This is a genomic window from Microcoleus sp. B5-D4 (assembly GCF_036705145.1).
Lineage (GTDB): Bacteria > Cyanobacteriota > Cyanobacteriia > Cyanobacteriales > Microcoleaceae > Microcoleus.
In genome coordinates, this window is record NZ_JAUBTV010000023.1 from 1 (window position 1) to 57,671 (window position 57,671).

The window sequence follows — 57,671 nt, forward strand, 5'->3', positions numbered from 1 at the left end:
CGTCCAAAAAGGACGGGCGGGACGCCCATCCCACAATAACAATTAAAATTGTAAGTTATTTAATTCGCGATCCTAAGTACACAGTAGTGTGAACAAACCTGACGGTCAACTGAGTACAGTTAGACTGCAGGCTTCTTTTTCCTTTTTTTCAAAGGCTTTTTATAGTGAGGTAGTTCCACCCCCACTTGCCAATATAGTATCAGAGTATTTCCAGATTATCAAGGGATATACAGAAATAATTGTCGCTTTGGGTACCTACACCCGACGAGCCTTTCATCACGCGGGCGTAATTTATTCGGGGTACTTCGCGCAGCGCTCAGATTAATCCCCTTTAAATATACCGAGGGACTTCCCGGCTGGTAGTTAAAAATTCAATGCGCGACAGCTTACCCCTGCTGAAACCGGGTTTTTTGTCTGGGTGCGTCTAGGACTGTTTTTTTGTTTTCTTTGCCTGCCGGCTGGTTTCGAGATGCCCGACAGCTTATTCGCCGTCTGTTTCCCCATCTTCTAGGAAAAGTTCGGACTCCGGTATCGCTTTAAACACCGGACAGAAACCGTCGGGGGTAACTTTAAAGCCAAACAAAGCACTGGACTGGTTCCAACAGCGCTGGCTGCGATAGTGTTGGCAATTGCCGCAGCATTCGAGGTTGGCCTGAACGGCGCTGCCTTGAAAAAGGAGTTCCCGCTGGGAGATGCCCCGCAGTACCAGTTCTTCGCCTTGCCAGCGCGCTTCTACCAAACCGGTATCGGCAAAATTGGCCCACCGAGGATCGGCTGTAATCGGACTCGGCAAGCTAATTGCTACCTCTGTCCCCAATTCGCTGAGTTCTCCCTCATAGTTAGTTTCTGGGATAGCGGGCTGCAAAAACATTTCCCCGATCGGCAATTCGACAAGTGTTCCTGCCGCCGGAGTGTGCAACTGGTAGCGGTTTCGCAGCTCGTCCAAGTTAGCCAAGTCAGCCAAATATGCAGGGGAACCGTGGAGTAAAATTACGTGCTGGGGGCGCAAATTGTGGATGAGTTGGGTAGTCCCCGGCCCGTCGCAGTGTTCGGCTAGCAGATAAGTTTCGACACTTGTGACTCCAAATTGGGGCCTGTTGCCTAGCCAGTCGCTGACGGGATATCCGGGTTTTTGAGGGGCGAGCAAAATCCAAGGATTTGTGCCATCGGCAACATACAAACCCAAATCAGCTAACTTGTCTGTAATAACAATACAGGGCGTGGCTCCCAATCCGGGGCGTTGTTCGGCAGAGAGCCTGCGGACGCGGGGTTTCACCCTTTCGTCCCAAAACAAAGGTTGGTGCAGAGCAAAATTTTGGACGGCGGTGGGAAATTGGGGTAACAGTTCCAGATAAGCGTCGCACCCGTCGGCGACAGTGCCGTCTACCCAAATATCCAAGTCCCGGCCAGTAAAGTAGTGGTGACTGCGGAGCAGCATCAGCATTTCTTGGCCCAAACCAAGGGCCGGCGCGGGCAGCAGTACCGAGTAACCGTCGGCGATGGCGCGGTGGATGCGATCGGCTAACTGATTTTCTAGTTGTCGGCGGTGAGGGTGGCGCGCCGTGCCGTAACTGCCTTCCAAAATTAACACATCCGGCTTCATGCCCCTGAGTTCTCCCAGGGGCAAACCTTCCACCAAACGAGAATTGGACAGGAAAAAGTCGCCGGTGTAAACCACGGTGTAGGTGCGGTGCGGGGCGGCATAAGTCAGCAGCACAGTCGCCGCTCCGGGCAAATGACCCGACGGGAACAACTGCACGCTCAGTCCTGGGCGCACTTCGAGCGGCGACTGCCAGGGCAGTCCCTGACAGAACCGGGACTCTGGCTGTTGAGCCAGTTCTGGCCAGTTGAGCGGTAGCAGTCGCGCTGTCACTTCGCTGGCGTAAATTGGCAAGTGGGGGAAAGATTGATGGAGCGCTAGCAAGCCTCTGGCATGATCGGAGTGGGCGTGGGTACACACCACAAAATCGGCTGGCAGCGATCGATTTAGTGTCGCTGATAGCGGTGCAATATCCTCTATACCGCAGTCGAGTAAAATGCGGTGCGGCCCCATTCGGACTAGCAGACAGACCCCTTCCTGTGCGTGGCCTGCGCCGTAAGGTAAACAATCGAGATCCATCACTGCGGTTAGCTCCCTGCTTTGCACGCAACTTGCAGTATCGCCACATTTAAACATTGGTTGCGACTGCATTCATTCGATCGAGTTCAGTCTCGGACGCAGAAACCGGGTTTGATGAACGAAAACACTTTGTTGCCGCCCTCGCTCCCGGTAAAAAAACCCGGTTTATCTAAAGTTGTGGTGCGTAAGCCCTGGAGTTAAATGTTTGCTCCAAGGCTCCGGCTCTCGTGCAAGGAAAGTAATTGCACTTAAGATTTGATGCAGCGCCAAGAAAGCGATTTTCCGAAGGCATTGGCCGGACGGGCATTCGGCCTTCGACAAAGTTCATGCTACTGGTTCTGGCATCAAAAGTTACATTTTATTGCACCATGTAAGAGTAGTGAACTCGATCTCATATTCTGAGTTTTAAACCTTTTTTCACAATTTGCGCCTGCTAAAAGCTAGTCTTTTTTATGAGAAGATTTTAATTCAGATGGCCAAAGATCTTGATAAAACTTTACAATTCTTCATTTTTAGGGGTGAGGGCGGTGTATAGTCCAATCAGAAAAACGGAGAACCAGCATCGTGCTAGCTAACTCCTTTTGTCAGGGCAGAGAGAGACTTTATGAGTGTGATCGCTTTCTTTGTAAAAGTTTGATACATTCTTCTAAGCAAACCTTGTGGCTATCGAGGAGAGAGTTTAAATGGCTTTTTGACCCCGCCCAAAAACGGATATAAGTTTCCGACAGGAATCGCCCGCAGCCCAAAGTTTTAGACTCTTGTTCAAGCTCCAGATTCATCTGTAGAGTAAATCTCAAATCGTTCGACTGAGGGCGACTCGACGGCTCACCCAACGTCTCGCCGAAGTCTCAAAACTCAAATCTAAAATCGGCTGACTGCCCCATAATAGGTTTGTTTACTCCGCTCCTTGACTAGGGGACAAAACGATGTGTTTTTTTGTTTTACCCCAAACATAGCCAGATCAATCCCCCGACAATGGAGGATATTTATTCTGTACAAATCCCACTAACTTGCCACAAATAATCTCAGGTCTATGAGTCTCCAACCAGTCGGTAATCTTCGGTTTTTTATCATTTGGGTATTTTTTGGGGTGGGGGTTTTTGAGTTGTTTGTCAGCTAAGCCGTGGTGGCTTAAACAGAGTGTAATAGCTGGGTTTTAACTAACAGCCGGGAAGTCCCGGGCGTATATTTAGAGGGGATGTATCGGAGTGCTTGCACGGAGTACCCCGAATAAATTACCGAGCGTGATGTCCAGAAGCGTCGGTCGTCGCGGACGAAGACCGACAATTATACACCGGGAACACATGACTGCTAATATACCTCATAATTGTTGAAAAAATTCTTAACTCTCGCAGGAAATCTGTTTCCAGATTAACAACTTGCAACAGACTTATATTGTTTACGAATTTTGATTATTTCTTGTTATCAGTATTGCAATTGTGAGAGACGCCAACTATACTATGAAAAGGTCGAAAAAGGAAGTTTCTGAGGCAGCTAACTTACAAATACCGCCTTAAACCCACAAAAGCTCAACTAACAACCATTACAACACACCTAGAGCTTTGCCGTAGGCAATACAACTACCGACTAAGTGAAAGATTTAGATGGTGGGAGTCAACGAGAACGCCTATTAACGCTTGCCCTCTGACTGCATCCATAGTTCCTATTGAGGAAATCTATCAAAATATCCCTTTGATCAGGGTACAAACTAGAGATGGCAGAAAAAAAGATGAATTGGGTAATCCTTTAACGAAAAAGGGTGATATTTTCTCAAACGTTGAAGGCGGTTATGTGCAATGGCAAACCATACAGTTAGCTGACTTAAAAAATACCAAGAAGCTATTGCCTGATTATAAAAGCCTAGATTCTCAGGTTTTGCAGGATGTGGTTAACCGAGTGGAAACTTCCTTTTCAAATTTTACAACACCAGATAAAAACGGTAATCGTAGAGGTAAACCAAGATTCAAAGATTTCCCTTACTACAAATCTTTTACTTACCCTCAATTAGATAATCTCGATATTATCAAGGATGAGCAAAATAGGATTTGTATTGACCTCAAAAAAATAGGTCAAGTCCCGATGGTTTTTCATCGTCCAATACCGACAGGTTTCAAGGTTAAGACCGGAACGGTTATCAAAGAAGCAGATGGGTGGTATATTTCCCTAACGCTAGAACATAAAACGGTTCCCGTAACGGTTGCAGAAATTCAACCGACCGAAGAAAACAGTCTCGGTATTGACTTGGGAATCACCAATTATGTCTATCTTTCCACGGGCGATAGAATCGAAAACCCTAGGTTCTTAAGGAAATATGCTGAGAAATTAGCAAGAGTTCAAGCGAAGCTAGTTAATAGGGTTAAGGGTTCTAAACCTTGGCAGAGCATCAAGAGTAAGATTTCTAGGCTTCATCAATTTGTAGCCAGGGCGAGACGTGATTTTCAGTTCAAAACAGCACAGGAACTATTTGGTGAATGTGATGTTTTAATAATTGAAGATTTGAGCATTAGGAATCTGACTAGACGCGCCCAGCCTAAGACTGATATTGAGAATGGCAATTGGGTTTATTTGCCAAACGGTCAATCAGCTAAAAGTGGTTTGAATAAATCAATGCTTGATGCGGCTCACGGTCAATTTGCTACTGTCCTCAAATATGTTGCTGGGAAATTGGGCAAAAGCGTTTTATTTGTTGACCCCAAGGGGACTTCTCAACACTGCTGGAATTGCCTCAATAAAGTACCTAAAGAACTGTCGGAGCGATGGCATTCCTGTCAATGCGGAGAATCTTTAGATCGAGATGAAAATTCAGCCCAACTTATCAAAAAGATTGGACTAAATTACGAAAGTGGCGGGGGAACTTCGTCACTCAAAAAAGCCTTTGCGAAAAAGGAAAAAGAAGCCTGCGGTCTAACTGTACCCAGTTGACCGTCAGGTTTGTTCACGTCAAACATCACATCGTAGTTCTCGAAGAGTATCGTTGGAGTTGTGCTAGATTCCAGTTTTTTGACTGCCGTCAGCAAATGACTGCTGCGCTTTGCACAGATTCTAGATAACTGGCTGAGCGTCGTCGTTCTGCCAATTTTAACCTAGAGATACCAGTAGTTTCTAGAGCTTAGTTTATTAACGAATGAAGGATGAACTGACTTGTTTAGCCTGCTGAATCTCGGTATTTATAGCCTTTATTAAACATTATAAGTGAATAATATTGCTTCAATTAACGTGCTATGAATGGGACTATATCAACTCATTTATTTCGATTAAATAAGTAGGTAAAAATATAGCTAATGTGGGTCGAGGGTAGAACTAAAAAAGTGTGTTGTATAGGATGTATCCTTAGCTCAAACGAGCAACACAAGACGTAAAAGGTATTTGTTTAGGCACAATTTTACATATTATTTATTTTAGTTTTTAAAAAATAGTGTTTAATGGGCTGCATCTATATTCTAACAAAGGGCTTGGGATTGTTATAGAATAATTACTAATTGCGAAAGTTTTAAGGGCGAGAGTGTTTAATTGTTTGGTATGTTTTAGAGAATAGTACCCGATCGCAATTAAAGCTGAAATGAGGGGCGATCGCACAAACCGGGTTTTATCAAAAAATCGGGTTTTTAGATTTGGTATTAATGGGGAGACTGGGGATGGCGCAGACGGCCAATAACGCCTGCAATTGACACGGGCATCGAGGTGCGAAGGTTTTCGCTAAAAAATATTATGTAGGAAAAAAACTTGACATCAGCGGGTCATCGAAAGTAAAAATAAATAATAGCCATAACAAAATGAGGCTTTATGTTTGATTCGCGATCGCGAATCTCGGCAAGTATGGCATTGAGAAGTTGCTATCCCCTAAAACAATTTCTGCTAAAATACATCCGGTAATATACGGAGTATCTAGGATTTTTTCGCAATCTAAAATCTAAAATCTAAAATCTAAAATGGCAACAGCTATTCTTGAGCTGGAAATCTCCAAACTCCCGCCAGAAATTACGGTTGAGGAGCCTTACAGCAAAGCCTTGATTTTAATTCGACTGCACGGAAAACCGATCGGTCAAGCTCTTTTGCCCGTAGTCGGAGGCCGCCTTGGCGGTGACGAATTACGGGAAACACTGATGAAGGCTGCTGGTGACAACTTGTGGAAAAACTGGCTCTACGACACTCTAGAATGGGATGAGCGGGGGCCAGTGGAGGCATTGCCGATCGCCACAGTAGCAGTTTGCACGCGCGATCGCCCGGAAGATTTGCGGCGCACTCTTGACGCGCTGATGCAGCTCCCAGACGAGGGTCAGGAATACTTAGTAATTGACAATTGTCCCAGCACGGACGCTACCAAGGAATTGGTAAAAAATTACCCACAAGTCCGCTATGTGCGCGAAGACGTACCAGGCTCCAGCGCTGCCCGTAACCGAGCTTTACGCGAAGCTAAACACGAATTCGTAGCGTTTACAGATGACGATGCTGCCCCCGATCCGAACTGGCTGCGATCGCTCTTGTGGAATTTTAGCAATCCGCGAGTGATGTGCGTCACGGGGCTGGTGATGCCCTTGGAACTGGAAACCGAAGCCCAAGAATGGTTTGAGTGGTACAGCCCCCACGGGCGGGGATTTGATCGCCGAGTTTTTGATGGGGCCCAGTGCAATCCTCTGATTGTGCATCTTGTGGGAGTTTCGGCGAGTATGGCTTTGCGGAAAAGTTCGATCGACTACATTGGCCTGTTTGACGAAGCTTTGGGGGCGGGAACACCCACGGTGGGTGGCGAAGACTGTGAACTCTTTGCCCGCATTTTGCGCGCTGGTTACTGCATTGTCTACGAGCCGAGAGCATTGAGCTGGCACCGCCATCGCCGCACTTGGGAAGAATTGCAAAAAACGCTCCGAGGCTACGGAATCGGAGTCTATGCTTTCTGGACGCGGATGTTTGTAATCAACAGAGAATTCAGTGTGCCTCTATTAGCTTGGGGATGGCTGCGGTATAAGCAAATTCCTGAATTAATTGCTTCTTGGCGAAAGCAACCGGATGCGGTTCCGAGGGATTTGCTGTGGGCTCAATTCCGGGGCTGCATTAGCGGGCCGAGGGCTTATTTTGCTTCTCGGAAGTTGTTACAAAAAATTAAGGGGAGCAATGAATAGGGATTTTTAGATTATTTTTAACGGCAGATGAAGGGAGATGAAATGCAGATGAAGTTAATTGTTGTAATGTAAATATGGAAAATCTAACAGTTAGCATAATTATTCCTAGCCACAATCGAAGTTCTTCGCTGCGGCGGGCTTTGGATGCTTTGCACTCGCAGACTTATCCGATCGACCTGATGGAAGTTATTGTAGTGGCAGATAGCTGCATTGACGATACTTTGGCAATGCTACAAGACTACAAAGCTCCGTTTAAACTGCAGGCGATCGAGGTAAATTGCCGAAGTGCTTCCATCGCCCGCAATACGGGAGCGGCTTCGGCTACCGGGAAATTGCTGCTGTTTCTCGACGACGATATCGAAGCGCTGCCACCTTTGGTGGAAAGCCATGCGCGGGTTCACTCTTTGCGTCCGGGAGCGGCTGTCATGGGCCCCTATCCGCCTAAGTTGCACGGAGGAACTACGTTTTTTGACGTGGAAGTGCGCTCGTGGTGGGAAGAGAAGTTTTATCAGATGAGCCAACCTGGTCACCGATTTACTTATCAAGATTTGCTCAGCGGTAACCTTTCTTTGGATGCAGAACTGTTTGCTCGTCTCAATGGGTTTGATTCGGCTTTTGGGAACTGCGGCGGAGAAGATTACGAGTTTGGGATGCGTTTGCTGAAAGCTGGTGTACCTTTTGCTGTAGCGGGGGAGGCTGTGGGCTATCATTACGAACACGAAACTAATAATCTCGATCGCTCTTTTGGCCGATGTCGTCAGGAAGGGCGATCTGATGTTTTAATCGGCCGCCGACACCCCGAACTCAGACCGACGCTGCAAATAAAAGACTACGAAACTCCTGCTTTTTTGGTAGACAAGATTGTGGTAGCGATCGCGTTTTTCTGGCCGGCGGTTATGGATTGGCTGGCTGTGGGAGTCAGGAAATCTCTGGATTTGCTGGAAAGCTTGGGGATGCGGGGAACTTGGCGGTGGTTGCGGGCAAAATTGCGCGGTTATTGGTATTTGCGGGGTGTGATTGATGAGCTAAAAAGTCGCTCTGCTATTTCTAGTTTTATGCAAGGAGGCCCGGCCCGTGCTGATTTGGGCGGATATGAAATTAACATTGATTTGCAGCAAGGTTGGGAAGTGGCAGAAAGTCTGCTGGATGCGGAACGACCTGCTGGGGTTTACCTGTATTACGACCAACTAGCAGTCGGCCATATTTTTCCGCAAGCAGGCGCGGAACCGCTGCGAGGCGCTCACTTGCGATCGATTCTGGCGCTTCACTTTGCTCAACCGCTGGCTGGGGCGATCGCGGTTAACGGTATGCCCCGCACTGCTGAAACGCTTGAAGAAAAACCTTTAGTTGCTTTTGAAAGTTACGAGTTAGCAATTAATAACTAAGTAGGTAGGTGCAAATAAACATTACATGATTCGGGCAGATGAGTGCCTTCACCTTATGGCTTATATCTCGTTATCCTTAGCTAAACCAGCCCGTAGAAGATATTTTTTTCGTGCAGATATACTGAATTCGGGGAAGTTAAACCAAAAACTCAAACCTCAAAAGTTGGAAATTGGGAAATTGCAACCCCCAACTTAAAAGCCAAAACTCAAAATTTTTCGATCGAGTTACCGTTGCAAAATTTTACGGAGCAAGTTATGGCAATAAAAGTGATGGAAATTGAGTTTACCGAACAGATTAATCCGATTCGGCAACTCGAACAATACGAAGCAGTTCGCATTTTAGTTCGCTACCGGGGACGGCCTCTGGGCTGGGCTTCTGTTAGTAACAATCCCTGGGAGCAAACAATTTCCGCTGAGAGAGTGCGGCAAACAATTGTGGATCAGTTAGGAAAAGAGTTGGTGCGATCGACTTTAGGAGAGCAGTTCGGCGCTGTTTCTGAAGCAGTGGCGGATCGCCACCTGCCGTCCATTAGCGTTGTCATCTGCACGCGCGATCGCACAGATTTGCTCAAAGGCGCTCTGGAAGCTCTGCTCGCCCTCGACTATCCGCACCGCGAAATTATCGTTATAGACAACGCTCCTGCAAACAGCAGCACGGCTGAATTCGTCGCGGCTGCGCCGGTACGCTACGTCAAGGAAGAACGGCCCGGATTGGACTGGGCGCGCAATCGCGGGATCGCGGAAGCGCGGCATGAGATTATTGCTTTTACTGACGACGACGTGCGGCCCGATCGGGGTTGGCTGCGGGGTATTGCTGCGGCGTTTGCTGACCCGGAAATTATGGCAGTTAGCGGTTTAGTCGCGCCGGCGGAACTAGAAACAGAGGCTCAAATTCAATTTGAACTCCGCTACGGGGGAATGCTGCAATACCTCGACAGTTTTAAATTTGATGGTAGCAAGCTCTCGACGCGGGAGTTGCTGTGGGCGAGCAAATACGGCGTGGGGGCGAATATGGCTTTCCGGCGGCAAGTTTTCGAGGCTGTGGGCAATTTTGACGTTGCTCTCGATGTGGGTACTGCGACTTGCGGTGCTGGGGATATTGAGATGTTTCATCGGATTCTGGCGAAGGGATACTCGACTTTTTATGAGCCGAGAGCTTTTGTGTGGCATCGGCACAGACGCAGCGCCGAGGCTTTGAGCCGGCAGTTACAGGACAACGGGCGCAGCTTTGGGGCTTTTTTACTGACGTGCGATCGCAACCGCACTGTGCCGCGCTGGGAAATTTGGAAATTTGCTATGTTTCAGTGGCTTGGTTGGTGGCTGGTGCGCCGCTTGGGGGTTCCGGGTTTGCTGCCGCGCAAGTTGGTAGTCAGCGAGTTGCTGGGAGCTCTCGACAGTCCTTTTGCTTACAGAAAAGCGCAGTTGCAGGCGCAGAAGTTAGCTGAGATTGAGCCGGAAGAGCAGCTACAGTCGGAACCTGAGCAAGTCGCCGGAGGTGTGCGATGAGAAGTGTTCCAAGGGTGGGTTACAGGCGCAAAATCGCTCATTTCTTCGATTTGCTGCGGGTGTTGGTCGATCGCGATATAAAATTACTTTACAAGCGATCAACTTTGGGGATTGCTTGGACTTTAATCAATCCGCTGTTGCAGTTAGCTGTATTTTCATTTGTATTTCGTTCTGTTGTACCGATTAACGTTCCGAAATTTTCTTCCTTTGCTTTCAGCGGTTTGTTAATCTGGAGTTGGTCTCAAACCGCATTATTTCAAGCAACGGGATTAATTACCAACAATAAAGCGCTAATCAGACAGCCTAATTTTCCCACGGCAATTTTGCCGGTAGTCACGACTATGACGGGGCTAATTCACTTTCTGTTAGCTTTGCCGGTGTTAATTATCTTTCTGGCAATTGATGGAGTTCCGCCGAGTGCAGTGCTGTTTGTGTTGCCGCTGCTGATGGCTATTCAGTTTATTTTGACTGTCAGTTTGGCTTACCCACTCGCAGCTTTGAATGTCACTTTTCGCGATACTCAGCACACTTTGGGCGTAGTTTTGCAGATGCTGTTTTACCTGACTCCGATTTTCTACGACCTCAACAGCGTACCGAAACAATTTCAGCCTCTTTATCAGTTGAATCCTATGGTGCCACTGCTGGGAGCTTACCGCGCCATACTGCTCAAAGGTACGCAGCCGGATTGGCTGGCGCTGTTAATTCTTAGCTTGGTTGTGGCTGCTCTTTTGCCGATCGGACTGGGAATTTTTAGACGGCAAAGCAATACTTTTGTGGAGGAATTGTAAATGCGTCAAGCTATTGTTGTCAAGGGTTTGGGGAAACGTTTCAACCGCTATTCTGCCGATCGACCTTATACGATTATGCAGGCCGCTTTGGCGGGTTTTCGGCAGATGAAACCGCAGGCGACTTTTTGGGCCCTGCGGGATATCAATTTCACTGTTTCTCCCGGCGAAATGCTGGGAATTCTCGGCAAGAATGGCGCGGGAAAATCGACGCTGCTGCAACTTGTTGGCGGTATCGGCCATGCTCAAGAAGGAACTATTGAAGTTAATGGCAGAATTGGTGGTTTGTTGGATTTGGGTGCGGGTTTTCACTGGGATTTAACGGGCAGAGAAAATGTGTTTGTGGGTGCGGTGGTGGCCGGTTTGACTCGTCGGGAAGCGGCCCGCAGGTTTGATGATATTGTTGAATTTGCGGAATTGCAACAGTTTATTGATAGTCCGCTGCGGACTTACAGTACCGGGATGCAAATGCGGCTGGCTTTTTCGGTGGCGGTACACACCGATCCAGAAGTGCTGTTAGTTGATGAACATTTGTCGGTTGGTGATGTGGCTTTTCAAAATAAATGTTTGAACAGAATCACGGAGTTTAAGAATCAAGGATGCGCGATTGTTTTGATTTCTCACAACGCGGCGCAAATTCATAAACTGTGCGATCGGGCTTTGTGGCTGAAATCAGGTGAAATCGTGGCTTACGGGGAACCAGAAGTGGTAGTCGGTCAGTATTTGTCGGAAATGCGCCCAGCAACCGAAAAACGCACTCCCATGCGTCCTCCTGAAGTGACGAGTACGGGTTCGCAACTGCGAATTAATGACAATCGATTCGGTTCTTTAGAAGTAGAAATTACGGATGTTAAAGTGTTGCCGGATGAGGAGATAAACAGTGGTGATCCTATTACTGTGGAAATTAATTATTCTGCCCCGAAGCCAATTTCGGCTGCTATTTTTGGCGTGACAATCAGCCGGGAAGACGGTCAAAGTTGTTTTGAGACTAATACTAATCAAATGGGCAGATTGCTGCCACTGGCGGAAGGTAAAGGCACAATCCGCCTGCACGTAGACAGGTTGGATTTAGGCAATGGTCAGTATTACGTGAATGCTGGGGTTTACGAGAAGAGTTTGGCTTACGCCTATGATTATCATTGGCACCTTTATCCGCTGTACGTGCGATCGACTGTAAGCCAAAAAACGATTCTTTGTCCGCCCTACCGCTGGGAATTTGATGGCAAAATGCAGGTGGCGGATTTACCACAACCAGCCGAGAAAGTTCACGCCTTGAATAAGGATAATCCCGCCTATGCCCAGATTTCGACTCAGTTGGAAAATAAACAGGAACCAGATTTTTTAATTATTGGCGCTCAAAAGTGTGGCACGGAACCTCTCTCCGGCTATCTCGCAAATCACTTGCAAATTCTCAAAGAAGGTTCCCGCGAAATTCACTTTTTTGATTTGAATTTTGAGCGGGGCGTTGATTGGTACAGCAAGCAGTTGACTCGCAGTGTGGCGGGTGAAAAGGTGTTGCTGTGGGAGATGACTGCTTACTATATTTATCATCCATTGGTTGCCGAGCGGGTTTACAAGTGCTTCCCGGATGTTAAGCTAATTGTAATGCTGCGAAACCCGGTAAAACGAGCTTGGCTGCACTATCATTTAGAAGTGGCGATCGGCTGCGAAAAGCTGGATTTTGAAAAGGCGATCGCTTCCGAGCCCGATCGCCTAAAAGGTGAAATTGAAAAGCTCAAAGCTGATCCAAGTTATTACAGTTTCAACCACCAACATTATTCTTATTTGTCGCAAGGAATTTATGTTGAACAAATCAAGAATTGGCTCGATTATTTTCCGAGAGAACAGTTGCTAATTCTCAAAAGCGAAGATTTTGAGGCAAATACCGACAAAGTTGTTTCCGAAGTGTTAGATTTCTTGGATATTAGTGCGAGTGCTGTCAAAGAATATCAGGGTAATAATACTGAAGATTACAGTAATATGCCTGCGGAAATCGAACCAGAATTAACCAATTATTTTAAGCGTTACAATCAGGAGCTTTCCGATTTGTTGAAAGAAGATTTTACTTGGAGTTAGGATGTTTTTGAAACCGCAGATGAACGCGGATTAACGCGGATAAATACGGTAAAACATAATTCCTGTAGGGGCGGGTTCGCCAACCATATTTCAGTTTTACCAACAATCTAGATAAACCCGCCCCCACCCAACGAAAGAAATTAGATCGCCCGTTAATCAATAGAAAATCTAACAATGAAACGCATATTTCTCGTAGGAGCGCCTCGCAGCGGCACAACAATTCTTCAAAGCTTATTAGCCGCTCATCCCGAAGTTATTTCTTTTCCAGAATCTAAGTTTTTTCACTATTTGCTGTACGATCAGTTTGCAGGAAAGTTGCCAGGTAGAATGGAAGCTTTTTTTAAGGATGAGATTAAACGTCCTGAACTTTTGAAAGATTTTGATGACAGCCAAACTGTGGAAGCTAAAGCTAGTTGGTTTGTGAGAGTTTTGGATGGTTTGGCTGCTGAACAAAAAAACAGCGTTTGGTTGGAAAAAACGCCGGAACACATATATTTTATTGATGACATAGAGCGCTTTTTGCCGGATGCGAAATTTATACATATTTTGCGAAACGGTATGGATACAATAGCTTCTATGTATGATGCTACTAGGAGTTTCAACGAATTGTGGGGCGCGGGTTGGGATTTAAACCACTGTATCAATCGCTGGGAACACGCGATGTTAACTAGCAACAAATATATTAATAAATCCAATCATATATTAGTTAAATATGAGGAGCTTTTAGATAACAAAACACAAATTCTAGGAGAAATTTGTAACTTCATGGGCATTGAATATGACGGTACAATGCTTGTTAACTATCAAGAAAAAGCGGCGAAGCTCAGTTTAAATCTACCTTGGCACAAAGGAATTGAGAGAGATGTCAAAAGTAGTAACGTTCACAAGTATCATAAAATTTTCACTCGAAATGAAATCAGATATATTTTAGATAAAATTCAGCGAGTCCAAGGTGAAATTGCCTGGAAAGTTGCGGTGGAAGTGAGCGAACCAATTTCGGATATTTACGCTTGGCAAATATGCGATCGCCTGTGCTGTACGATCAAACTAGAAGGAATTCAACTCGGTATTATTGAATTGCCGATTTGCGATGGTATGGTGGCGGCTTCGGTGTTGGCGGATGCGGTTGCAGCCCAGTTTGCTTGGCCAATTCTCGATCACTTCTTTCAACGCAATCGCTGCGAAAAAGGCAATAAATTGTGGGAAACTTTGCTGGAACCATTGCACCATAAACATGACTGGAGGCTATTTCTGCAAGAATTATGGGGGCGTCCGCATTGGCATTTGCAGGATTTCTACAAACCAGAAATAGCAGAGGATGTCCCAACAATTACCCTCGAAAAAGATTTGATTGTCTTAGAAATTAGCGAGGAATTTGCTAATATAAAAGTTGACCTTTCTGAAATAGACGTGCTGGTGAAAGTAGGCGGCGTTGCTGTCGGTATTGTCACTGTTGCGGTGGAAAATAATTTTGTTTCGGCTCAAAAATTGCGATCGACAATTACTCGAAATATGGGTTTTGAGTTGTGCGTCGCCGCCGTGCGAGAAGCTTTGCTGGGAAAACCACTCAACGGCAAGCAATGGCTACGAGCGCGCTTAGCCTCTTGTGCTCAGCAAAGGTCTAATTTGCCCGACTGGTTGAATGCACCGGGTGCTGGGGGCATTTATCCCCCAAATGCGGTGATGTTCGGCAGGCGATCGGGTGCGATCGGGACGAGTGTCAGCCGTCGCGCCTCACTCCCGGCGGCCGCGCTGCCGGAAATCGAGTCAGCCGCGGCAATCGCTGGGGAACCGACAATGCAAATTCCCCAAGAAAACGAGTTTCCAAAGCAAGTATTTTACGCACCGGAAATCATTGGCTCAAAATCTTCTTATCGGGAAGTTTCTCACTCGGTGAAACCTCAAGTTTTGGACAATCATCGCGTTACAAAAAAACTCCCGATTCTCTCCTACCGCCGCATTTCTCCTGACGGTTTAGACGCAGTTACTCCCCAGATTTTTGAACAACAGTTACACAATCTCAAAAATCTGGGTTATTACAGTGCGAGTTGGGAAAATTGGCGAAACGCGAAACTGGCTAAAACTCCTTTACCCGGTAAAGCTATATTGATGACATTTGACGGCGGCTATCTCGACTTTTTCCAATATGCTTGGCCTCTGCTAAAACGCTTTGATTTTACAGCAACTGTTTTTCTTGTAGCGGAGTCAATAGGAAAGACAAATAGTTGGGAAAAAGCCGAATTTGAAGAAGTGCAGTTAATGGGATGGCCGGAAATTTTGCAACTGCGGGATGCAGGAATTGAATTCGGTTCTATGTCTGCTACTCATCAACCTTTGACTGCATTGTCGCCGACAGAAATTGTGCGGGAGGCAGCCAAATCCCGTGCTATCTTGGAACGGGGATTAGAGAAACCTGTTAAATGTTTTGCCTATCCTTACGGGGATGTCGATCCCATTGTAGCGCATTTAATTGGAGCGAGTGGATATACTTTTGGTGTATCCTATACATTAAATTTTAGCAGTTTTGACGATTCTTTATTGTCGCTGCCGCGCATTCAAGTCACCGCAGAAAATGCCTTAAGATTAGCTTAGTAAGGTACGTCAATCGATTTTAGATTTTAGATTTTAGATTTTAGATTAAAGGATTGAAGCATTGACTTGCGCGAGATAAATACGTTCGGCAAGTTTCATTGGATACAGGTTTTTTATTCCTGGGTACTGAGTCTGCGAAGGAATGAATCACGTGGCGGGTATCCTGGATGCTTTCGGTCAATCAGCCAAAATTTCTCCTAAACTAACAATCTCTCAACGGACGCACCTTACAAGTGAAATTTCTCAATCAATCCCTTGATTTTTCTCTGCAAATAACCGCCTAACCCTCTGGAAATTTTCTCGAATTTATAATAAAATAAAATATCCATAACATCTTCAGTTTTCATATACTTTAAATAAGAAATCATTTTATCGGTTAGTTCATCATTAACATCATCGATATACTTTCTCACCGCCAACCTTTCCGAAATATTCCATTTCCGATCAAACTTGCGGTGCATTTCCGTCTCATAATCCCGAAAATCTGAGATTTTCCCCTCCAAATACCTTTGAATATATTTCCCCGCGATTTGGGCACCATCCATCCCGTGTCTAATCCCTTCGCCACCCAAAAAATTTACTGTCGAAACACTATCGCCGATCGCAATTACATTATTTTCTTTCCAATAAATATCCTTCAAGCCGCGACTGTACTTCAGCGTCGAACCGTGTTTGTCAATAATTTTATAACTTTTAGACTTCAGATATTCATCAATCAGTAAATCAATATATTTTTTCAGCGGTGACAAATGCCTCACCGTTTTCGGATCTAAAAAAATGCGCCCCGCACCAACTTTCAGCCTGTTTTGTTCCATTGGGAATATCCAGGAATAACCCTTCGGCATCCATTTATCGCCCAAAAAGAAGATTAAATCACCGCTGTATTTATTGTAAACTTCTGGCTCAACTTCAATTAAATATTCGATTCCGGTTCCCGACAAAAAATCGGGCTTATCATTCTCTTTTTCGTACATAATCGCCCTAGCAAAGCCAGTAGCATCAACCAATACTTTCGTGCTAACTGTGATAAGTTTACCGTCGGATAACTGTTTAAATTCGACTGTTGTTTCGCCGTTTTCTTGTGAGTCTCGAATGTAGCGATAACCAAGCCAAACTTCACCGCCAAATCCCTCAACTTCGCTAGCCAAAAATGCTCTAAATTTAGCAAAGTTGAGAACAACTCCCAAGCTTTCGGGAGACTCCCAAGTTTGACTGACTTTGCTAGTTTCAATAGTAAGTTTGTGCCAAAAACTGCCGATAACGGATTCAGGTAAATCGAATTTAGAGAGGGTTTCTAGAGGTGTAGCGGCGCTAGAAAAGTCATTTTTATAAAAATTGTCGTTTTGCTCTGCCAGCAAGACTTTGTGACCGGATTGGGCTAGGATTCTCGCACAGTGACCGCCTGCAGGGCCTGCTCCTACTATTACTATGTCAAAACTTTTTAAATTCATTTTGCTTTTAATTCGCTTCCAATGTCAAAATACCCGCAGACATATCAACTACTAACCGCCGAGTTTTCAGCCACTGGCGACCTATTAAAATTTCCGGTACTCCGTCACCCACATGAACGGGAATGTCAAATTCTTGCTCATCTATGCGTACTTTTCCTGCATAAAGATCGAAATCAAATTCTCCCTTTGCTGTCCGCATTTCTTGTCGCCTAATATAAATCCAATCAAGTCCCTCGAAATCTTGCTCGTCCATTGCTAACCAGCCCGAAAAACCTGTATCGAGCAGAGCATCAACAGGTAATTCTAAGCCGTTATTAGCAATCAATTCAACTTCAAAAAATAGCTCGTCCTCATCACCAAATCTTCCTTCAATCATATTGAGCCGCACGTCCCTGTATTGTTGATGCGGAAAAGGTAGGGGATAGCATTTGGGTGTTTCTGGCGGCACATTTTGGTAGCCGCCATATCATCCTTGTCGATAAAATATTCCCCGCTATCAGGTTCAACCGCCATGTACCAGTTGTAGTGAGTGTCAATTAATTCTGGTTTAAGGCGATCGAAAATTACTTTGCAACGCTTGCGAAATGCCGCTCTTTCGGCTCGCCACTGGGCTTTTTTTTCTTCGGACCACTGAATCTCTGGGAACAATCTTCCCCGCCGAACGGTACGATTTGGTTTCACGTTAGTCATTATTATTTCTCCCTTATCCTCAAATCTTCCTTCAATCATGCTGCTCTTTCACTGTCATAGATCGAATCAAGAGTAAGGTGCGCTAGGCGCACCCTACGATTCTAGCTAATTACACGCTAACAGGAGACTGTTTGCGGCTGAAGGTTGCTAAGATACGATCGCACATTTGCGATGGATTTAATCCCAAACTGGCAAATGATTGTTCAGGCGTTGCATGATCTACCAATGTATCGGGTACACCCAACCGCATCACTGGAACAACAACATTATTGTCCAACAAAGCTTCGGCTACTGCTGAACCGAAGCCTCCCATCAAACAGCCTTCTTCCATTGTGACAACTTTGCCGATTCGCTGTGCTAAAGGCAAGATTAGTTCGGTGTCCAAAGGCTTGACAAAACGCGCATTGATGACAGTTGCTTCAATACCGTGCTCGCTCAGCATCTCGGCAGTTTGCATTGCCGGATAAACCATTGAACCATAACCCAAAATCAGCACATCGTCGCCGTTGCGGAGAATTTCGGCTTTGCCGATCGGCAATTCTTCCCAACCTTCCTCCATCAAAGGCACGCCGTAACCGTTGCCGCGCGGGTAACGCATGGTGATCGGGCCGCTGGTGTGGTTGATTCCCGTAACTATCATCCGCTGCAATTCTGCCTCATCTTTTGGTGCCATAACTACCATATTTGGCAGGCACCGCAAGAAGGCAATGTCGTACATTCCTTGGTGAGTTGGGCCGTCAGCACCGACAATGCCGGCGCGATCCAAACAGAAGAAAACGGGCAAATTTTGGATACAAACATCGTGAATTATTTGGTCGTATCCCCGCTGGACAAATGTCGAGTAAATTGCCACAACTGGGCGCATTCCTTCGCAGGCTAAACCAGCGGATAAAGTCACGGCGTGCTGTTCGGCAATCCCGACATCAATGTACTGTTTAGGCAGTTTTTCATGAAGTTTATCCAGGCCTGTTCCGGTTGCCATTGCAGCGGTAATGCCGACAATTTTGGGATTATCTTCTGCTAGCTTGACTAGGGCGTGGGCAAAGACTTTCGAGTAAGCTGGAGGCTTGGGTTTAGTGGAGGGAATGCCTTTGCCGGTGGCTAAGTTAAAGGGATTTTGGGCATGATATCCTACTTGGTCTTTTTCGGCGATCGCATATCCTTTGCCCTTCACCGTCACAACGTGAACTAGCACCGGCCCTTGGATAGTATGAGCTTGCTTGAAAGTGGTAATTAACTCTTCCAAATTGTGTCCATCTACCGGGCCCATGTAAGTAAAGCCCAATTCTTCAATTACTGCTCCAACTTTCGAGACAGCCAAGCGTTTCATTCCTTCTTTGAGGCGTTCCATTTCTGGAGTAAAAGTTTCGCCAACAAAGGGAATGTGTTTGAATTGTTCCTCTAAGTTATCTTTGAGAAACTGCACCGGTGGCGACAATCGCATCTTGTTCAAATAGCGGGTAATTGCGCCGACGTTGGGCGAGATTGACATCTCGTTGTCGTTGAGCACAACTAACAAATTGGTTTTCGGCATATGGCCCGCGTGGTTAATCGCTTCGAGTGCCATGCCCCCAGTCAATGCGCCGTCGCCGATGACTGCTACAGTTTTAAAGTTTTCCCCCTTGAGGTCGCGCGCCATCGCCATCCCTAACGCTGCGGAAATGCTTGTGGAAGCGTGGCCAGCGCCGAAGTGGTCAAATTTGCTCTCGCAGCGCTTGAGATAGCCTGCAACGCCGTCTTTTTGGCGCAGGGTGTGGAATTGGTTGTAGCGCCCGGTGATTAATTTGTGAGGATAAGCTTGGTGCCCGACATCCCAAGTAACTTTGTCGCGATCGAGGTCGAGTGTTTGGTAGAGTGCTAAGGTCAGTTCGACTACACCCAATCCTGGGCCGAGGTGGCCGCCGCTAGCGGCTACAGTTTCTAAATGCTTTTCTCGAATTTGTCGGGCAATTTGTTCGAGTTGATGAATCGAGAGGCCGTGTAATTGGTTTGGGTGAGTCAGTTCGCTGAGATGCATATTTTAAAATCTTGCTCCTGTGAATCAGGACGAATCCTTAACAGATATAGGTTGTGCCTGCGAGGTTGGGTACGCGCAAACGTTAGAATAGTTTAACGGTTATTTGAGAAAAACTGTTAGGCGTAAGATTTTTGTTATTTTTGGCCTGGTAATTATAGTTAATAAATTGTGCGCCGTCAATCGATTTTAGATTTTAGATTTTAGATTTTAGATTTTAGATTTTAGATTTTAGAGGCGACCCCACGGATAAATGCGGGGGCAATAAGTGATTTTCGATTTTCGATTTTGGATTGATTCCACGGATAAATCAGGTGGCGGATACCACCTTTGAAATTCGTGGTCAATATAAAAAAGCTTATGTTGTTATACCATTTATCTAAAGATGTGCTATGGATGAAGTCTTAGCCCCCCCGCGGGAGGGGGGGTTGGGGGGGTAATATCTAGCGCTACTTTATGAAATTGGTATTAGTTCCTAATCGCTAATTGTTAGCTGCATGGAGATTCTTAAGCATTTTCAACTACTTTTTGTAGTGATGGCTGACTTTTTAGCCATCTTGTTTCTACCAGCGGACAATGATACAAAACCATTAACTGTGATGGGAGCATCTCATATTTGTAAAAACACTTCTTCTGGCTCCTTCCTTCTGCCTCTTTCCTTCTGCCTCAAATTAATTCAATAGACCTCTTGCAAAAATAATTAGGACGGGCTCTGGGGCCCATCAATTGAGAAAAAATAACTCTTGTGGGATGGGCCCCAGAGCCCGTCCCATCAATTGAGGGAAAGGATTTTTGCAAGAGGTCTAATCTCCCTTACTCCGCTGATGGCAAAGGAGTTTCCGCTTCTTCGGGCGGCGGAATTTCCGCAGGAGTCGATTCCGGCGACGGCGAGGGACTCTCGCTATCGGGGGGCGGAATTTCTGCTGGAGTCGATTCCGGCGACGGCGAGGGACTCTCGGCCCCGGGCGAGGGAGTCTCCGAAGGACTTGGGGCGGGAGTTTCCGGCGGTGATGGAAGTTGTGCGGGCTCTGGCTGGGGGCTTTGGCGGCTTTGCACCCACAAACCTAAACCGCCGGCGGCTAATATCAGCCCCAACACCGCCAGTAGGGGAAGCGGCAGGTTGGATCGCCGTTTTTGAACGGGTTCCGGGGCGGGAGAAGTTTCGGGGTACAACAACTGTTTGGACGATTCTGAAAGCTGAGATTCTGGAATCCTCCCGGACTTCTGGAGGGACGCAGCGACGAGGGAAGGCGGCAGCGACACCGAGGCTGACACTGGCGCTGACGCCGGCGCTGAGGCCACCGCCGGATCAAACAGTACCAATCTCTCCGGCGACATCCGACAGTGAGTCGCCACCACGGAGGTGTTGTCATAACCATTTTTCTCGTTGGCGAGACGAATCCAAGACTGAACTGCCGCTTCCAAAGACATTTTGCCCTCAAGCACCTCTGGGCCATAATTCTCCCAAGATTTCTCTACCCAGTCGTTGTCGCTCAAACCGTCGGAACACAGCAGCAGTAAGCCTTCCTCTTCGACAATAAATCGCTGAATCGTCAGGCGTAGGAAATCGGCATCCCGCGTGCCCAAAGCTTGAGTCAGGGCTCCGGCATCCGATCGCAGTTGAGTCTCCCAGTATAAACTGTGTCCTAGCTGGACTTCCCTTGAGGCTACGTCGTCGTCCACAGTCAGCCGGTGACAGTAATTTTTGCCAATCCAATAAGCGCGGCTGTCTCCAACATTGACTAAATAAAGTTCGTGGCTGTTATTCGAGGGCAAATCCTCGGAAATTTTCACTTTTTGAGGCAACTGGAGGGCCATCACCAAAGTCGTCCCCATCCGTTGCCGCAACTCTTTTCCCTGCTCATTATTTTGAGCAGAAATCACATTATTCACAACTCTGACTATTTCTTCGAGTTGCTTGATCACCATTGTTGGCGTCATCAACTCTTCTTGTTGAGCAATTTCTGAGAGCAAATTTTGGATTAAAGCTTTCAGGGACTGCACGGCTAATTGACTGGCAACTTCTCCTCCTTCGTGGCCTCCAACCCCGTCGCAAACCATTGTTAAGTAAGGAATTAATTTCTCGCCCCCTGAAGTTTTGCTAAATTGAAAATCAGCAGCAACCGGATAGCAACTGTCTTCATTTTGGGAGCGCTGCGGCCCGGTATCAGTCATGCCGACTACTTCTAAGTGCAGAGGCAATTTAGCGGCTTGTTCTAATAGTAAATCGTTTAGTTCCAGGGCGATCGCGTCGAAATTCATGCTGCTGCGGCGCATAAACTGACAAATTTCTCCGAGTTTCGACTGCACCTCGGGCCCGGCTGATTCCACCAAACCTGACCACACATCTCCCAAATCCCGCAGCGTCGGTACAAAATTGCCCCGGTGCAGTTCCAGCAGGCGTACCCGCCAACCTTCCACCCGCAAATTTTCCGGTACCAGCAAACTCGAAGCGACTCCCTGTTCCGACAGCGGCGCCCACAGTTGGAGCATTTGCCACAGCCAGTAAACTTGGCGCGCGGCGGTTGTCCCAGACCAAGATTCTAAAATAGAAGGATACAGGCGACCGAAATTATTGATGGGCACATTTTGCAACAACAGCACTTCTGTCGCTTCCGGTGCTTCCCCAAGCGAACAAAAACCGTATACTTCCGGCGTATGCAGCCGTTGGGGATACAAATGCAGGTAAGGCATAATCGTATCCGGCAGTTGTTCCGGGACGCTCGGAGGCAAAGCTGGACGGCTGTCGAGCCAGATTTGGGGTGCAATGACAAAGTATCGATCGGCTATTACCTTACCCGCCGGCACTTCCTCGGCTGCTTGCCCCACCGCCCACACATAGCGATAAATTAAATCCGTTTCGCACGCTGCACAGTGCTGGCGGCCAAAGGTATTGCGGGGATCGGGACAGCTAAGATTCGGGCAATAAATGGGTTCGGAGAAACTGCTGATCATATCGAAATAGTTTGTGTAAAAACATTCTGAAGATATTTGATTCGCCAGCCCAAATTCATGAGCTTGAGAATAAACTGATTTTAGCCCCTATCAATTTCTTAACTGCCTTTGGGCCCCTAGAAATTGTAGTTTCTGCCAGTCTGCACCGGCTTAAATTGTAATTTAAGTTACTTAACTCAGACTTGGAGTACGATGGAAGCCTCAACCTGGTACCACGGCGCGAAAAATCGCTCTGAGGGCCAGCAAGTCGCAAACCCTTGCAGAGTCAGTTGTTTGCATTTCTTAAATCTTAAATTTCCAATCTAAGATCTAAATAGTATCACCTATTCTTTTTATGATCTGGACTCCGACGCTCCTTTGGCTGATAGCTGGGTCTTTGCTCTGTTTGGCAGAGATATTTCTCCCCACTGCTTTTGTCGCTTTTATGATGGGACTGAGCGCCTTCGCCGTAGCTGGATGCTCTCTAGTTCTACCTTACGTTAATTTACAAATATTCCTCTGGATGGTATTTTCGACAGTTTTTGTGCTGCTGTCTCGGCGGTTGATACCAAAAGGCACGGCAAGGGCGATCGCAGATTCTCAGGAAGCAAAAACTTTAACAGAAATTCCCCCCGGAGAAGCCGGCCGAGTCATTTATGAGGGGAATTCTTGGCAAGCTCGCTGCGAAGACACGAAGGCCACTATCCCCCCCAACCAAAACGTAATTGTCGTCGGACGAAAAGGCACTACTCTGATAGTTTTGCCAGAAAATTTATTGCATTCTTAAACAAAATGCGTAATTAATCACAGGCAATTAGTAGTTAGTCATCAGTCATTAGTCAGTAGTCATTAGTCATCAGTCATTAGTCATTAGTCATCAGTCATTAGTCATTAGTCATTAGTCATTAGTCATTAGTCCACAAACATTTAACAGTCAACAGTCAACAGTCAACAGTCAACAGTCAAAAGTCAACCTTTATAGGAGGCAACCGTGGAACAATTTTTTTTACTTGTATTTTTAGCACTCGGTGGCTCAGCCCTCGCAGGTTCCGTCAAGATTATCAATCAGGGAAATGAAGCGCTGGTGGAAACTTTAGGTAAATACAGTGGCAAGAAACTGGAACCAGGTTTAAATTTTGTCACGCCGTTTCTCGATCGCGTCGTGTACGAGCAAACAATTCGGGAAAAAGTTTTAGATATTCCCCCGCAAGCTTGTATTACCCGCGATAATGTTTCCTTCACCGTTGATGCTGTGGTTTACTGGCGCATTGTAGACTTGGAAAAAGCCTGTTACAAAGTAGAAAATCTCCAGTCAGCAATGGTAAATATGGTGCTGACTCAAATTCGCGCCGAAATGGGTCAACTGGATCTAGAACAAACCTTTACTGCTCGTTCTCAAATTAATGAAATCTTGCTCAGAGACTTAGATATTGTTACAGATCCTTGGGGAGTGAAAGTAACGCGGGTAGAATTGCGGGATATTATCCCTTCTAAAACTGTACAGGAATCGATGGAATTGCAGATGGCAGCCGATCGACGCAAGCGGGCGGCAATTCTGACATCCGAGGGAGAACGCGAGTCAGCAGTTAACAGCGCCAAAGGTAAAGCAGAAGCGCAAGTTCTGGATGCAGAAGCGCGCCAAAAAGCTACAATTTTGGAAGCGGAAGCTCAACAAAAGGCGATCGTCCTGAAAGCTCAAGCAGAACGCCAAAGTCAGGTTTTGAAAGCTCAAGCTACTTCCGAGGCCTTGCAAATAATCGGCAAAACTCTGCAAAATGACCCCAATGCTCGCGAAGCTTTACAATTTTTGTTAGCTCAAAACTATCTGGATATGGGTCTAAAAATTGGCACCAGCGACAGCAGCAAGGTGATGTTTATGGACCCGCGCAGCATTCCCGCTACGCTCGAAGGAATGCGATCGATCGTTGGGGAAGGTAATAATAATGAGGTGAAAAAGTAGGGGAGCATCTCCTATTTGTAAAAACACTTCTTCTGGCTCCTTTCTTCTGACTCTTTCCTCCTGCCTTGCAGCAAGAGAGCCTCCTGCCTCAAAACTCCAATTTTGGGCTTGGCTGCTTTCATTGAGATGCTCCCAAAAGTAGGGGAGCATCTCATATTTGTAAAAACACTTCTTCTGGCCAATACGGTTCAGTTAAGCTCGATCCCCCCTAGCCCCCCTTAAAAAGGGGAGTAGGGGGTGGGACAAGAAATTACTCAAAGTCAACCCCTACTCCCCTTCTTAAGGGGGATTTAGGGGGATCTCCGAGGAATAAATAGTTTTAACTGAACCGTATTGTTCTTCTGGCTCCTTCCTTCTGACTCTTTCCTCCTGCCTCGCAGCAAGAGAGCCTCCTGCCTCAAAACTCCAATTTCTAGCTGGGCTGCTTTCATTGAGATGCTCCCCTTGGTATCTATTTAAACATCGATATTCAGGCAACTTCTCTTCGCCGTTAGTCTAATAACTCGACACAGTTAAAACGATCGCCTCCCTATCTCCCAACACCAAACCATACTCCAAACCTTCAACAACCGCTTGATAAGAAGCATCCAAAATATTACCAGAAACCCCAACAGTCGTCCAGCGGTCTTGACCGTTGCTAAACTCAACCAACACGCGAGTTTTAGCAGAAGTTCCCGCACCGGAGTCGAGAATCCGCACCTTATAATCGGTTAAGTTAAAATCAGTAATTGCCGGATAAAAATTCCGCAAAGCCTTCCGCAAAGCCGCATCAAGTGCCGAAACCGGCCCATTTCCTTCCGCGCATTCTAGAATATCTTGACCGTTAACAGTCACTTTCACGGTTGCTAAAGAATTAACTGTTTCCTCCTTACCTTTATCGCAGTGAACTTGAAAACCTTTGATTTCAAATAAACGCTTACGCTTTCCCAAAGCCTCCCGCATTAACAATTCAAAAGACGCCTCCGCACCCTCAAATTGATATCCCTGACTTTCCAAATCTTTCAATTTTTCCAAAATTTGGCGGCAAGCAGGATTTTTGCGATCGAGATCCATGCCAAAAGTGCGCGCCTTCGCCAAAACATTGCTCAAACCAGCTTGATCCGAAATCACAATTCGCCGCCTGTTGCCAATTTTTTCCGGTTCCAAATGTTCGTAAGTTAACGGATTTTTCTCAACCGCCGATACATGAATTCCGCCTTTGTGAGCAAAAGCCGAAAGACCGACAAAAGGAGCACGGTCATCGGGAGCAAGATTGACAATTTCGCTGACAGATCGACTGACTTGAGTTAATCTAACTAATTGCTCATCTTGAATGCAATCATAACCCAATTTTAGCTGAAAATTAGGAATTAAGGAACATAAATCGGCATTGCCGCAGCGTTCGCCGTAACCGTTAATAGTTCCCTGTACCATCCTCACTCCTTCCCGCACAGCAGCCAAAGCATTAGCAACCGCAACTCCTGAGTCGTTGTGAGTGTGAACTCCCAGTTGAATTTGAGACTTTCTCCCCTCCTTAATAAGGGGTTGAATTTGAGACTTTCTCCCCCCCTTAATAAGGGGTTGAATTTGAGACTTTCTCCCCCCCTTAATAAGGGGGGGTTGGGGGGGGTGAATTTCCGATTCCGAAATATCCCAACTTTCTATTATTTCTGCCACCTCGCGAACAACCTGACTGACTTCGTGAGGCAAAGTACCGCCGTTAGTATCGCAAAGCACCAGCCATTCTGCACCGGCATCGGCAGCTACTTCTAAAGTTTTAATAGCATAATCTCGATTATGTTTGTAGCCGTCAAACCAGTGTTCGGCATCGTAAATAACGCGCCTTCCCTGACTCCGCAAATATTCAATTGTATCTCGAATCATCGCCAGATTTTCTTCTAGCGTCGTCTTCAAACTTTCAATAACGTGCAAATCCCACGACTTACCAAACAGCGTCACCCAGCGAGTACCGGCGGACAAAATAGCCTGCAACATTTCATCATTAGCTGCCGTAGTTCCCGGCCGCCTAGTCGAACAAAAAGCTACAACTTCTGCTTGAGTTAGGGGCTGTTCTTTGAGACGCCAAAAAAATTGTACGTCTTTAGGATTCGCCCCCGGCCAGCCGCCTTCAATAAAGGGAATTCCTAAACTGTCTAACTGTCGAGCAATTCGCAGTTTGTCTTCGAGAGATAAGGAGAGTCCCTCGCACTGAGCACCGTCTCGCAGCGTGGTATCGTAGATCCAGAGCCGATTTGTCATGGGAAATTGCGATCGAGAAATTGGTAATATATCACTTACCATATTAGATGAATTTATTTGAATTTAATGCGATAATATATAGGAAAATTAACATAAATCTAACTGGGGTAAATTGCTGTGGTCAAGGTACAAGCGCAAGGAAAAACATTTGAGTGCGATCGCGGAGCCAATCTCCGTGAAGTATTGCTCAAAAACGGCATCGATCTCTACAACGGCAACGCCAAAGTCATCAACTGCCACGGCCTCGGCACTTGCGGCACCTGCGCCGTCACCGTCGAGGGCGAAGTTTCCGAGTCCCAGTGGCGCGAAAAAGCCCGACTTTCGGTTCCTCCCCATTCTCCCGCCTCCAACCGCCGTTTGTCCTGCCAAACCAAGGTTTTAGGCGATATTAAGGTGACAAAATATGACGGTTTCTGGGGTCAGGGTTCTGAAACTGTGTGGAAACCCCAAGCATAGATTTTTTGTTAAGAAAGGCTGATAGGACGATCGCCCTGCCAGATAATCTGTAAGACTTGCATAATAATTCTAACTGTAAGGTGTGCTTAGCGCACCTTACCCTAAAGAAAGCCGAGAGGTCAAAAAAGCCAGAAAGTCCATATAAAAGTTAATGAATTCATCTAAAGATATTCTGATTATTGGCGGCGGAATAATTGGTCTTTCGCTAGCAGTAGAACTGAAATTGCGAGGGGCATCTGTCGCGGTTCTCACCGCCGATTCTAAACAACCGACGGCCCGGGCTGCCGCTGGAATGCTTGCCCCGCAAGCCGAACGAATTCCCCCCAGTCCGATGTTGGATTTGTGCGTGCAAAGTCGCGCACTGTATCCTGCCTGGGTGGAACGGCTAGAAGATATTACCGGATTAAAAACGGGATATTGGCGATCGGGAATTCTCGCACCAGTTTGTCAAAATGAGCCTCAAGAAAAGCCACTTTTGTCAAACCTTAATTATCAATGGTTGGACAGAGATACTGTTCGCCAGCACCAGTTTGGATTAGGTCAAGAAGTAATTGGCGGTTGGTGGTATCCTGACGACGCTCAAGTAGACAACCGCGCTTTATTTCGGACGCTTCAGACCGCAGCTAAAGAATTGCAGATTGAGATTATTCAAGGCAGTGCAGAGGAAATCATTCGGCAGAAAAACCGAGTTTTTGGAGTGGAAACAACGGCAGGAAAATTACAAGCTGACCGTTATGTTTTGGCTGCGGGCCCTTGGTCTGAGAAATTATTGGATATTCCTGTTTTTCCAAGAAAGGGACAAATGCTGTCAGTATGTGTACCAGAAGATAGGGGAGTTATCCAGCCCCTGCAAACCGTTCTATTCGGGACTGGCATTTATATTGTGCCACGTCAAGATGGCCGAATTATTATTGGCGCAACTAGCGAAAATGTCGATTTCACGCCGGGAAATACGCCTGCGGGAATGCAAAGTTTGCTAGCAGGAGCGATTAAGTTATATCCCGAATTACAAAATTATCCGATTCTGGAGTTTTGGTGGGGATTCCGGCCGGCTACGACCGATGAATTGCCGATTTTGGGTGATAGTGCTTGGGAGAATTTGACATGGGCTACGGGGCATTACCGCAATGGCATTTTGTTGGCTCCGGTGACGGCTAAATTATTGGCGGATTTGATTGGGAATCAGAAATCAGATCCGTTATTGGCTGCTTTTCATTATTCGAGGTTTCCTGAATCTTGGAAGGTTTAAAATGGTAAATAGTGAGATTTGTTGCTTTTTTTAAGACGAGGCAGAGCCGCATAACGAGAAACAAAAGTCAACCAAAAGGATATTTTTTGCTATAATCTAATCAGCACAATAGGGTTTTGTAAGTTATGACTTTCAGTGATGTGGTCGAGACGATCAAAAATCTTTCTACTGACGAAAAGCAAGAGCTTCAACTGTTGTTGAAGCAATATCTCCGGGAAGAACGTCGCGAAGAGATGTATCAAAACTTTAAGTCAGCGCAGATTGAACAACAAAAAGGTGAACTGAAATTTTCGGTTAACATCAATGAACTCAGAGTAATGATAGAGGAATAATCGTGGAAGTCAGTTGCAGTTCTTCATTCAAGCGTGCTTTCAAAAAGCGGATCAAAGGCGATGCTGATTTGGAGGCTAGGTTTTGGCAAAAGCTGGAACAGTTCATCAGATAGCCGTTTGAACCAAGCTTAAAAACTCATAAATTGTCCGGTAGGCTCAAGGATTTTTGGAGCTTTAGCGTAGATTACGACGAAAGGGTACTTTTCTACTTTACAGAAGACGGAAAAGCCGTGTTTGTAGATTTGGGAAGTCATGATGAAGTATATTAATCGACACAACAGTGGCTAAAGTACCGCTGTAAGTAGCGCGCCTAACCATTTTTTTGTAAGTCCTCAATTAGTTTGCATCCTGTTTTTTGGGTTGGTTTAATTCTCTGCATTTAGCGGCAGCCAAATCGTAAGCATTTTGGTAATCGCTACCGCCTAACATCAAATCGCCGTAATATTCATAAGGTTGATTGCCATAAATCGGCAGCGGGTCGTCTTCAGGATAATCTTCTTTTGATTCTTCTAGGATTGCTTTGAGTTTCTTGACGCTGAAGCGCTGGACTGGGAAGTAATGAATGTCTTGAGCGATGAAACCGAGATGGGGAAAGGTTGGGTCAACAATTCGCTCGTCGAGTTCAATCCAGCTATACTCGATGGGTTTATATGGCACTCCCGGCACAGCTAAAAAGCCTTGAACATAAATTGCGCCCTCTGTGGCTAACGCTGCTTTACAGGCGTTGTCAAAGCAGTTTTTACGGTTGCTTTTGATGCGAGTCGCCATTTCAATAGAAAGCGCCTCATCTAATAGTTCGGTCATAACCCATTTCTAGTCGCGTGTGCGATTAGATTGTAGCAAATCCGAGCTATCTCCGAGCACAAAAAACGCAGGCAATTGCGATCGTCCTTCAAATTCTCTTCTCAAGGAGTTGATCCAAAATCCTCTGCGCTTCTGGATGTTGTGTCAGCTTTGGTTTCCGAGATGGGCCGTTTGTCGATCGCCCCTATAGCCCGCCCATAAAAAGTTTTCGCCAGTAGCCCAACTTTTGAACCTGCGATCGAGTTGGGGGTAGAACCCGGTACAGTAAAGTGTGGCACAGACGATGCAAGCAAAAATAGTGGCATACATCACCAAAGGTCGATCGGGCAACCAATCAATCATATTAATGCCTTCCGGTGCAGCTATTTGTTCGGCTGCTAACAGGCTTCACAGTTTTTTTTGTAAACAAACCAGAGTTGTGATAACCTCATAAATGTGCAAAAATCGGTTCCCACAAAAAAAACCTTTGGAAGAAACGGGGAAAGTCCGGGGTAAATCCGTCGCTGTCCCCCAACTGTGATGCTAAGCTAAGCACTTATCCACACACCATAGATATCCTGAATGAAAAGCGCGATTAAAAAGTCGGATTTTGTGCTAACTCCTTATATGAAAAGCAACAACTTTAAAGCTAGTTGCCAAATACTCAATACAGTGATTCCTTATACATTTTTATGGTTTTTAGCCTTTAAAGCTGCTGCCATTTCTGTATTCCTGCTGCCGCCAATAATGGTGTTGATGACACTTTTTTCAGGACGTTGTTTCTCTTTGATGCACGATTGCGGACACTATTCTCTTTTTAGTTCCAAAAAAGTCAATCGCCTTATGGGTTTTCTGCTAGGTATCATCAATGCGATTCCTCAGTACCCCTGGTCGAGGGGGCACGCTTATCACCACAAACATAATGGTAATTGGGATATGTACCGAGGCCCTTCGGCGTTGATCTCCACCGAAAAATTTGCGGCGCTAAGCCCCTTTAGTCAAAAGATATATCAGTTACTCAGATACCCATTGATGCTGTTTCCCGGTGGCTTTTTCTATCTAATTATTAAGCCCCGACTCGCGCTAATCTTGGGAATTACTGGTTTTATCAGACATATTTTTGCTTGTCTCAATCAAGATTTGGGCATGGGTATATCTGCAATCATTGCTTCTTATAAATCCAAACATTGGTATACGACGGCTGAGTTTTGGGATTTACTGTTCAACAATATTTGTGTTGTTGGTAGCTGGATTTATCTGAGCAACTTACTGGGGTTTGGCTTTTTCTGGAGTGTTTACTCAATTGTCATGACCTGTTCTGCGGCAATATTTATCTGTATTTTCTTTGTACAGCATAACTTTGAGGGTTCTTACGCCCACAAAACAGAGGGCTGGGACTATCTGCTGGGCGCAATAGAAGGCAGTAGTTACCTAAAATTACCGACTATTCTCAATTGGTTTTCTGCTGATATTGCTTACCACAATATTCATCATCTCTCTGAGCGAATACCTAACTATAATCTTCGGGCTTGTCACAATGCTAATATTCACCTGCTGGCTAATTCAAAATCCCTAACAATTCGCGATATTCCTGACTGCTTCCAATTCATTCTTTGGGATGCTGCTTCAGATAGTCTGCAATCGATTAAATTATTTCAAGAAGCAGAAGAAATTCCATTCAGTAATGTAGCTAATTAAAATCGGTTAGCAATAAATTTGGTCGCTTTTTTAGCACCAAAATCCTATGATTAGGGATGCAGTTAGTGGGAGCAATTTTAACAGTAACTTTCCTAGTTAACTAGGTGGTTACAAATAAACATTAGATGGGTCGGGCGGGTTTAGCCGGGAGCTATGCTAGCAGCCAATTTATTCTCACAAAACCCGCCCTCCTCGTGACCAGTTTATTTGCACCAACCTACTTATCTAGGGTCTAAGTATAGATGACTAAAAGTATTTATCATATGATGTCCGATCGCCCATAATACAATTGCCGGGGCGGGTTTGTGAGATTGTCCGTTTTTGGCAAATATTATTGGTGAACCCGCCCCTACAGGAATCAGGGTAATCGACCGGACATGATATCCTTTGTCAATGCAGCAATTCCTCTAATTTTTGCTGGTTCCACAAATACTGATAAAGCCCTGTTTGCCCTACCAATTCAAGGTGAGTGCCACTCTGAACTATTTCTCCTCTCTCCATCACAAAAATGCGATCGGCACTGGCCGCCGCTGACATTTGATGGGAGATAAAAATTACTGTTTTGCGATCGGTTCCCGTTGCCAAGTTTCGCAAAATGTCGGTAGCAGTTTGATTGTCAACACTGGAAAGAGCGTCATCCAAAATTAACACCGGGGCGTCAACTAACAAAGCGCGAGCAAGTGCTGTCCGCTGCCGCTGTCCGCCGGATAAAGTAATGCCGCGCTCGCCGACAACTGTTTTGTACTGCTGCGGAAAGTTGAGGATTTCGGCGTGAATTTGTGCTTGTTTTGCCGCGGCTTCAATCTCCGGCTGTTCCGCTAAAGGGTTTCCGTAGCGGATGTTATTCTTGATGGTAGTGCCGAACAGAAAACTTTCTTGCGGAACGTAGGCGATCGCCCCGCGCAATTCGGTCAACTTTACCTTGGTAATATCCTGTCCGTCTACAAATAACTCGCCCGGATCGATATCTAGCAAGCGTGGCAGTGCATTAGCTAAAGTTGATTTTCCTGAGCCGATCGCTCCCACAATTGCGACAGTTTCTCCCGGTTTTATGGTAAAATCAACATCTTTAAGCGCGGGTGTCTTAGCACCGGGATAAGTATAATTTAGATGGCGAGCCACAATTTCTCCTTTGACTGGAGTTGCCAGTTCAACTGCATCGGCAGTATCCTTAATTTGCGGTTCCACAGTCAGAATTGATTCGATGCGATCGACACTCACTTCTCCCCGCTGGTAAGCAGTAATTGTGAAACCCAACAGCGCCGTCGGAAACACCAAACGCTCGACATAAATCAGCAACGCCACAAAATCGCCAATGCTAATTTGACCATTAGCAATTGCCCCGCCACCAGCAGAAAGCAGCACCAACAAACTAATGCTTGCCAAACCGCCCAGCAGCGGAAAAATAAAGTTTCTAGTTTTTGCTAATTCTAAATTTGCTGATAGCAACTTCGCATTGGAATTGCGAAAAGCTCGGCGTTCGTTCTCTTCTTGAGCGTAGATTTTAATTACGGACATCCCGCTCATATCTTCCTGAATTAAATCGCTCATCGCCGACAATTCCTCTTGCACGGCTAACTGTTGGATGCGAAGTTTGTCGCTAAATAACTGTACCAAAACCAGCATTAAAGGATAAACGGCGATCGCAAACAGTGTCAACCTTACATTAATCCCCAGCATCACCGGCAAAGTCAAAGCATAAGCAAAAGCTGTATTCGCCAAACTCAGCACCGCAAACCCCACCAAGCGCCGAATATTGTCCAAATCGGAAGTAGCGCGGTTAATTAAATCTCCTACCGTATTGGCTGCAAAATAAGACGGTTCTAATGTTAATAAATGATTAAATATTTGCTGTTTGAGGTCAAATTCGACTTGACGCCCGACGCCAAACAGCAGAATCCGCGAAACCATCCGAATTACCCACATAATTGAGGCGAGAATCAGAATTAGTCCCACGAAGTTGAAAACTTCGTCAAATTTTGTCGCAATTTGCAGAGTGTCAACTGAATTCCGAATCAGCAGGGGAATGTAAACGCCCACAGCATTGACAACTAATAGCGAAAAAACGCCCCAGAAGGTTGGTTTCCAGTGCGGGCGCATATAAGAGCCGAGTTTTTGCAGTCGAGAATAACGAGCCATAGGAAGAAGGAAGAAGGAAGAAGGTTCGGCAACGAGCAATGTACGGGATGTAACGGATGGATGCTGAAGGAAGAAGGAGTTTTCCCCAAGGTTTTCAGCAATTAAGAACGTGCTAATAGTCTTGGCGGTTGCTATAGGGATGATAATTAAATAAAATCCACTTTTCATGACTGTTGTGGGATGGGCGTCCCGCCCGTCTATTGGGGACGGGGGGGACGCCCATCCCACAAGAAAAAAGGGAAATTATTTAATTGACGATCCATAGAAGGTAGAAATCTGAAAAAAGAATAGAAGCTCTATCGAAAGGTAGATGACGGAAAACACAAGTTAAGAAATTTTTAATAAAAATTCTGCTTTGGGATAACGCGCCATCAAAATTAGGTTTTGACCTCAACCAAAACCTGAGTATATCGATATGTAACAAACCACATTATATCTGTGGGGACACGAGATATGTGGGGACACGGCAATGCCCTGTCCTTAGCCACCCGGAACGATCGCCCAAATCCCAATCCGCCCCCGCAATCCCGCCGAGCGTTGAGTCGCGCTACAATCAAAAATCGATCGACTTAGCACTCAGACTCAGAGAGTGCTAAATTTGCTAATGTAAGTGATTGGAGACAAACATGACCAAAATAGTTGCATTTAGCGACAAATCTCGGCGGGCACTAGAACGCGGCGTCAATCAACTCGCCGATGCTGTCCGCATCACCTTGGGCCCGAAAGGCCGGAATGTCCTATTGGAAAAGAAATACGGCGCTCCCCAAATCGTTAACGACGGTATCACCGTTGCTAGGGATATCGAGCTCGAAGACCCCCTGGAAAATGCTGGCGCTCGCTTAATTCAAGAAGTCGCCTCCAAAACTAAAGATATCGCAGGCGACGGCACAACAACCGCAACGGTTCTAGCTCAATCCCTCATTCGCGAAGGTTTGAAGAATGTCGCTGCAGGCGCAAACCCAGTCGCGCTGCGCCGGGGTATTGAAAAAACGATCGCCCACTTGGTGCTGGAAATCGAGAAATTGGCGAAACCCGTCGAAGGGGCTGCAATTGCTCAAGTCGCCACTGTCTCCGCCGGTAACGACGAAGAAGTCGGCGCCATGATTGCCCAAGCCATGGAAAAAGTCACGAAAGACGGCGTAATTACTGTTGAAGAGTCGAAATCTCTGACAACGGAATTGGAAGTGGTCGAAGGGATGCAGTACGATCGCGGATATCTTTCTCCGTATTTCGTCACTAACACCGATCGCATGGAAGTTGAGTACGAAAACGCTCGCATCCTGATTACCGACAAAAAAATTAGCTCGATTCAAGAACTAATTCCAGTTCTCGAAAAAATCGCCCGCACCGGTCAACCGCTGCTAATTATCGCCGAAGATATTGAAGGCGAAGCTTTGGCAACTCTGGTAGTCAACAAAGCCCGCGGCGTATTGAACATCGCAGCAACGAAATCTCCTGGTTTTGGTGAGCGGCGCAAAGCTATGCTTCAAGATATCGCCGTTCTCACTGGCGGTCAACTGATCTCCGAAGAAGTCGGACTCAGCATCGATACCGCAACCCTAGAAATGCTCGGTACCGCCCGCAAAATTACGATCGACAAAGAAAACACGATCGTTGTTGCTGGCGAAGAACACAAAGCTGACGTGCTAAAACGGATCGAGCAAATCCGCAAGCAGCTAGAAGCGACGGATTCCGACTACGACAAGGAAAAGCTAACCGAACGCATCGCCAAACTCGCCGGCGGCATCGCTGTAATTAAAGTCGGCGCAGCTACCGAAACCGAGCTCAAAGACCGTAAACTGCGTATTGAAGACGCTTTGAACGCTACTAAAGCTGCTGTGGAAGAAGGTATCGTTGCCGGCGGTGGCACGACGCTAATTCACCTGATTACAAAAATAGATGCGATCAGAAATACTTTAGACGCCGAAGAACAAGTAGGCGCTGACTTGGTGAAGAAAGCTTTGGAAGCACCTTTGCGTCAAATCGCTGATAATGCCGGCGTTGAAGGTTCGATCGTCATCGAACGAGTGCGGGCGAGCGAATTCAACATTGGCTACAACGCACTCACCGACGTGTACGAAGATATGATTGCCGCCGGGATTATTGACCCGGCTAAGGTGGTGCGATCGGCTTTGCAAAATGCCGGTTCCATCGCTGGTATGGTTTTGACCACTGAAGCTGTGATTGTCGAAAAACCCGAGAAGAAAAAAGCCGGCGGCGACATGGGCGACATGGGCGGCATGGGCGGCATGGGCGGCATGGGCGGCATGGGCGGCATGGGCGGCATGGGCGGCATGGGCGGCATGGGCATGATGTAGTCTTCAGCCATTAGTTTGTAGTGTGTAGACTGCGCCATAAGCACCATGCGTGTAAACAAGCGCGTCTTATGTACTACCCGTCTACTGTTTGACGATTAAGGCAGTTTATCCCCCCGGCATCCCCTGATTGTCCGGGGGGATTTTTCATTCTCTTGTAGGGGCAATCCCCCCGTGGTTGCCCCAATCCCCCCGTGGTTGCCCCAATCCCCCCGTGGTTGCCCCAATCCCCCCGTGGTTGCCCCAATATTTGAAACACCGATTCCCTCGTCAGTGGAGGGGGTAGGCACGGGGAGTAGGGGTAGCACTACCCCTACAAAATCGCGATTTTCGTGAGAATGAAACCGCCCTGCTTCTTAAGGGACATGCAATGGGGCTCGGCATTAAGCTATAAGCGATAGTTCTCAGGACGAGGGAGTTACATTGTTGCTGTGCAAGTCTTGAGGAGATTGAAACAGAGTTTCGAGATAAACTCTCGCAGCCTGGCGATAGCTGCGCGAAGCTTCAGGCGTACCGCTATCGGCATTCTGCAACAAAAACAGCGACAGGGCCGCGCAAAATACTCGGTCTAGATCCCATTCGGGATGGGTTTCTAGGTAAGTTTTGAGAGAATCGTGCAGCGTTTCGGGAATTTCAGCAAAAATACTGACTGTTGGGTTGATCATTTTGTTTAGTCTCGCTAATAAATTGAAAACAGAACCCCCCTTCGGCCGGATACAGGTGCAGGCACAGCCGAAATCAGAGCGCTTTTTTTTAGGTCGGTCGCATCATTGTGCGCTATGAGGGGGTGGGTTTGTCAATGTTGCGAAATATTACAAAGTCCTTTAGATAAAAAAAAGGTTTACCAAAGAATCAGCTTTTTAGGGCATTTTTTGTTACATATCTTTATGTGTTGGGCGGTTTATGAGCAATTAGCCAGCAAGTTAAGGAAATCCCCAATTCCCCAGCAAGATGCTACCGTGCCGTTAATTTCTGTGGAAAACTTTGTGGGATCTGTGGAAAACCTCAGACTTGCCTGTGGAAACGCTGTGGAATGTTTAGGGAAAAGTCAGGGAAAAAATAAGAATTGCAAAGGGCATGGGGCATGGGGCATGGGTAGCAAATAACAAATGACTGCTGACTACTGACTACTGACTACTGACTACTGACTGCTGACTAATGACTTCCTAAGTGCCACTCTGCCGCTTTTTGGCGGATGGTTGCCAATTCTTCCGGCGGCATTTTGTCGAGATTGGCTAAAATAAAGCTCATGCGACCGATCGACTGAAGTTTGTCCCGGTGGCGCGCTAGGAAATCCCAGTAGAAGAAGTTGAAGGGACAGGCATTTTCGCCCGATCGCACAGTGCGATCGAATTTGCACCCCCGACAATAATCGCTCATTTTATTAATGTAATTGGCAGAAGCAGCATAGGGCTTCGAGGCCAACACACCGCCGTCAGCAAACAAACCCATGCCCAGCACATTAGTCTGCATTACCCAGTCATAGGCATCCACAAACGCACTGTGGAACCATTTTTCTAGCTCCTGGGGCGAGATTCCCGCAATTAGACCAAAATTGCTCAAAATCATCAACCGCTGGATATGGTGCGCGTAACCGCTGCCTTCGACTTGAGTTAAAACTTGGCGCAAACAGTTCATATCTGTTTTACTAGCGTCCCAAAAAAACTCCGGCAGCGGCTGAGTGTGGTTGAACCAATTCTTTTCAAAATAATCAGCATCCACGTAAAAATACACACCGCGAATGTATTCTCGCCAGCCCATAATTTGGCGGATAAAACCTTCGACGCCGTTTAAATTTAAGTTTTTTTCGAGGTAGGCTGTTTCGGCGGCTTGAATAACTTCTAAAGGATGAAGTAATCCAATATTGAGATACGGAGAAATTAGGGAATGCCACATTGTTTCCTCCCCCGTTACCATCGCGTCTTGATAAGGGCCAAAAGCGGGGAGACACTGTTCGATGAAATTATCTAATACTTGCAGTGCTTGCTCTCGTGTAACCGCCCAGCGAAAAGGTTCAATGTTTCCGTAAGTTGGGAAAGATAGAGACTTAACTTGTGCGATAACTTCTTGAGTTATGGCGTCTGGTTCAAACCAGAGAGGTTTCGGGGTATCCAGTTTTCCTTTGGGTGGCTGACGATTTTCTTTGTCAAAATTCCACTTCCCTCCCACAGGTTTATTGCTGCTATCCATTAAAACTTGAAAACGTTGGCGGCTGGCTCGATAGAAGTCTTCCATTAACAAACGTTTGCGGCTTGAAGCCCAATCTTTGAATTCTGTTTCTGTCCAGAGGAATTGATTGTTGGGAATTAGGGTTATTTGACAGGGGAGTTGCAAGTTTTGAACGAGCTGTAAAAAAGGTCGATCGTTCGGAGCCATCACCCGCACTTCGGTGATGTTGTGAGCTTGTATCCAAGCTTTGAGAGGTGCTTCAAAGTCCTCCGATTTTGTGTAAGTAACTTGCCATCCACTGCCGCGCAATTCTTTAGCGAAGTGCCGCATGGCCGACCAAATTAATACTAATTTTTGTTGGTGGTAGCGCCGCTGTTGAACGTGCTGCCAAGATTCAATTAAAATTATCGGTAGGGAGGGTTTATCATCTGTGCGGTTGAGAGCAGCTTGGTTCTCCCACAGTTGATCGCCTAATATCCAAACGCCAACAGTCATTTTACTTGTTTTTTAGTGAAACTTATTTTTTACTTTTTATGATGCCTGGTGGTCTAGTCAAGAAACTTAATTTATTGACAACTCACAACTCATAAGTTTTCAGGTTATCCTGAAAACTTACTAGAGCATAACATTGATTTCCAAAGATAGGGACACCGACCAGCAAATTTAAATTTTATGTCCGTGTATCCTTCAGATGTTAATAACTTGGTCAGCGTATCTACTGAGAAAAATTTAATGTGACCGTTATCCCAAAGCACGGTAAAATGTTTATCTAGTTGGCCAGAAACCGCTAAAGCCAGATTTTTTAAATAGCCGTGATAGGGTGTGGAAATAATTAGTCTTCCTCCCGGATTGAGGCATTTTTTTGCAGTTTTTGCTAGTTCTTTAGGATAAAGCAAGTGTTCGATTACTTCAATAGCTAAGACAACATCAAATGAGTTCAGAATATCGGTATCTGGAAGGTCGTAAATATCTGCTTGGATAAACTGACAATCGGGGAAACTTTGACGGGAGATGGCAATTCCGGGCGCAGAAGTGTCAACGCCGACAACTTCGCAGCCGTGCTCTGCGATAACGTGACTGAGGCTGCCATTGCCGCAGCCGAGATCCAAAACTCGGAGTTTTGTCTTGCTGGTCTGCTGAAGTGTCGCCAGCATTTCTAAAAGGGGAGATATCAAATATGCGTGATGATATCTCGGACGGTTGTTTGTGTAATAATACGTATAATTGCTAAAGTTTTTTTTCATTGATTAAGCTATGGAGATTATTGCCGAGACCGCGAATTTACGGAGCGTGGGTGCACTGTTTGGGCCAAGGTTCCCCACATTAGGGTTGTCAGAGTCGATCGGCAGCTCGATCGTCTCATTCTTTTTGTTTGACCGGTGAATTATTGTCACCGAATCAATCGGATGGCAAAAGAAATCTTTGACAGGATGCCAAATCTCGCATCGCCCATCTCTGGCCCATCTCTCGAAGGCATTCGGAAAGAAAAAGTCCGATCTAGCAAGAATTATCTCTGTACACTAGCCGGAAACCGAACTTTTTGCCTGTTAATTTGGGGTGAAGGCATCTATGCGATTCTAGCTTCAAGCAACTGCGGTATGTCCACCCGACGCTTTTTCCAGCCGGAAAAATGTGCCTTGGGGCGATGGGGCGCAAGTCGAGCCGAGAATTGAAGAGGGAAGTGTGACCTAGATCACAGGCAGTTGCCAAACAAATTGCTGAGTATCTTTAAGTCCACACACTTAGAATCGAGATTACTACAGTGGCTTCTATAATTGTGTTTAAATGTTGTTCTGAAGCTGTGTTGTCCAGTCAGCAGAGCCCCCTAGACAGATTCGCGCTTTCGGTCTGGTTTATTTCACTTTAATGGTCGCTGTTGGGTGTTGCACCTTAATTTAGATATTTCCTATGGTTAAGTTAGGTCAATCCTCCTTTCGCCGTATTTTACTGTCGCGGATTTTGTTGCTCAGCGTACCGGTTCTACTGGTGGGGGAGTATGTTACCTATCGCAAGGCACGCTCGACGCTTCTGGAAACTGCTCGTCAAAACTTGACAGAAAGTGCAGTCAGAAAAGCAGAAACTATTGAACAGTGGGCGAAATCGCTGAAGTCGAATCTGATCGGCGCTTCGGAAAGCTCGATGTTGCAGTCGGTAGATCCGAAGGATTATCAAAAGTTTATCGCCCAATTAGGGCAGCGGTTGCCAGCGCAGGTTGATTGCTTGCAATTGACTAATTTAAAGACAAATCAAGTGATAGCAAGCACTTGCGGGCAGCAGCCGATTCAGTCGTTGCCGGCAAAATTTTGGCCGCCCGTACAGCAGCAGCAAACGCTGCTGGACGAGAAGAGCGTTTACATCAGTCTGTCCTTACCTCCGCAGCGACAGGGGACAGCAAACGATCAGAAGGTGGCTTTGGGGGCTGAGGATTTTCCCGATGCGGGTAAAGAAGGCTCCGATAGCCAAGCGAGTTTGGTGTTGAGCGCTCCTGTTTACATTCGTCGTGGCAATACCCTGCAGTTGAGTTATGCTTTGAGTTTGCAGTCGGCATTGCCTGTGCAAACCAGCGCTCCCAAGGGTTCTTTAGCCGGCTATACGGTGGCGATCGATCAAGATGGGACGATTTTGGCGCACCCGAATATCAATCGCGTGGGCCGCAATATTGACCAAGAGGCAGATGCCGCTCGACTAAAAAGTATTGTCAGAAGGGCGATCGCCGGCGGACAAGCTTTTCTCCACCTATTTTCCTTTGAAAGAAATGGTGTAGAGTTGCTAGCAGGATACGCCGCTATCCCGAGTCCTTCAACTACACAGGAGAACAGCAAGTGGATTATTTTAGCTGTCTCTCGTTTAGATTACGCTCTGTCTGGTTTGGAAGAAATTCAGCAAGTTTTATTTAATTTAATTGTAGGTTTGGTTGCTGCTAGTATCATCGCGACTTTATATCTGTCTCGCGACTTGGCGCGTCCTGTGGAAAAACTGAGAGACTACGCGATGAAAGTAGATACAGAAGCGTCGCAGACAGTGCCACAAAATTTCCAAATTAGGGAATTCAATCAACTATCAGAAGCACTAAACAGCATGGTGCAGGGTCTCAGATCCAGGGCAAAAGCATTGGAAGTCGCAACCAAGGAAGCGCAAGTTGCCAATCAATTAAAAAATGAATTTTTGGGCAATATTTCTCACGAGTTGAGAACGCCCCTCAACGGGATTATTGGTTTTATTCAAATTGTGCGGGACGGCTACTGCGATGACCGAGATGAAGAAATGGAATTTTTACAGCGGGCCCACGACTCGTCAATGCAATTGCTCAATATTATTAATGATATTTTGGACATTGCTAAAATAGAATCCGGCACCTTCTCCATGATGTTAGAAGTAGTTGACATTACCCAGGTACTTGAAGACGCGATTGATTTGCAAGCGGCTCCAATCGAGGAAAAAGGCTTGAAGTTAAGTTTGCCAGAGCCTCATGATCCGATTATTGTTCATGCCGATCCGGAGAAGCTAAAACAGGTGTTTTTAAATGTTTTGAGCAATGCCGTTAAGTTTACAGAGTCGGGGAGCATTAATATATCTGTGCGACTAGAATCGAGGACTAATTCTGGTAGTTTTAACGGCAGTGGGGAAACTACGACTGGCATCAGCGGTCAAAGCGATTGGGTGGTGGTGAAAATTAAAGATACGGGAATTGGTATCGATCCCGAGCACCAGCAGAAATTGTTTCAACCTTTTGTGATGGCTGATGGTTCTACAACTCGCAAGTTTGGCGGTAACGGTTTGGGCTTGGCTATCTCGCGAAGGATAATGGAATCTATGATCGGAAGCATTACCCTGCACAGCGCGGGCGTGAATCAAGGTACTACGGTGATGATTTCTTTGCCTGTTAATCAGCAGTCAAGTTTTTATTTTCACAGCCCGGACTTAGTAACGGAAAAGGGACATTTCAAAAGTTGAGGAGTGATTTTCCCAATCTAAAATCTAAAATCTAAAATCTAAAATCTAAAATGGTATTAGGGGCTGTCCGCCGAGTTCGAGGGATTTGCTCAAAGTGCTGAGAATGCGGATTAATTCGACGGAGGCGGAGCCGGAAGAGGTAAGACAGGGGGTATTTGTTTGCACGCAGTTGAGGAAGCGATCGCACACTCTCCTCAGCGGTTCTACTGGTTCTAAACTCAACACTTCGCGGTGTCTGATGCTTGTTCGCTGCGGCGCGATCCTCTTCGTTGGCGTAGCCCCCGTAGGGGCGGGCTTCGCTAACGCACTTTCAAAAGAGTTATTCTCTTCCCCCCCGCAATTGTGATTGCCGCGCTGCAAAATCAGGGGAGTTTCTGGCGACATTTCATCAAAAATCAAGGTTCCCAAACTGCCAACAACTGTTAAGCGCCGTTGTTTGTCGGGATTTAGCCAGCACAGGTGAATAAATGCTTGAAATCCGTCGGGATAGGTAAGCGTTACCCAAACCAAATCTGCTAGTTTTTCTGCAGGATTAGTAGTCAGCAGTGAATGAGAAAATTGATTTTCAATTTCTGCTGCTTCTTTATTTATTCCTTGTTCCTTGTTCCTTGTTCCTTGTTCCTTGTTCCTGACATCCATTACATCCGTTACATCCGTTACATCCGTTACAGAATCCGTTGCCCAACTTCCTTCTTCCTTTGGAAAAACAGTGCCGATCGCCCTTACTTCAATTGGCGTTTGTTCCAACCAAGTATTGAAAATAGCGATATCGTGAACTGCCAAGTCCCAAAGGGCATCAACGTCATGGCGCACCGGTTCAAAATGCGTGCGCTGGGCGTAACCGTAGCGCAATTTTCCCAGTTGATGCTGTTGAATAATTCTTTGGCCTCGATCGACTGCTGGATGAAACAGATAAGTGTGGTCAACGAAGAGTTGCCGCTGCTGTTTTTCGGCTAATTGACAGAGTTCTATGGCTTCAGTGAGGTTGAGGGCGAGGGGTTTTTCTGCTAAGACGTGGTAGCCTTGTTTCAGCGCTGCTGCTGCGAGGGTGTAGTGTGTGGAAGCTGGAGTGGCGATCGCCACAGCTTGCAGTCCCGGCAAGGCTTGCACTTGAGACCAATCGGTAGCTAGAATCACCGAGGCATCAAGATTAAACTGTTTTTCAACGGCCGCCAATGACTCTCGATTCGGGTCTACCACCGCTAAAACTTCGCTGTTGGGATGTTCTAGAAAGTTGCGAATGAGGTTAACTCCCCAGCGGCCTGCACCCAATACAGCTATTCCGATTTTCATTAATTATAATTTCAAAAATCGCACATTAATTATAGCATATTTTGTTATTATTATCTATGTTTTAACTCAAAAAAATCACTGTTGACTGTTGACTCTTGACAGTCAACCGTCAACTGACTACTGACTACCAACTAATTTATTGAAAGCTACCTGAGCCGCTGCTTGTTCGGCCGCTTTGATCGATCGACCTTTTCCCTCTGCTACCAACTTTCCCTGAATGAGAACTGCTGCGGTAAAACGATCCTCCCCGCCCTGCACTGTCCCGGTTTCTTGCACGCTATATTTGGGCAAAGTTTTGTATTTGCCTTGAGTCAACTCTTGGAGAGCAGCTTTGTAGTTTTGGCGGGCCGGATCGCTGCGGATTTCTGTCGCTAAGCGTTGAAAGTGAAAATCTAGCCAAGGGCGAATTAATTCTAAGCTCTGGGTACTCAAATAAAGCGCAGCCAGTACCGCTTCCAAAGCATCGGCCAGTCGGGGTTCAGCGCCTGTTTTGTCCGAGGCGGCGCTGCTGGAAACAATTAAATAGCGATCGAACCCGTAACTTTCAGCGATTTTAGCAAGAATGCGATCGCTCACCAAGATCGATCGAATAGCAGCAAATTCTCCCACTGTACAGTCAGGATAAGTCTCAAACAACAATTCCGACGCAGCCAGCCGCACAACTGCGTCCCCGACAAACTCTAGTTGCTCGTAATTCGCCTTAGCTGACGCGCTCGCATGAGTCAAAGCTAAATCGAGGAGATGCCATTTTATCGAAGCATTCTTCGTCAGTCCCAATTTTTGAATTACTGTTTCAAGTTGCTTTTGGCGACCCGGATAAATTAGATTCATAGGGCATTGGGCATTGGGCATTGGGCATTGGGCATTGGGGATGTATCTGGTGTATCTCACCTTATTCTAAAAATATCTAAAAATTCTCCCACTCTCCCACTCTCCCCCTCCCCAAGTCTGGGATTTTTGGGGGGGAAAAAGTCGGACATAAGCCGGGTTCTGTTCTCTCAACTGCAAGCAGTTTTCGAGGGCAGTTATCTATCTGGGACGCCTGTTACCAGACGCCTCAAGCGGTACCAAAAAACGGAACTGGTAAAAAACCAACCATAGTCCCTCCGACCTTGCTCCCAACTGGGGTTTACCGAGCCAGCACCTCTCGATGCTGCTGGTGCGCTCTTACCGCACCTTTGCACCCTTACCCCCTAACACTTTGCGATTTTCGATGCTTGATTTTTGATTCAATCTCAAATCTCCAATCTCCAATCTCAAATCGGGGGGCGGTATCTTTCTGTGGCACTATCCTCACGATCGCTCGCACTGGGCGTTACCCAGCAAGTTTGGTTTTTCGGGAGCCCGGACTTTCCTCAGACAAGCTTTCGCTAATCCGCAACCGCCTGCGCCTACTTTTTCCCCAGATTTATTGTACGCGATCGTTCGTCAATCAATTTGGAATTTTAGATTTACGATTTTAAGTTGTCGCCCACTTAATTTGAAAATTTGTGTTTATTCAAACTGGGAGCATCTCATATTTGTAAAAACACTTCTTCTTCGTCCTTCCTTCTGACTCTTTCCTCCTGACTCTTGACTCCTGGCTCCTAACTCCAATTTTGGGCTAGGCTGCTTTCATTGAGATGCTCCCATTCAAACTCTTGTGCGGTGGCCACGAAAGCCCGCCCAACAATTAAATTGCCATGCAAATCCCCTTAAATTCACTCACGGATGAATCAGGAGGCTGAAAATTTGGGAATTATGATGCAAGGATTTATGAAACGGCTTCAACTAGAGACAGGAAACCTTTTTACCTAACAGGATTTTGAATTATTCAATCCTCAATCCAAAATCTCAAACCTCAACTCTTAAATCCGGTTACTTTACTGAGTCATCTTTCACCACAGTAGAAAAATTATCAAACCAGCCGCGTCGCCAGAAGAAGTAAACTAAAGCCGAGGCGATCGCTAGCATAAGTGCCCAACAAAGCGGATAGCCAAAATACCAATTCAGTTCCGGCATATTCAAGGGCGATTTCTCTGTATTGAAATTCATCCCGTATACTCCCGCCACAAAAGTTAGAGGAATAAAGATACTAGAAATTACTGTCAGCAATTTCATAATTTCATTCATTTTATTTCCCACAGATGACAGATAAACATCCATTAAACCCGAAGACAACTCTCGATAGGTTTCCACCATATCCATCACCTGCACCGTGTGATCGTAACAGTCGCGCAGGTAAATTCGCACCTCTGGACTAATCAAATCACTGCTATCTCGAATCAAAACATTAATTGCATCCCGCTGCGGCCAAATTGCGCGGCGCAGCGTCAGCAGTTCTCGCCGGATTTTATAAATTTTTTCCAGGGTTCTGCGGGTGGGGTTCTCCACCACTTCATCCTCTAGTTCTTCTATGCGCTCTCCGTAGACTTCTAATACTGGGAAGAATCCATCTATAATCGAATCTAACAGAGTATAAGCCAGATAATCGGCTCCGTGTTTCCGAATATTTCCTTGTCCTTTACGAATGCGATCGCGCACGGGGCCAAAGCAATCATAGTCCGGTTCTTCCTGAACTGTTAAGAGGTAATGTTTACCCAAAATTAAACTAACTTGTTCTTTATGAAACTTATCTGAATTCGGCTTAAGTATCACCATCCAGGCAATGATTAAAATGTGATCTTCGTAATCTACCACTTTAGGGCGCTGTGGTACATTAACCACATCTTCTTGAGCCATAAGATGCAAATTAAATACTTGGCCCAGGTGGCGCCAAGTTTCTTTGTTTCCTAATCCCAACATATCAACCCAAGAAACAGATGCTGTATCTAAATAGGCCGAAGCTTCTTGAGGGTTTGCCAAGTTGGCGCGAGTAGCTGCTGTGTCGCAATAGTCAATTAATACAATCTCCGGGGGCGGCGCATCTGGTTCTAAGTCGAGAGTTCCCGGCGGAGCCCCCGGATCATCATAAAAATAGTCAACATAGGAATCATCATCATCTTCTTCTTCTTTAATTTGTTTTGCAACTGCACTAGAAGTATGTATGCTTTTGTATACCATGCTAATATTCCTGACTTTTAGTATCTTTAATTAGGTTATCATTTTTATCGTACAACTACCCATTACCCATTACCTCTGCCGAATTGGAATCTCGATCGCAAATTCAGTTCCCTCACCCGGCGCGGAAATGCACTGCAGCGTCCCTCCGTGTCTTTCCACCACAATCTGATAGGAGATAGACAGTCCCAAACCTGTACCTTTGCCTACTGGTTTAGTAGTAAAAAACGGGTCAAATACCCGACACTTAACAGACTCTGCCATGCCACACCCGTTATCTGAAATTACGATCGCCACCCGATTATTCTCCAACACCTCCGTGCGAATCCGAATCCAAGGCAATGTCTCACAACTTAAAGGTAAACTATCAAAATCTTGCCGTTCCTCTTCCGAATAACTCGCCAATTCCAACTTCCTATGCCTGACATTCGCTAAAGCATCAATCGCATTATTTAAAATATTCATAAACACTTGATTTAACTGTCCCACGTAGCACTGTATCTGCGGCAATTTCCCATATTCTTTAACTATTTGAATATGACGAGTTCTGCCATTTTCTTTAATCTTGTGTTGCAAAATCAACAGAGCACTGTCTATTCCTTCGTGAATATTAACACGCTTAAGATCTGATTCTTCCAGGCGGGAAAAGTTACGCAAAGACAGAACTATTTGGCGAATGCGATCGGCTCCAGTTTGAATTGAAGTCAGGAGGTGCGGGAAATCCTCTTTCATGAATTCCAGTTCTATTTCTTCTGCCAAATCTTGGATAACCGCAACAGGTTCCGGGTAGTGTGCCTGGTACAAACTGCACAGTTCCAGCAAGTTTTTCGCATACTCACTAGCGTAAGTGATATTACCATAAATAAAACTGACAGGATTATTGATTTCGTGAGCAATTCCCGCCACTAGCTGTCCCAAACCAGACATTTTTTCCGCTTGAATTAGTTGAGCTTGAGTCCTACCTAATTGTTTCAATGTTTGCTCTAACTGGCGATTTTTATGTTTTAATTGAGCTTCGGCTTGTTTGCGCTTGGTAATATTGCGAGCTAGAATAATAATCTGATCGGAATTAAACGGCAACAGTCGGGCTTCATAAGTTGTTTCTCCTTCCGACATGGAAAGCGAATATTCTATATCGATGGAATTTCTTGTTTCGGAAACTTCAAAGATTGCTTGGGCAAATTGGCAGGCGACATTGTGTGGCAATATGTCTGTCATTCGTTGACCCATAAAATGTTCGGGAGGTACGTATAAACTCGAGGAAGTTCCTGACAAATAATCCACGATTATACCGTCAGCATCTAGTCGAAAATACAAATCAGGTAAAGCGCGAAAAACAGCTTCTAACTCTAAAGTTTTTTGGCGCAATGCTTCCTCGGCGTAGTACCGATCGCTAATATCAAAAATCACCCCGTCCAAATAGCAAACGTTTCCATCTGCGTCGAACATAGGAGAACCTTTATCCCACACCCATTTAACCGTGCCGTCTGCTGCTAGCAAGCGATATTCCAAGTTATAAGACTCTTTTTTTTCTATGCTTTGCCGCATAGTTGCTTCTACTTTTGCCAAATCTTCCGCGTAAATAATGCTAGCAAAAGTCCGGTTTCCCCTGTCCAAAACCCAAATAAAATCTGCCGCATGGTAGCCCGTTAATAAGTAAACGGCATCGCTAATAAAATTAGTCGAAAAATCGCACTTCCAGCGATAAACCACTCCGGGAATATTAGCTACCAAAGACCTAAATCTTGATTCACTTCTACGCAAAGCTGCTTCCGATTCATGTCGTTCTGTAATATCGTGAGCGAAAGCTAGCACTGCAAATACATTACCCTCAGCGTCGCGCAGGGGAAGTTTTTGGGTATCAAAAATATGTACTGAACCGTCAGCAAGAGTTGCCGGATCGCAGGGATTGTGGATGATTTCGCCGGCCATTACAGCAGAGTCGTCTGTGCGGAATCCTCGGATATTTTTGGCCCAATTCCCAAACACGAGTTCTTCTGAAAATCCTAATTCTAAATCAGATTTGCCAATAATTTCTTCGACGGTTTTACCAATTGCTTGAGCGAAACTCTTGTTTGCCAAAATACAGCGAAAATTTTTGTCTTTTGCCAAAATCCAGTCGCTAGTTTTGTCTATTACTGTACGCAGGAGTTGTTCGGAACGTTCGGTTTTTTCCAAAGACGCCTGCAGTTCTAGTTCTAGGCACTTGCGGGTAGTAATGTTTTCAAAAGCAACACCGACGCAGTTGTTGGGTAATGGAAAAGCTTTAATAGAAAAAGCGCGAGTTATGCGGCCACCTTCATCGCACTCAATATCTTCAAGTTCTACGGCTTTCTGGGTGCGAATTACCGAAGCAAATGCTTGGGGAATGTTTTTCGATCGCAGATGGGGAAAAATCTCGTCGATTGTCATTCCCAAAACATCCGCCATTTCTAATCCGGTAAACTTGGTAGCAGCGGGATTGGAGGCGATCGCCCTGAGAGTGCTGTCATCGTCTATATTTTCTAAATGGTAGACGTACAAACCAATTTGCATATTCTCGACAATTTGGTCGTAGAGGCGCACGCTTTCGTCTACCTGCCTGCGTTCGGTAATATCTTCAGTAATCCCCAAAACGTACTGAGGACGCCCTGCAGCGTCGAGAATTGGCACTTTGCGGGTGTGCAGTATTCTCATACCTTTGTGGCGAGTTTGGATCGGCTCTTCGGCTATGTCTTTAACAGTAGATTGGTTGTGCTCACCGGTCAATATTTCCCTGTCTTGAGCAGTAAAAACATCAGCTTGTTCTTTGGGGTAAATATCGTAGTCATTTTTGCCGATCGCCTCTTGAGAGGTAACACCTGCGATCGTTTCTCCCGCTTTATTCCACAGCACAAATTTCAGCGAAGAAGCATCTTTAGCAAAAACCCCCACCGGCAGATTTTCTACTACGGAATTGAGGAACCCTCTAGCTGATTTTAATTCAGCTTCGGCACGCTTGCGTTCGATGCCTAAAGCGATGACATCAGCAACCGATGCTAAAGTTTCCTGAAAAGGTGCTGTCAGCGGCTGGCTGCTGATAATTACCATGACTCCCACCAGCCGTTCTTCGACTATCAAAGGGTAGCCGGCGAAGGTGAGAATTTGCTTGGGAATTTGGCAATTTGTCGGCTTTTGACTGGTGTTGATAATTGCTAATTCGGAACTTTGCGCCTCTGTTGCTTTCGGGGATTCTTCCTCTGGGAGTCCAAAATTATTCAGTTCAAATCCGCAGTCAAATTCCGGTTTTTGCTGTTTGGCGATCGAGTTAACCTTACTTTCAATAAAGCTAGCCCGATCGTCTGTGCGGCTGTAGATTCCCGATGCTGCTTGCAATTGGCAAACATTATGTTGAGAGTTGAAAGTCCAAATTTCAGCCGAAGCGACATCGAGATTTCGCACCATTGCCTCGCAGCAGGGAAGCAGGATATCTTGAGGGTGTTTGGTGAGAGCAATACCCACATCGGCTACCATTGCTGTGAGGCGAGAAGCTTGGGCTTTTTCTGCTTCCAGCCGTTTGCGATCGGTGATATCTTCCACCAAAGAAAGCACGGTAAAAGTGTCGCCACTGCGAATAATCGAGTTGAACCAGCGACACCAAATCACCTGTCCGCTTTTAGTATAGTTGCGGTTAATTGAAGTATTACCGTTGCCGGTGGCTAGCTCAAGCTCGATCGCGCTTACAGCCTCTCTATCTTCCTCGCAAACCAAAGCCAAATCACCGAACTGCTTGCCCATCATATCATCGGATGTCCAGCCAAAGATTTCCTCGGCGCGTTTCGACCACTGAATGATCCGAAAATCTTCATCCCAGCCTACCATTGCCAGCGGACTGTTAGCTGCATTCAACCACAGTAAATGGTTCGATCGGCGCAACTGTTGAGTTTTCTGCTGCTGCCAGCGGTAATGCCTGGTGATATCTCTACCGACGCCCAAAACCCGCATCTGCTTGCTAGAGGCATCCACCGCTGGGGTGTAAGCAGTTTCGTAAATTTTAATCCCGCCGTCTGCCGTCGTCACCTCATGAATTGCCAGCCTTGTTTCCCCGGTAATAAATACTTGTTGCAGGCAACAATCAATCTGCGAGATTATATTTTTGACAGCCGGATTATTAGGATATAATTTCAATAATTCCTGATTAGTTTTGTTGAGTATTTCAGCAGGCTCCAATCCCATCCAACCAGCAGCAATAGGATTGATCGATAAATAATTTTGCTGTCGATCGCACTCTAGGAAAGCATCAACAGAGTTAGAGAAAAAAGACTGAAACGAGTTGATAACTTCCTGCATGGGTATTTTTTCATGAGAAAAGCTTAGTATTACGGAAACCTCGTGTCTTTAGACTCATACCTTGCACTATTTTCAATAAGCTTTTATGGGCGGGCAGGATGCCCAACCCACAAGAAATTAGCTATTTGTGGAACAGGCAAGATGCCTGTTAAGCGAGAATGGTGCAAGATGTGAGTAGATTGATCGAGGTAGCACTCATCAGGCCGTTTTAACTGCCTTGAATATAGATTATTGCTACAGGCGGATACTCGGTCACTTGGTACTTTTATGCTCTACTTTCAACGGAACAATTACCGTTTCAAATATTTCACCTGCGATCGCATAGCAGCTTGAGCTACACCCATATTTTTGATAACCTAATCAGTTAAGACGATAGCTGGTCAACTATGTCTTTTGATTAGGGCATAAAGCCCCATCTCTTCCGAGCGGGGTGCTGACTTGCTTAAGCTCTCAAATTTTCCTAAAGTTAGTTTAACCCACTCAAATCTTTTTGGACACTGTACTGCTGCGTTTCCCGGTGCAATTTTCGGCGCTGTTCCCTATAATACAAAAATTTTAAACAAATAGTATTTTTGGGAATATAGCTTAATAACAGCAGATGGTCTTTTTTTACACCAGACCCAGCGGATACAAAAGCGAGATCGAGAGACGGGGAGACGGGGAGACGGGGAGGTGGGCAGAGGTTAATCCACAACCTGCGAGAAAAATGCTTAAGAAATGCCCGACAGCTTCCCAATTCCCGATTCCCAATTCCCAATTTGGTAATCTGAAAGCGGTTTGGCAGTACGCGAAGCAAAGAACGCAAGCCGTGCAAAGCCATGTAACATAAAGATTGCGATATTTTTCTATGTAATATGGAACTATTAGATACCTTGATTGTGGGTGCGGGTATTAGCGGTTTGAGTTTGGCGCACGCACTTCACAAGGAAGCAACGAATCCATCCTCGCTAAAGATTTTAGTCGCTGAGAGTCAGGGACGTGTGGGCGGGAACATCACCACTGTGACAGCGGGGGGGTTTCTCTGGGAGGAGGGCCCGAACAGTTTTTCGCCGACGCCGGAATTGATGAAGTTGGCTGTGGATGTGGGATTGAAGCAGGAGTTGATTTTTGCCGATCGCAAATTGCCTCGTTTTGTGTATTGGCAAAAAAAACTGCAACCGGTGCCGATGACTCCACCGGCGATGATTCAGTCTCAGTTACTGAGTTTTCCGGGAAAACTGCGGGCGTTGTTCGGGGCTTTGGGGTTTGTCGCGCCGGCAATGGGCGATCGACTTTCGCAGCAGGGTGACGAAGAAACTGTTTCTCAATTTTTCCGCCGTCATCTGGGCACGGAAGTGATGCAGCGGTTGGTGGAACCTTTTGTATCTGGGGTTTATGCCGGCGATCCGCAACAACTTAGCGCGGCGGCGGCTTTTGGGCGGGTAACGAAGATGGCTGATCTCGGTGGCGGGCTGGTGGCGGGGGCGCTGCTTTCTGCTAGGAAAAGACCCCCCCAACCCCCCCTTACCAAGGGGGGGCTAAAGACTGTTGCAGACCCGAATGTTCCTAAAACTAGGCCGGGGGAGTTGGGTTCGTTTAAACAGGGGTTGAAAGCTTTGCCAGAGGCGATCGCTGCTGAATTGGGCGATCGACTGAAACTCAACTGGCATCTGACTCGCCTCGATCGTACACAACGCGAAACTTATATTGCTGTATTCTCCACGCCCGACGGACAGCAGGAAGTTGAAGCGCGTACCGTGGTTTTGACCACGCCGGCTTATGTTACAGCCGATTTGTTGCAGCCTCTGCAACCAGAAGTTAGCAGCGCTTTACAAGCTTTTACTTATCCTACGGTTGCCTGCGTTGTATTAGCATATCCGCACTCAGATGTCAAGGGTAAATTAGTAGGTTTTGGAAATTTAATTCCGAGGGGGCAGGGAATTCGCACTCTGGGGACGATTTGGACATCAAGTTTATTTGCTGATCGCACGCCTGCAGGCTGGCACACTCTCACCAGTTTCATCGGCGGGGCTACAGACTCGGAAATTGGCAATCTCGACTCAGAAGAAATCGTTCGTGAGGTGCACCGAGATTTGTCTCGGATTTTGCTGAAACCAGATGTGCCACAGCCCAAAGTTTTAGCGGTGAATGTGTGGAAGCGGGCGATTCCTCAGTACAATTTGGGGCATTTCGATCGCCTGCAACAAATCGATCAAGGCTTAAAATCTTTGCCGGGGGTGTATTTGTGCAGCAACTACGTTGGCGGCGTGGCTTTGGGAGATTGCGTGCGAAGGGGTTTCGATCGTGCACGAGAAGTGGGCGAGTATTTGCAGAACAAACAATCAGATACTCGATCGATCTGAATTCTTGTGTGGGGAGGGCGGGTTTACCGAAAAAATGGGTTTAAAGCCCCGTCCTTACAGGACGGCTTTAATTCCGTCAAAACTGTGAATTAGTTTTTATATCCATCATAGCGACGTAAATGTTAGTATTTGAAGCCAAGCTAGAAGGAAAGAGGGAGCAGTACGAACGGCTAGACGAAGCCATTCGTACTGCTCGCTTTATTCGTAATAGCTGCATCAGGTACTGGATGGACACAAAAGGTGTAGGTCGCTATGACTTAAGCGCTTATTGTGCAGTCTTAGCCAGGGAATTTCCTTGGGCAGCCAAGCTTAACTCAATGGCTAGGCAGGCTTCGGCCGAAAGAGCTTGGTCAGCGATTGCACGGTTTTTCGACAACTGCAAAAAAGCAAAACCCGGAAAGAAAGGTTTTCCCCGTTTCAAAAAGCATGAAACGCACGGTTCTGTTGAATACAAGACTTGCGGATGGAAGCTTTCTGACGACAGGCGAAATATAACTTTCACCGACGGATTTAAAGCAGGAAGTTTTAAATTATGGGGAACTCGTGACCTACACTTTTATCAGCTAAGTCAAGTCAAGCGGGTTCGCGTAGTTCGTCGAGCCGATGGATACTACGTGCAATTCTGTATTGATGCCGAACGAAATGAAAAGCGGGAACCTACGGGACGAACCATTGGTTTAGACGTAGGGTTAACGCACTTCTATACAGACTCTGACGGAAACACCGTAGAGAATCCACGTCATTTGAGAAAGTCCCAGAGGTCGCTTAAAAAGCTTAATCGCAGGCTTTCTAGAACGCAGAAAGGCTCTAAAAATAGAGCTAAGGCTCGGAATCATTTAAGTAGAAAACACCTCAAGGTAAGTAGGCGGCGTAAAGACTTTGCCGTGAAATTAGCAAGGTGCGTAGTCCAGTCCAACGACTTGGTAGCCTATGAAGACTTGTCGGTGCGTAACATGGTTAAAAATAAAAAGCTGTCCAAGTCTATATCAGATGCAGCCTGGACAGCTTTTAGGAATTGGGTTGAATATTTTGGCAAAGTATTTGGGGTGGCGACTGTTGCAGTACCGCCTCACTATACAAGCCAAAACTGTTCTAGTTGCGGGAAAGTGGCGAAGAAATCGTTAAGTCAAAGAACACATATTTGTCCGCATTGTGGATTTGTTTTAGACCGAGATTGGAATGCGGCTCGCAACATATTAGAACTAGGATTGCGTACCGTAGGGCATACGGGAACCTCAAACGCCTCTGGAGATATCGACCTCTGTTTGAATGAGGAGACTCTTTCAAATAAGTCGGGTCGCCGAAAGAGGAAGCCTAAACAGTGATGTTTAGAATCACCGTGGCTTTAGCCCGGTGAGAATGTCAAAAATATCGAGTATGTTAATCCGAGATATTGGTGAACCCGCGCCTACAGCCTTCTGCCTTCATATCCGCTGCCTAATGCCGAATGTTACTAGGTTGTGGGTTCAAACTTGTAACCCACCCCCCGGACGGTTTGAATCATCGGCATTTGATTGGGATCTAGTTCAATTTTGCGGCGAATTTGACCTATATGGACATCCACCACGCGATCTGCTCCTACATACTCGTAGTCCCAAACTTCATGCAGCAATTCCGATCGCCTCCACACGCGACCGGGTTTGCTGGCCAAACAGTAAAGCAGGTCGAATTCTAAAGCAGTCAAAGCAACTATCTGACTGCCGAGAATTACCTCGCGGCGAACCGGATCTATTAGTAGCTCTCCAAAAGTAAGAGTTTGTTGTTCGGCGGGAGTAACAATGCGTTTGCGCTTCAAAATTGCTGCAACGCGAGCTCCAATCTCTACAAGACTAAAAGGTTTAGTAATGTAGTCGTCAGCACCTTCGGCAAACCCTTTCATTTTGTCAGCTTCATCGGTTCGGGCAGTCAGCATCAACACAAACACGCCCGTGCGTCTTTGCATTTCTTGACACAGTTTGTAGCCAGTCGTATCAGGTAAATTTACATCTAGAACTACTAAGTCAGGATTGAGTTGCTCAAATAATTCCAGACCAGTCTGACCGTCCTGGCCAGACTCAACTTGATAACCTTGCTGGCTCAAAAAACGATGAATTAAATTTCGGATTGCCGGGTCGTCATCAACCACAAGGATTTTTACAGGGGCCATGACCACAAGTTTGCTTGAAGAATTAGGCAAGAATATTCAGCCATAATAATAGAAAACTGGATACAAATCTCGAAAAAATTGAGCTTTTAATAGTTATAGCTCTCTTTATAACCTACGCAAAATTTCAGGCAATAAATCTCCAGGAACTTTGGATAAGGCTAAATTTTGGCCTGGCAGCCCACATTCACTATAGAAAGCTCTAATCGTTTTGACAATATAGCTCAATGCTGTTTGCCGGGAATCAGCAGCTTGGGAGTTTGCCGGGGCTTGCAGGTTGAGTTTATCCCCATATGTTAACCCTTTGTCATTGAGATATTGTCCCCATTCGGCGCACACTTGCAACTGGTGCTGCAGCGCTGCTTCTAGATGGCTTGTCTGTGCGACTTTGTTAGCGGCGAAATCTGGGTCTGTGGCTAGTTGATAGTGGGCTAGTCCGAGATTGTTACGGGCGGCCAAGGCGTCAAAAGTGAGTTTGGTTCGATCGATCTCTCCGGCAATATCCAGGGCGGCTTCGTAGGCGGTAATCGCCTGCTGCAATGATTCCGTCCGCGCCTGTTTCTGCTGAAACTGGTTCGCCAAATGCCAATAAGCGGTACCGAGATTGTTGTAGGTGGCTGCTGCTGCTGCGGGTACTAATTCTCTGGTGCGGTATTTCAATGCTTCGCGGTAGGCGGAAATCGCCCTGACTAGCAGGGGTTCTGAGGGTTGGTGCTGGGCGAGGTTCCAGCAGGCGGTACCGAGGTTGTTTTGCACTCCGGCATAGTTGAGGGGTTCTCGTTCGGGACTGTAACAGGAGAGGGCTTGGGTGTAAGCTGCGATCGCACTTTTGAGATATACGATCGGCTCACCATCTTGGGCTAAATTCCAGTATGCTGTCGCCAAATTATTCTGAGCAGCAGCGTACTGCTGAGGCTCCACGGCGGGATCGAGATCCAGCAGCGCTTGTTGGTAAGCTGCAACTGCGTGCTGCAAGTTCTCTGTCTTGTCTCGATAGCGGGCTAAATCGGCCGAGGCGATTCCCAAGTTTTTGTTTAATCTAACGCGGGTTTGGGGTACGGTTTCGGCATCTGTTCGGTTCAAACCTTCAAGGTAGAGGGCGATGCTGCGTTCAAGACAGGATACTGGATCTGAGGCGTTATGCTGCGTGCGATCGCGCGACAGCATCCAGTAGAGAGTGCCGAGATCGTTGAGGAGATCGGAAATTGGCGGTAGAGTGTTGGACTCCTGGGCGTACTGAGTTAAATTTTCTGTCAATTGGGCAATCAGCCGCGCGCATTCCTCAGTTAGTGGTTGATTTTGCTGCGAGTTGCTGTCAACTTCGAGATAGGCAATCACTTGTTCGATCGCGCGAATGGCGATTGTCAGGTTTTGCTCTGAAACGTCTCCGCCCAGAATGCGATCGCGGTAGTAATTTCCCAAACCGTGATAAGCCAAAGCCAATGCTTCGGAACAACACTGATGTTCTTGCAGCAGTTCGATGTATTGCAGGGTTTGCAGCGGCAGAAAATTCTCCTCTGATGCGGCATTATTTTCGGCTGCCAAATCCTCAGAAGCCGCTGCTAGCACCAAATCTGCCAGTTGGACGGATTTAGAATCTGGCGCTGGGGACGGGGGATGGGAAATTGGGGATGGTTCCTCATCTGCCAGTTGGACGGATTTAGAATCTGGCGCTGGGGACGGGGGATAGGCAATTGGGAATTGTTCATCTGGAATTGGGGATTGTTCGTCGGGAATTGGGGATTGTCCAGACAAAGAAGATATTAAAAGTTGGTTGCCAAAGTCTCCGCTGTCCCGCAAGTTTCGCAAGTCTCCTGAGTTCCCGAAGTCCTCAAAGTGCCCGAAGTCTTCCTTAGCTGGAGTTGGTTCGCCTTCAAACTCAAATACTCCGGTTCGCCAGTGCCAAAATTCCGGGGCCGATTGTTCGATCGAACTTAGCCAGGGCCGCGACACCCACAGCAACAGAGTAGACTCGCACAATTGCAGGTTTACTTCGATGTCTCTCAAATAGCTCAGGAACGACCACTGCACGGCTGCTGACTGCCTGGTCAGGTGTTCGGCCCCGATAATTTGAAATCCCGGCAAAGGGCTGTAGCTGCCTCTGTTTTGCGGCGGTGGGTGTTGGGTCAGCCACGCGGCGATCGAACCCCAAGGATTTGGATCGCTCAAGTCGAGTTCCAAACTGACAAATCGGGGGTAGTCGATCCGAGGATCGGAGCCTGCGCTCTCTGCGATTAATTCTGTGTGCAAGCGGGCTGCCAGACAGTCCCGCAAGCACAAGTCGTCGCAGGCGGCGATAAAAATTTGACGGCGTAAATTGAGGTCGATCGCCTGTTTCAAGCGTTGGTAGATCAGCTTGTTCGAGCTAGAAACTTTTTGGGAAGGAATAGACATCAGGAGCAGCCGATTTTAGATTTTAGATTTTAGGTTTTAGGTTTTAGATTTTGGATTGTAGATTTTAGAGTTGAGAGTTGAAATCTCGATCGCTCATAACTCACAACTTGCGCCCCGAAGGCAGTCAATCGATTTTAGATTTTAGATTTTAGATTTTAGATTGAAGCCTTGACCGCACGGATAAATT

38 protein-coding genes and 1 other RNA gene are annotated in these 57,671 nt (G+C 46.3%); 19 read left to right on the top strand and 20 right to left on the bottom strand.

Features of this window, described 5'->3' with window-relative positions; all coding sequences use genetic code 11:
- Positions 1 to 481: 481 nt before the first annotated feature.
- Positions 482 to 2,119, bottom strand: coding sequence for an MBL fold metallo-hydrolase (locus QUB10_RS13405; RefSeq protein ID WP_333202863.1), 1,638 nt, complete (start codon positions 2,117 to 2,119; stop codon positions 482 to 484).
- 1,485 nt (positions 2,120 to 3,604) lie between these two features.
- Here QUB10_RS13405 and QUB10_RS13410 point away from each other — a divergent pair.
- The 7 genes from QUB10_RS13410 to QUB10_RS13440 all read left to right on the top strand — a co-directional run bounded on the left by QUB10_RS13410 (position 3,605) and on the right by QUB10_RS13440 (position 15,583).
- A complete protein-coding gene (locus QUB10_RS13410; protein ID WP_333202864.1) occupies positions 3,605 to 5,041 on the top strand; it encodes a transposase in 1,437 nt (478 codons plus the stop codon).
- 1,007 nt (positions 5,042 to 6,048) lie between these two features.
- Entirely contained in the window at positions 6,049 to 7,239 is a 1,191-nt protein-coding gene (locus QUB10_RS13415) for a glycosyltransferase (protein ID WP_333202772.1), read from the top strand.
- Between the two features lie 74 nt (positions 7,240 to 7,313).
- Positions 7,314 to 8,624: a glycosyltransferase family 2 protein gene (locus QUB10_RS13420; RefSeq protein WP_333202774.1), complete on the top strand. Its 1,311-nt coding sequence runs from the start codon at positions 7,314 to 7,316 to the stop codon at positions 8,622 to 8,624.
- Between the two features lie 255 nt (positions 8,625 to 8,879).
- Complete coding sequence (locus tag QUB10_RS13425; protein WP_333202776.1) at positions 8,880 to 10,130, top strand: glycosyltransferase; 1,251 nt, start codon at positions 8,880 to 8,882, stop codon at positions 10,128 to 10,130.
- Positions 10,127 to 10,918, top strand: coding sequence for an ABC transporter permease (locus QUB10_RS13430; protein ID WP_333202778.1), 792 nt, complete (start codon positions 10,127 to 10,129; stop codon positions 10,916 to 10,918). Before QUB10_RS13425 ends, QUB10_RS13430 begins: the two co-directional genes overlap by 4 nt.
- Positions 10,919 to 12,991, top strand: a complete 2,073-nt coding sequence (locus QUB10_RS13435; RefSeq protein WP_333202780.1) for a Wzt carbohydrate-binding domain-containing protein — start codon at positions 10,919 to 10,921, stop codon at positions 12,989 to 12,991.
- A gap of 174 nt (positions 12,992 to 13,165) precedes the next feature.
- Positions 13,166 to 15,583, top strand: coding sequence for a sulfotransferase (locus QUB10_RS13440; protein ID WP_333202782.1), 2,418 nt, complete (start codon positions 13,166 to 13,168; stop codon positions 15,581 to 15,583).
- Positions 15,584 to 15,810: 227 nt separating this feature from the next.
- Here QUB10_RS13440 and QUB10_RS13445 read toward each other — a convergent pair whose 3' ends face one another.
- The 5 genes from QUB10_RS13445 to QUB10_RS13465 form a co-directional block, all read right to left on the bottom strand.
- The gene (locus QUB10_RS13445; protein WP_333202784.1) at positions 15,811 to 17,034 is read right to left on the bottom strand and encodes an NAD(P)/FAD-dependent oxidoreductase; all 1,224 of its coding nucleotides are present in this window, start codon (positions 17,032 to 17,034) and stop codon (positions 15,811 to 15,813) included.
- A gap of 7 nt (positions 17,035 to 17,041) precedes the next feature.
- On the bottom strand, positions 17,042 to 17,410 hold the full coding sequence (locus QUB10_RS13450; RefSeq protein ID WP_333202786.1) for an aspartyl protease: 369 nt from the start codon (positions 17,408 to 17,410) through the stop codon (positions 17,042 to 17,044).
- Positions 17,407 to 17,724, bottom strand: coding sequence for a hypothetical protein (locus QUB10_RS13455; protein ID WP_333202788.1), 318 nt, complete (start codon positions 17,722 to 17,724; stop codon positions 17,407 to 17,409). Before QUB10_RS13455 ends, QUB10_RS13450 begins: the two co-directional genes overlap by 4 nt.
- Positions 17,725 to 17,833: 109 nt before the next feature.
- Complete coding sequence (gene dxs, locus QUB10_RS13460) at positions 17,834 to 19,741, bottom strand: 1-deoxy-D-xylulose-5-phosphate synthase (RefSeq protein WP_333202790.1); 1,908 nt, start codon at positions 19,739 to 19,741, stop codon at positions 17,834 to 17,836.
- A gap of 810 nt (positions 19,742 to 20,551) precedes the next feature.
- On the bottom strand, positions 20,552 to 22,693 hold the full coding sequence (locus QUB10_RS13465) for a protein phosphatase 2C domain-containing protein (RefSeq protein ID WP_333202792.1): 2,142 nt from the start codon (positions 22,691 to 22,693) through the stop codon (positions 20,552 to 20,554).
- 334 nt (positions 22,694 to 23,027) lie between these two features.
- Here QUB10_RS13465 and QUB10_RS13470 point away from each other — a divergent pair, with 334 nt between their 5' ends.
- Together QUB10_RS13470 and QUB10_RS13475 are read left to right on the top strand one after the other, a co-directional pair.
- Positions 23,028 to 23,459, top strand: coding sequence for an NfeD family protein (locus QUB10_RS13470; protein ID WP_333154583.1), 432 nt, complete (start codon positions 23,028 to 23,030; stop codon positions 23,457 to 23,459).
- Between the two features lie 204 nt (positions 23,460 to 23,663).
- Positions 23,664 to 24,632, top strand: coding sequence for an SPFH domain-containing protein (locus tag QUB10_RS13475; protein WP_333202794.1), 969 nt, complete (start codon positions 23,664 to 23,666; stop codon positions 24,630 to 24,632).
- A gap of 495 nt (positions 24,633 to 25,127) precedes the next feature.
- On the opposite strand, the gene cimA is transcribed toward QUB10_RS13475, so the two are convergent.
- Positions 25,128 to 26,870 (bottom strand): citramalate synthase, encoded by a 1,743-nt coding sequence (gene cimA, locus QUB10_RS13480; protein WP_333202796.1) that lies wholly within the window; start codon positions 26,868 to 26,870, stop codon positions 25,128 to 25,130.
- A 117-nt stretch (positions 26,871 to 26,987) separates the two neighbouring features.
- Between cimA and QUB10_RS13485 the strand changes: the two genes are divergently transcribed.
- The 3 genes from QUB10_RS13485 (at position 26,988) to QUB10_RS13495 (ending at position 28,907) form a co-directional block, all read left to right on the top strand.
- Positions 26,988 to 27,326, top strand: coding sequence for a 2Fe-2S iron-sulfur cluster-binding protein (locus QUB10_RS13485; RefSeq protein WP_333144333.1), 339 nt, complete (start codon positions 26,988 to 26,990; stop codon positions 27,324 to 27,326).
- Positions 27,327 to 27,477: 151 nt separating this feature from the next.
- Complete coding sequence (gene thiO / locus QUB10_RS13490) at positions 27,478 to 28,575, top strand: glycine oxidase ThiO (protein ID WP_333202798.1); 1,098 nt, start codon at positions 27,478 to 27,480, stop codon at positions 28,573 to 28,575.
- A 125-nt stretch (positions 28,576 to 28,700) separates the two neighbouring features.
- Positions 28,701 to 28,907 carry a hypothetical protein gene (locus QUB10_RS13495; protein ID WP_333202800.1) on the top strand — a complete coding sequence of 69 codons (207 nt, stop codon included), beginning with the start codon at positions 28,701 to 28,703 and terminating at the stop codon, positions 28,905 to 28,907.
- Positions 28,908 to 29,243: 336 nt separating this feature from the next.
- On the opposite strand, the gene QUB10_RS13500 is transcribed toward QUB10_RS13495, so the two are convergent.
- A complete protein-coding gene (locus QUB10_RS13500) occupies positions 29,244 to 29,711 on the bottom strand; it encodes a hypothetical protein (protein WP_333051426.1) in 468 nt (155 codons plus the stop codon).
- A 144-nt stretch (positions 29,712 to 29,855) separates the two neighbouring features.
- A complete protein-coding gene (locus QUB10_RS13505) occupies positions 29,856 to 30,053 on the bottom strand; it encodes a hypothetical protein (RefSeq protein WP_333202802.1) in 198 nt (65 codons plus the stop codon).
- Between the two features lie 219 nt (positions 30,054 to 30,272).
- Between QUB10_RS13505 and QUB10_RS13510 the strand changes: the two genes are divergently transcribed.
- Positions 30,273 to 31,388, top strand: a complete 1,116-nt coding sequence (locus QUB10_RS13510) for a fatty acid desaturase (RefSeq protein WP_333202804.1) — start codon at positions 30,273 to 30,275, stop codon at positions 31,386 to 31,388.
- A 390-nt stretch (positions 31,389 to 31,778) separates the two neighbouring features.
- Here QUB10_RS13510 and QUB10_RS13515 read toward each other — a convergent pair whose 3' ends face one another.
- Positions 31,779 to 33,527, bottom strand: coding sequence for an ABC transporter ATP-binding protein (locus QUB10_RS13515; RefSeq protein ID WP_333202865.1), 1,749 nt, complete (start codon positions 33,525 to 33,527; stop codon positions 31,779 to 31,781).
- A 626-nt stretch (positions 33,528 to 34,153) separates the two neighbouring features.
- Here QUB10_RS13515 and groL point away from each other — a divergent pair.
- Entirely contained in the window at positions 34,154 to 35,845 is a 1,692-nt protein-coding gene (groL, locus tag QUB10_RS13520) for a chaperonin GroEL (protein WP_333084624.1), read from the top strand.
- A 401-nt stretch (positions 35,846 to 36,246) separates the two neighbouring features.
- Here groL and QUB10_RS13525 read toward each other — a convergent pair whose 3' ends face one another.
- Positions 36,247 to 36,504, bottom strand: coding sequence for a DUF2811 domain-containing protein (locus tag QUB10_RS13525; RefSeq protein ID WP_050813024.1), 258 nt, complete (start codon positions 36,502 to 36,504; stop codon positions 36,247 to 36,249).
- 225 nt (positions 36,505 to 36,729) lie between these two features.
- Between QUB10_RS13525 and QUB10_RS13530 the strand changes: the two genes are divergently transcribed.
- Positions 36,730 to 36,948, top strand: a complete 219-nt coding sequence (locus QUB10_RS13530; protein ID WP_333202806.1) for a hypothetical protein — start codon at positions 36,730 to 36,732, stop codon at positions 36,946 to 36,948.
- 49 nt (positions 36,949 to 36,997) lie between these two features.
- On the opposite strand, the gene QUB10_RS13535 is transcribed toward QUB10_RS13530, so the two are convergent.
- Together QUB10_RS13535 and QUB10_RS13540 are read right to left on the bottom strand one after the other, a co-directional pair.
- Positions 36,998 to 38,506: a cryptochrome/photolyase family protein gene (locus QUB10_RS13535; protein WP_333202808.1), complete on the bottom strand. Its 1,509-nt coding sequence runs from the start codon at positions 38,504 to 38,506 to the stop codon at positions 36,998 to 37,000.
- A 104-nt stretch (positions 38,507 to 38,610) separates the two neighbouring features.
- Positions 38,611 to 39,255 (bottom strand): class I SAM-dependent methyltransferase, encoded by a 645-nt coding sequence (locus tag QUB10_RS13540; protein WP_333202810.1) that lies wholly within the window; start codon positions 39,253 to 39,255, stop codon positions 38,611 to 38,613.
- 162 nt (positions 39,256 to 39,417) lie between these two features.
- On the opposite strand from QUB10_RS13540, the gene QUB10_RS13545 reads away from it, so the two are divergent.
- On the top strand, positions 39,418 to 39,684 hold the full coding sequence (locus QUB10_RS13545) for a hypothetical protein (RefSeq protein ID WP_333154593.1): 267 nt from the start codon (positions 39,418 to 39,420) through the stop codon (positions 39,682 to 39,684).
- A 235-nt stretch (positions 39,685 to 39,919) separates the two neighbouring features.
- Positions 39,920 to 41,965 carry a sensor histidine kinase gene (locus QUB10_RS13550; RefSeq protein WP_333202812.1) on the top strand — a complete coding sequence of 682 codons (2,046 nt, stop codon included), beginning with the start codon at positions 39,920 to 39,922 and terminating at the stop codon, positions 41,963 to 41,965.
- Between the two features lie 45 nt (positions 41,966 to 42,010).
- Here the strand turns inward: QUB10_RS13550 and QUB10_RS13555 are convergent, their stop codons facing one another.
- The 5 genes from QUB10_RS13555 to QUB10_RS13575 all read right to left on the bottom strand — a co-directional run bounded on the left by QUB10_RS13555 (position 42,011) and on the right by QUB10_RS13575 (position 50,605).
- Entirely contained in the window at positions 42,011 to 43,258 is a 1,248-nt protein-coding gene (locus QUB10_RS13555; protein ID WP_333202814.1) for a Gfo/Idh/MocA family oxidoreductase, read from the bottom strand.
- 117 nt (positions 43,259 to 43,375) lie between these two features.
- Positions 43,376 to 44,089 (bottom strand): ribonuclease III, encoded by a 714-nt coding sequence (gene rnc / locus QUB10_RS13560; protein WP_333202816.1) that lies wholly within the window; start codon positions 44,087 to 44,089, stop codon positions 43,376 to 43,378.
- A gap of 133 nt (positions 44,090 to 44,222) precedes the next feature.
- Positions 44,223 to 44,656, bottom strand: an RNA gene (gene rnpB / locus QUB10_RS13565) — RNase P RNA component class A.
- A gap of 459 nt (positions 44,657 to 45,115) precedes the next feature.
- On the bottom strand, positions 45,116 to 46,300 hold the full coding sequence (gene corA, locus QUB10_RS13570; protein ID WP_333202818.1) for a magnesium/cobalt transporter CorA: 1,185 nt from the start codon (positions 46,298 to 46,300) through the stop codon (positions 45,116 to 45,118).
- Between the two features lie 69 nt (positions 46,301 to 46,369).
- Complete coding sequence (locus QUB10_RS13575; RefSeq protein WP_333202820.1) at positions 46,370 to 50,605, bottom strand: PAS domain-containing protein; 4,236 nt, start codon at positions 50,603 to 50,605, stop codon at positions 46,370 to 46,372.
- 854 nt (positions 50,606 to 51,459) lie between these two features.
- Between QUB10_RS13575 and hemG the strand changes: the two genes are divergently transcribed.
- Together hemG and QUB10_RS13585 are read left to right on the top strand one after the other, a co-directional pair.
- Positions 51,460 to 52,947, top strand: coding sequence for a protoporphyrinogen oxidase (gene hemG, locus QUB10_RS13580; protein WP_333202822.1), 1,488 nt, complete (start codon positions 51,460 to 51,462; stop codon positions 52,945 to 52,947).
- Between the two features lie 119 nt (positions 52,948 to 53,066).
- The gene (locus QUB10_RS13585) at positions 53,067 to 54,272 is read left to right on the top strand and encodes a transposase (protein ID WP_333202824.1); all 1,206 of its coding nucleotides are present in this window, start codon (positions 53,067 to 53,069) and stop codon (positions 54,270 to 54,272) included.
- Positions 54,273 to 54,400: 128 nt separating this feature from the next.
- Here QUB10_RS13585 and QUB10_RS13590 read toward each other — a convergent pair whose 3' ends face one another.
- Complete coding sequence (locus QUB10_RS13590; RefSeq protein ID WP_333202826.1) at positions 54,401 to 55,093, bottom strand: response regulator transcription factor; 693 nt, start codon at positions 55,091 to 55,093, stop codon at positions 54,401 to 54,403.
- A 105-nt stretch (positions 55,094 to 55,198) separates the two neighbouring features.
- On the bottom strand, positions 55,199 to 57,484 hold the full coding sequence (locus QUB10_RS13595) for a hypothetical protein (RefSeq protein ID WP_333202828.1): 2,286 nt from the start codon (positions 57,482 to 57,484) through the stop codon (positions 55,199 to 55,201).
- Positions 57,485 to 57,671 lie beyond the last annotated feature (187 nt).

Excerpts from the sequence above, each read along its gene's own strand:
- QUB10_RS13425 (WP_333202776.1), top strand. The coding sequence starts at position 8,880 with ATGGCAATAAAAGTGATGGAAATTGAGTTTACCGAACAGATTAATCCG.
- QUB10_RS13530 (WP_333202806.1), top strand. The coding sequence starts at position 36,730 with ATGTGTTGGGCGGTTTATGAGCAATTAGCCAGCAAGTTAAGGAAATCC.
- corA (WP_333202818.1), bottom strand. The coding sequence starts at position 46,300 with ATGGTATACAAAAGCATACATACTTCTAGTGCAGTTGCAAAACAAATT.
- QUB10_RS13510 (WP_333202804.1), top strand. The coding sequence starts at position 30,273 with ATGAAAAGCGCGATTAAAAAGTCGGATTTTGTGCTAACTCCTTATATG.
- QUB10_RS13465 (WP_333202792.1), bottom strand. The coding sequence starts at position 22,693 with ATGATCAGCAGTTTCTCCGAACCCATTTATTGCCCGAATCTTAGCTGT.
- QUB10_RS13575 (WP_333202820.1), bottom strand. The coding sequence starts at position 50,605 with ATGCAGGAAGTTATCAACTCGTTTCAGTCTTTTTTCTCTAACTCTGTT.
- QUB10_RS13540 (WP_333202810.1), bottom strand. The coding sequence starts at position 39,255 with ATGAAAAAAAACTTTAGCAATTATACGTATTATTACACAAACAACCGT.
- QUB10_RS13405 (WP_333202863.1), bottom strand. The coding sequence starts at position 2,119 with ATGGATCTCGATTGTTTACCTTACGGCGCAGGCCACGCACAGGAAGGG.
- QUB10_RS13445 (WP_333202784.1), bottom strand. The coding sequence starts at position 17,034 with ATGAATTTAAAAAGTTTTGACATAGTAATAGTAGGAGCAGGCCCTGCA.
- QUB10_RS13430 (WP_333202778.1), top strand. The coding sequence starts at position 10,127 with ATGAGAAGTGTTCCAAGGGTGGGTTACAGGCGCAAAATCGCTCATTTC.
- QUB10_RS13415 (WP_333202772.1), top strand. The coding sequence starts at position 6,049 with ATGGCAACAGCTATTCTTGAGCTGGAAATCTCCAAACTCCCGCCAGAA.
- QUB10_RS13455 (WP_333202788.1), bottom strand. The coding sequence starts at position 17,724 with ATGACTAACGTGAAACCAAATCGTACCGTTCGGCGGGGAAGATTGTTC.
- dxs (WP_333202790.1), bottom strand. The coding sequence starts at position 19,741 with ATGCATCTCAGCGAACTGACTCACCCAAACCAATTACACGGCCTCTCG.
- QUB10_RS13585 (WP_333202824.1), top strand. The coding sequence starts at position 53,067 with ATGTTAGTATTTGAAGCCAAGCTAGAAGGAAAGAGGGAGCAGTACGAA.
- QUB10_RS13420 (WP_333202774.1), top strand. The coding sequence starts at position 7,314 with ATGGAAAATCTAACAGTTAGCATAATTATTCCTAGCCACAATCGAAGT.
- groL (WP_333084624.1), top strand. The coding sequence starts at position 34,154 with ATGACCAAAATAGTTGCATTTAGCGACAAATCTCGGCGGGCACTAGAA.
- hemG (WP_333202822.1), top strand. The coding sequence starts at position 51,460 with ATGGAACTATTAGATACCTTGATTGTGGGTGCGGGTATTAGCGGTTTG.
- QUB10_RS13440 (WP_333202782.1), top strand. The coding sequence starts at position 13,166 with ATGAAACGCATATTTCTCGTAGGAGCGCCTCGCAGCGGCACAACAATT.
- QUB10_RS13535 (WP_333202808.1), bottom strand. The coding sequence starts at position 38,506 with ATGACTGTTGGCGTTTGGATATTAGGCGATCAACTGTGGGAGAACCAA.
- QUB10_RS13555 (WP_333202814.1), bottom strand. The coding sequence starts at position 43,258 with ATGAAAATCGGAATAGCTGTATTGGGTGCAGGCCGCTGGGGAGTTAAC.
- QUB10_RS13590 (WP_333202826.1), bottom strand. The coding sequence starts at position 55,093 with ATGGCCCCTGTAAAAATCCTTGTGGTTGATGACGACCCGGCAATCCGA.
- QUB10_RS13515 (WP_333202865.1), bottom strand. The coding sequence starts at position 33,527 with ATGGCTCGTTATTCTCGACTGCAAAAACTCGGCTCTTATATGCGCCCG.
- QUB10_RS13550 (WP_333202812.1), top strand. The coding sequence starts at position 39,920 with ATGGTTAAGTTAGGTCAATCCTCCTTTCGCCGTATTTTACTGTCGCGG.
- QUB10_RS13500 (WP_333051426.1), bottom strand. The coding sequence starts at position 29,711 with ATGACCGAACTATTAGATGAGGCGCTTTCTATTGAAATGGCGACTCGC.
- QUB10_RS13435 (WP_333202780.1), top strand. The coding sequence starts at position 10,919 with ATGCGTCAAGCTATTGTTGTCAAGGGTTTGGGGAAACGTTTCAACCGC.
- cimA (WP_333202796.1), bottom strand. The coding sequence starts at position 26,870 with ATGACAAATCGGCTCTGGATCTACGATACCACGCTGCGAGACGGTGCT.
- QUB10_RS13595 (WP_333202828.1), bottom strand. The coding sequence starts at position 57,484 with ATGTCTATTCCTTCCCAAAAAGTTTCTAGCTCGAACAAGCTGATCTAC.
- rnc (WP_333202816.1), bottom strand. The coding sequence starts at position 44,089 with ATGAATCTAATTTATCCGGGTCGCCAAAAGCAACTTGAAACAGTAATT.
- QUB10_RS13495 (WP_333202800.1), top strand. The coding sequence starts at position 28,701 with ATGACTTTCAGTGATGTGGTCGAGACGATCAAAAATCTTTCTACTGAC.
- QUB10_RS13545 (WP_333154593.1), top strand. The coding sequence starts at position 39,418 with ATGGCAAAAGAAATCTTTGACAGGATGCCAAATCTCGCATCGCCCATC.
- thiO (WP_333202798.1), top strand. The coding sequence starts at position 27,478 with ATGAATTCATCTAAAGATATTCTGATTATTGGCGGCGGAATAATTGGT.
- QUB10_RS13505 (WP_333202802.1), bottom strand. The coding sequence starts at position 30,053 with ATGATTGATTGGTTGCCCGATCGACCTTTGGTGATGTATGCCACTATT.
- QUB10_RS13450 (WP_333202786.1), bottom strand. The coding sequence starts at position 17,410 with ATGATTGAAGGAAGATTTGGTGATGAGGACGAGCTATTTTTTGAAGTT.
- QUB10_RS13470 (WP_333154583.1), top strand. The coding sequence starts at position 23,028 with ATGATCTGGACTCCGACGCTCCTTTGGCTGATAGCTGGGTCTTTGCTC.